General features: G+C 59.0%; 53 protein-coding genes and 1 tRNA gene (1 of these 54 only partly in view). 13 read left to right on the top strand and 41 right to left on the bottom strand.

Going from position 1 to position 57,135, the window contains the following annotated elements:
* The 6 genes from DW233_RS04485 to DW233_RS04465 form a co-directional block, all read right to left on the bottom strand.
* Window positions 1–151, bottom strand: partial view of a metallophosphoesterase gene (locus DW233_RS04485; protein WP_089572443.1) — the 5' portion only. Its footprint begins 605 nt before the window's first position; the window shows 151 of its 756 coding nt (coding positions 1–151); its start codon is at window positions 149–151; the stop codon falls past the left edge of the window.
* Window positions 152–279: 128 nt separating this feature from the next.
* Complete coding sequence (locus tag DW233_RS10170; RefSeq protein WP_117799814.1) at window positions 280–645, bottom strand: hypothetical protein; 366 nt, start codon at window positions 643–645, stop codon at window positions 280–282.
* A 96-nt stretch (window positions 646–741) separates the two neighbouring features.
* A complete protein-coding gene (locus tag DW233_RS04480; protein ID WP_118266930.1) occupies window positions 742–4,029 on the bottom strand; it encodes a CAP domain-containing protein in 3,288 nt (1,095 codons plus the stop codon).
* 121 nt (window positions 4,030–4,150) lie between these two features.
* On the bottom strand, window positions 4,151–4,345 hold the full coding sequence (locus DW233_RS04475; RefSeq protein WP_118266928.1) for a hypothetical protein: 195 nt from the start codon (window positions 4,343–4,345) through the stop codon (window positions 4,151–4,153).
* A gap of 153 nt (window positions 4,346–4,498) precedes the next feature.
* On the bottom strand, window positions 4,499–6,394 hold the full coding sequence (locus DW233_RS04470) for a hypothetical protein (protein ID WP_118266926.1): 1,896 nt from the start codon (window positions 6,392–6,394) through the stop codon (window positions 4,499–4,501).
* Window positions 6,378–10,310, bottom strand: a complete 3,933-nt coding sequence (locus DW233_RS04465; RefSeq protein ID WP_118266924.1) for a hypothetical protein — start codon at window positions 10,308–10,310, stop codon at window positions 6,378–6,380. Before DW233_RS04465 ends, DW233_RS04470 begins: the two co-directional genes overlap by 17 nt.
* A gap of 279 nt (window positions 10,311–10,589) precedes the next feature.
* On the opposite strand from DW233_RS04465, the gene DW233_RS10540 reads away from it, so the two are divergent.
* The gene (locus DW233_RS10540) at window positions 10,590–10,718 is read left to right on the top strand and encodes a hypothetical protein (protein ID WP_255413627.1); all 129 of its coding nucleotides are present in this window, start codon (window positions 10,590–10,592) and stop codon (window positions 10,716–10,718) included.
* 71 nt (window positions 10,719–10,789) lie between these two features.
* Here the strand turns inward: DW233_RS10540 and DW233_RS04460 are convergent, their stop codons facing one another.
* The 3 genes from DW233_RS04460 to DW233_RS04450 form a co-directional block, all read right to left on the bottom strand.
* Window positions 10,790–11,377: a hypothetical protein gene (locus DW233_RS04460; protein ID WP_147357131.1), complete on the bottom strand. Its 588-nt coding sequence runs from the start codon at window positions 11,375–11,377 to the stop codon at window positions 10,790–10,792.
* 230 nt (window positions 11,378–11,607) lie between these two features.
* On the bottom strand, window positions 11,608–12,432 hold the full coding sequence (locus tag DW233_RS04455) for a hypothetical protein (RefSeq protein ID WP_118266921.1): 825 nt from the start codon (window positions 12,430–12,432) through the stop codon (window positions 11,608–11,610).
* A gap of 113 nt (window positions 12,433–12,545) precedes the next feature.
* Window positions 12,546–12,872, bottom strand: a complete 327-nt coding sequence (locus tag DW233_RS04450; protein WP_118266919.1) for a hypothetical protein — start codon at window positions 12,870–12,872, stop codon at window positions 12,546–12,548.
* Window positions 12,873–12,981: 109 nt separating this feature from the next.
* On the opposite strand from DW233_RS04450, the gene DW233_RS04445 reads away from it, so the two are divergent.
* Together DW233_RS04445 and DW233_RS04440 are read left to right on the top strand one after the other, a co-directional pair.
* A complete protein-coding gene (locus DW233_RS04445; protein WP_118266917.1) occupies window positions 12,982–15,141 on the top strand; it encodes a hypothetical protein in 2,160 nt (719 codons plus the stop codon).
* Window positions 15,142–15,489: 348 nt separating this feature from the next.
* Window positions 15,490–17,523 (top strand): hypothetical protein, encoded by a 2,034-nt coding sequence (locus tag DW233_RS04440; RefSeq protein ID WP_147357130.1) that lies wholly within the window; start codon window positions 15,490–15,492, stop codon window positions 17,521–17,523.
* Here DW233_RS04440 and DW233_RS04435 read toward each other — a convergent pair.
* The 3 genes from DW233_RS04435 to DW233_RS04425 all read right to left on the bottom strand — a co-directional run bounded on the left by DW233_RS04435 (window position 17,520) and on the right by DW233_RS04425 (window position 19,894).
* Window positions 17,520–18,326: a Dam family site-specific DNA-(adenine-N6)-methyltransferase gene (locus DW233_RS04435; RefSeq protein WP_118266913.1), complete on the bottom strand. Its 807-nt coding sequence runs from the start codon at window positions 18,324–18,326 to the stop codon at window positions 17,520–17,522. The genes DW233_RS04440 and DW233_RS04435 overlap by 4 nt on opposite strands.
* Window positions 18,326–19,189, bottom strand: coding sequence for a site-specific DNA-methyltransferase (locus DW233_RS04430; RefSeq protein WP_199574582.1), 864 nt, complete (start codon window positions 19,187–19,189; stop codon window positions 18,326–18,328). The genes DW233_RS04435 and DW233_RS04430 overlap by 1 nt, the downstream gene beginning before the upstream one ends.
* 267 nt (window positions 19,190–19,456) lie before the next feature.
* Complete coding sequence (locus DW233_RS04425) at window positions 19,457–19,894, bottom strand: hypothetical protein (protein WP_118266911.1); 438 nt, start codon at window positions 19,892–19,894, stop codon at window positions 19,457–19,459.
* A 467-nt stretch (window positions 19,895–20,361) separates the two neighbouring features.
* On the opposite strand from DW233_RS04425, the gene DW233_RS04420 reads away from it, so the two are divergent.
* Window positions 20,362–21,114 (top strand): hypothetical protein, encoded by a 753-nt coding sequence (locus tag DW233_RS04420; RefSeq protein ID WP_118266910.1) that lies wholly within the window; start codon window positions 20,362–20,364, stop codon window positions 21,112–21,114.
* A 150-nt stretch (window positions 21,115–21,264) separates the two neighbouring features.
* Here DW233_RS04420 and DW233_RS04415 read toward each other — a convergent pair whose 3' ends face one another.
* From DW233_RS04415 to DW233_RS04400, 4 genes are all read right to left on the bottom strand, one after another.
* The gene (locus tag DW233_RS04415) at window positions 21,265–22,092 is read right to left on the bottom strand and encodes a hypothetical protein (protein WP_118266908.1); all 828 of its coding nucleotides are present in this window, start codon (window positions 22,090–22,092) and stop codon (window positions 21,265–21,267) included.
* 74 nt (window positions 22,093–22,166) lie between these two features.
* Window positions 22,167–22,769 (bottom strand): ClpP family protease, encoded by a 603-nt coding sequence (locus DW233_RS04410; RefSeq protein ID WP_118266906.1) that lies wholly within the window; start codon window positions 22,767–22,769, stop codon window positions 22,167–22,169.
* Between the two features lie 114 nt (window positions 22,770–22,883).
* Window positions 22,884–24,368, bottom strand: a complete 1,485-nt coding sequence (locus DW233_RS04405; protein ID WP_158564414.1) for a VirD4-like conjugal transfer protein, CD1115 family — start codon at window positions 24,366–24,368, stop codon at window positions 22,884–22,886.
* Between the two features lie 38 nt (window positions 24,369–24,406).
* Entirely contained in the window at window positions 24,407–25,324 is a 918-nt protein-coding gene (locus DW233_RS04400; protein WP_117767002.1) for a hypothetical protein, read from the bottom strand.
* A 290-nt stretch (window positions 25,325–25,614) separates the two neighbouring features.
* Here DW233_RS04400 and DW233_RS04395 point away from each other — a divergent pair, with 290 nt between their 5' ends.
* Window positions 25,615–27,051 (top strand): hypothetical protein, encoded by a 1,437-nt coding sequence (locus DW233_RS04395; RefSeq protein ID WP_147357129.1) that lies wholly within the window; start codon window positions 25,615–25,617, stop codon window positions 27,049–27,051.
* Between the two features lie 69 nt (window positions 27,052–27,120).
* Here the strand turns inward: DW233_RS04395 and DW233_RS04390 are convergent, their stop codons facing one another.
* Together DW233_RS04390 and DW233_RS04385 are read right to left on the bottom strand one after the other, a co-directional pair.
* Window positions 27,121–28,008 carry a nucleotidyl transferase AbiEii/AbiGii toxin family protein gene (locus tag DW233_RS04390; protein ID WP_118266948.1) on the bottom strand — a complete coding sequence of 296 codons (888 nt, stop codon included), beginning with the start codon at window positions 28,006–28,008 and terminating at the stop codon, window positions 27,121–27,123.
* A gap of 18 nt (window positions 28,009–28,026) precedes the next feature.
* Window positions 28,027–28,701: a type IV toxin-antitoxin system AbiEi family antitoxin domain-containing protein gene (locus DW233_RS04385; RefSeq protein WP_199408775.1), complete on the bottom strand. Its 675-nt coding sequence runs from the start codon at window positions 28,699–28,701 to the stop codon at window positions 28,027–28,029.
* Between the two features lie 499 nt (window positions 28,702–29,200).
* On the opposite strand from DW233_RS04385, the gene DW233_RS04380 reads away from it, so the two are divergent.
* Genes DW233_RS04380 through DW233_RS04370 form a run of 3 tightly spaced genes read left to right on the top strand, consistent with a single transcriptional unit; the run spans window position 29,201 to window position 31,826 of the window.
* Window positions 29,201–29,743, top strand: a complete 543-nt coding sequence (locus DW233_RS04380) for a DUF4342 domain-containing protein (RefSeq protein WP_099432254.1) — start codon at window positions 29,201–29,203, stop codon at window positions 29,741–29,743.
* An 18-nt stretch (window positions 29,744–29,761) separates the two neighbouring features.
* Entirely contained in the window at window positions 29,762–30,547 is a 786-nt protein-coding gene (locus tag DW233_RS04375) for a response regulator transcription factor (protein WP_118266902.1), read from the top strand.
* Window positions 30,531–31,826 (top strand): cell wall metabolism sensor histidine kinase WalK, encoded by a 1,296-nt coding sequence (locus DW233_RS04370; RefSeq protein WP_118266900.1) that lies wholly within the window; start codon window positions 30,531–30,533, stop codon window positions 31,824–31,826. Before DW233_RS04375 ends, DW233_RS04370 begins: the two co-directional genes overlap by 17 nt.
* Before the next feature lie 295 nt (window positions 31,827–32,121).
* Here DW233_RS04370 and DW233_RS04365 read toward each other — a convergent pair whose 3' ends face one another.
* A complete protein-coding gene (locus DW233_RS04365; RefSeq protein ID WP_117757630.1) occupies window positions 32,122–32,496 on the bottom strand; it encodes a VOC family protein in 375 nt (124 codons plus the stop codon).
* 11 nt (window positions 32,497–32,507) lie between these two features.
* Window positions 32,508–32,795 (bottom strand): PTS sugar transporter subunit IIB, encoded by a 288-nt coding sequence (locus DW233_RS04360; protein WP_117564906.1) that lies wholly within the window; start codon window positions 32,793–32,795, stop codon window positions 32,508–32,510.
* Window positions 32,796–32,958: 163 nt separating this feature from the next.
* Between DW233_RS04360 and DW233_RS04355 the strand changes: the two genes are divergently transcribed.
* Entirely contained in the window at window positions 32,959–33,582 is a 624-nt protein-coding gene (locus tag DW233_RS04355; RefSeq protein WP_117564905.1) for a hypothetical protein, read from the top strand.
* A 31-nt stretch (window positions 33,583–33,613) separates the two neighbouring features.
* A tRNA-Leu gene (locus tag DW233_RS04350) sits at window positions 33,614–33,698 on the top strand.
* A 431-nt stretch (window positions 33,699–34,129) separates the two neighbouring features.
* On the opposite strand, the gene DW233_RS04345 is transcribed toward DW233_RS04350, so the two are convergent.
* The 6 genes from DW233_RS04345 to larC form a co-directional block, all read right to left on the bottom strand.
* The gene (locus DW233_RS04345; RefSeq protein WP_118266898.1) at window positions 34,130–35,134 is read right to left on the bottom strand and encodes a hypothetical protein; all 1,005 of its coding nucleotides are present in this window, start codon (window positions 35,132–35,134) and stop codon (window positions 34,130–34,132) included.
* Window positions 35,135–35,154: 20 nt separating this feature from the next.
* The gene (locus DW233_RS10430; protein ID WP_233547938.1) at window positions 35,155–35,916 is read right to left on the bottom strand and encodes a septum formation initiator family protein; all 762 of its coding nucleotides are present in this window, start codon (window positions 35,914–35,916) and stop codon (window positions 35,155–35,157) included.
* Between the two features lie 195 nt (window positions 35,917–36,111).
* Window positions 36,112–37,401, bottom strand: coding sequence for a phosphopyruvate hydratase (gene eno, locus DW233_RS04335; RefSeq protein WP_118266894.1), 1,290 nt, complete (start codon window positions 37,399–37,401; stop codon window positions 36,112–36,114).
* Between the two features lie 188 nt (window positions 37,402–37,589).
* Entirely contained in the window at window positions 37,590–38,450 is an 861-nt protein-coding gene (mazG, locus tag DW233_RS04330) for a nucleoside triphosphate pyrophosphohydrolase (RefSeq protein WP_118266892.1), read from the bottom strand.
* Between the two features lie 2 nt (window positions 38,451–38,452).
* Window positions 38,453–39,001 carry a phosphodiesterase gene (gene yfcE, locus DW233_RS04325; RefSeq protein WP_117646212.1) on the bottom strand — a complete coding sequence of 183 codons (549 nt, stop codon included), beginning with the start codon at window positions 38,999–39,001 and terminating at the stop codon, window positions 38,453–38,455.
* Between the two features lie 57 nt (window positions 39,002–39,058).
* Window positions 39,059–39,544 carry a nickel insertion protein gene (larC, locus tag DW233_RS04320; RefSeq protein ID WP_118266890.1) on the bottom strand — a complete coding sequence of 162 codons (486 nt, stop codon included), beginning with the start codon at window positions 39,542–39,544 and terminating at the stop codon, window positions 39,059–39,061.
* Between the two features lie 382 nt (window positions 39,545–39,926).
* Here larC and DW233_RS04315 point away from each other — a divergent pair, with 382 nt between their 5' ends.
* The 3 genes from DW233_RS04315 (at window position 39,927) to DW233_RS04305 (ending at window position 44,944) form a co-directional block, all read left to right on the top strand.
* Window positions 39,927–43,493 carry an ATP-binding cassette domain-containing protein gene (locus DW233_RS04315; protein ID WP_118266888.1) on the top strand — a complete coding sequence of 1,189 codons (3,567 nt, stop codon included), beginning with the start codon at window positions 39,927–39,929 and terminating at the stop codon, window positions 43,491–43,493.
* Window positions 43,493–43,912 (top strand): nitrous oxide-stimulated promoter family protein, encoded by a 420-nt coding sequence (locus DW233_RS04310; protein ID WP_089573587.1) that lies wholly within the window; start codon window positions 43,493–43,495, stop codon window positions 43,910–43,912. The genes DW233_RS04315 and DW233_RS04310 overlap by 1 nt, the downstream gene beginning before the upstream one ends.
* 120 nt (window positions 43,913–44,032) lie before the next feature.
* A complete protein-coding gene (locus DW233_RS04305; RefSeq protein ID WP_118266886.1) occupies window positions 44,033–44,944 on the top strand; it encodes a PHP domain-containing protein in 912 nt (303 codons plus the stop codon).
* Between the two features lie 27 nt (window positions 44,945–44,971).
* Here DW233_RS04305 and hisE read toward each other — a convergent pair whose 3' ends face one another.
* From hisE to DW233_RS04230, 15 genes are all read right to left on the bottom strand, one after another.
* Window positions 44,972–45,289: a phosphoribosyl-ATP diphosphatase gene (hisE, locus tag DW233_RS04300; protein ID WP_118266884.1), complete on the bottom strand. Its 318-nt coding sequence runs from the start codon at window positions 45,287–45,289 to the stop codon at window positions 44,972–44,974.
* A 15-nt stretch (window positions 45,290–45,304) separates the two neighbouring features.
* Window positions 45,305–45,532: a hypothetical protein gene (locus DW233_RS04295; RefSeq protein WP_117772820.1), complete on the bottom strand. Its 228-nt coding sequence runs from the start codon at window positions 45,530–45,532 to the stop codon at window positions 45,305–45,307.
* Window positions 45,529–45,870 carry a phosphoribosyl-AMP cyclohydrolase gene (gene hisI, locus DW233_RS04290; protein ID WP_118266882.1) on the bottom strand — a complete coding sequence of 114 codons (342 nt, stop codon included), beginning with the start codon at window positions 45,868–45,870 and terminating at the stop codon, window positions 45,529–45,531. Before hisI ends, DW233_RS04295 begins: the two co-directional genes overlap by 4 nt.
* A 143-nt stretch (window positions 45,871–46,013) precedes the next feature.
* Complete coding sequence (hisF, locus tag DW233_RS04285; RefSeq protein ID WP_118266880.1) at window positions 46,014–46,796, bottom strand: imidazole glycerol phosphate synthase subunit HisF; 783 nt, start codon at window positions 46,794–46,796, stop codon at window positions 46,014–46,016.
* 3 nt (window positions 46,797–46,799) lie between these two features.
* Window positions 46,800–47,543, bottom strand: coding sequence for a HisA/HisF-related TIM barrel protein (locus DW233_RS04280; RefSeq protein ID WP_118266879.1), 744 nt, complete (start codon window positions 47,541–47,543; stop codon window positions 46,800–46,802).
* Window positions 47,540–48,241, bottom strand: coding sequence for an imidazole glycerol phosphate synthase subunit HisH (locus DW233_RS04275; protein ID WP_233547937.1), 702 nt, complete (start codon window positions 48,239–48,241; stop codon window positions 47,540–47,542). The genes DW233_RS04280 and DW233_RS04275 overlap by 4 nt, the downstream gene beginning before the upstream one ends.
* A 79-nt stretch (window positions 48,242–48,320) precedes the next feature.
* Complete coding sequence (gene hisB, locus DW233_RS04270; RefSeq protein ID WP_117779030.1) at window positions 48,321–48,908, bottom strand: imidazoleglycerol-phosphate dehydratase HisB; 588 nt, start codon at window positions 48,906–48,908, stop codon at window positions 48,321–48,323.
* Complete coding sequence (hisC, locus tag DW233_RS04265; protein WP_118266875.1) at window positions 48,909–50,024, bottom strand: histidinol-phosphate transaminase; 1,116 nt, start codon at window positions 50,022–50,024, stop codon at window positions 48,909–48,911.
* Window position 50,025: 1 nt separating this feature from the next.
* On the bottom strand, window positions 50,026–51,462 hold the full coding sequence (hisD, locus tag DW233_RS04260) for a histidinol dehydrogenase (protein WP_118266873.1): 1,437 nt from the start codon (window positions 51,460–51,462) through the stop codon (window positions 50,026–50,028).
* Between the two features lie 105 nt (window positions 51,463–51,567).
* Window positions 51,568–53,283 (bottom strand): ATP phosphoribosyltransferase, encoded by a 1,716-nt coding sequence (gene hisG, locus DW233_RS04255; RefSeq protein WP_118266871.1) that lies wholly within the window; start codon window positions 53,281–53,283, stop codon window positions 51,568–51,570.
* A 169-nt stretch (window positions 53,284–53,452) separates the two neighbouring features.
* Window positions 53,453–54,289, bottom strand: coding sequence for a sugar phosphate isomerase/epimerase (locus DW233_RS04250; RefSeq protein WP_118266870.1), 837 nt, complete (start codon window positions 54,287–54,289; stop codon window positions 53,453–53,455).
* Window positions 54,290–54,372: 83 nt separating this feature from the next.
* On the bottom strand, window positions 54,373–55,209 hold the full coding sequence (locus DW233_RS04245; RefSeq protein ID WP_117564887.1) for a PTS system mannose/fructose/sorbose family transporter subunit IID: 837 nt from the start codon (window positions 55,207–55,209) through the stop codon (window positions 54,373–54,375).
* Window positions 55,199–55,990, bottom strand: a complete 792-nt coding sequence (locus DW233_RS04240; protein WP_118266868.1) for a PTS sugar transporter subunit IIC — start codon at window positions 55,988–55,990, stop codon at window positions 55,199–55,201. Before DW233_RS04240 ends, DW233_RS04245 begins: the two co-directional genes overlap by 11 nt.
* Before the next feature lie 8 nt (window positions 55,991–55,998).
* Window positions 55,999–56,469, bottom strand: coding sequence for a PTS sugar transporter subunit IIB (locus DW233_RS04235; RefSeq protein ID WP_117564885.1), 471 nt, complete (start codon window positions 56,467–56,469; stop codon window positions 55,999–56,001).
* 16 nt (window positions 56,470–56,485) lie between these two features.
* Complete coding sequence (locus tag DW233_RS04230; RefSeq protein WP_117564884.1) at window positions 56,486–56,902, bottom strand: PTS sugar transporter subunit IIA; 417 nt, start codon at window positions 56,900–56,902, stop codon at window positions 56,486–56,488.
* Window positions 56,903–57,135: the final 233 nt, after the last annotated feature.

Here is a 57,135-nt window from a genome sequence, read left to right as displayed (position 1 = left end):
TCGAGCCGCTCCATATAAAGCCAAAGTCGCCGGCAACGATGACAACGTCATCGCGCGTCAGCGTTCGACCCAATGGCCAAACGCGCGACGAGAAGCGACTCGCCCCATACTCGGCAACACCGTGAACGTCTCCGGTAACGAAAATAGACATCAAACAACACCTCCGTGCTGTGCGACTCTGGACAAATCAATGGAAGAAATTGCAGGCCGGGCCGGCATCTGTATCCCTTAGGGCTTACCCTTCGTTCTTCCATCCAAACGGATCAAACACCCAAAAAACTAGATCGAGCACACTGTTGGCGGGCAGCATGTTGGGCAGGGCGTCTTGCCTCGCTTGAGTGCAGCCGCTAATGGTACGCTTGTTTTAATGGCGTTTTGAGGAAGGCTTTTGCACCCCGTAGAACGGTGGTAAATCTTGCCGTTCTTAGTGACGATTACCTTGATTTTTGAGGTATCCACACTGCGGGGCTCGATGGGCGCAGCCACCTCTTGACGAGCTGGCGCTGTTTTCCAAGGCTTGCCTCTCGAAAAACCAAAATCGCAGAATCGATTGATATAGCTGTCGAAACATCCATCGAACAGCAACCCCGTTGCCAGACCCGCCATGAATCCGCAGGCGATCGCGGCCTCTCCTCTTATTTGCATATATCCCTCCTTAATCAATCTTGAAGAAAAAGGCGGCGCGCGCCGCAGAGCCCATGCCCCTGCGGTGCGCGCCAAAAACAGCGCGCTTCCCTGTCCCTAACGGATCAGCTGGCGGCGCTTATCGGACAGGAATACGCCGGCGGCCACCAGGACCGTGCCGCCGATCACGAAGGTCTCACCCAGCAGCTCGGACGCATCGCCCGTGGCGGGCATCGCCGTCTGCCAAGTCGTGGCCTCGGTCTTTGCCTCCGCATGCTTGGCCTGGTACGTCACTTGCGTGACGGGCTGGGTCTGCTCGCCGTTTCCGCGGTCGGCGGCCTCTTGGCGAGCGATCTCGGCGTTAAGCTCGGCAATAGACTGGTCGAGCTCGACCTTGGCGGCGGTGTAGTTGGCGAGCGCCTCCAAGTATGCCGGCGCCACGGCATCCGTCGCAGCCACGGCGTCATCGAGTTCGGCCTTGGCGGTCGCGGCACGCTCGGCGGCATCGTGGGCCGCAGCGATCTTGGCGTTAAGTACCTCGTCCGCATCGTCAGTGCTGCCGTTGACAATGGCTGCGGCAATATTGATTCTGCGCAGGCGGGCAACCGCGGCGGCAGAGGCGTCGCGCGCGACAGTCGCATCCACCACGGCATCGTCAGCCTCCACCACGTCATACTCGGCATCGCTCACGGCCATCGCCGCTGCATCGAGCGCGGCATCGGCAGTCGCTTTGTCCCCAGTGGCCTTGGCAAGTGCTGCGGCGGCATTCTTAAGCTGAGAGGCGCGGGCGGCAGCTGCATCAGATTTTGCCTGAGCCGTTGCCACGACGGCGTCGGCATCGCTTGCAGCCCGCTGCGCCATATCGAGCTCCACCTGAGTGGCAGCAGCATCGATGCCTGCCTGATCGGCATCGCCTTGGGTGGCAAGAAGTTCGGCCTCCGCCTCGCGCTGATTGGCACGCGCGCTTTCGAGTGCAGACGACGCCGCATCAAACGCACGCTGAGCAGCGGCGATATCGGCTGAGTACGCCGCTAGCTCATCCTGGGCCGCGGCAAGTGCATCCCGTTTGTCGCCAACACCGGCACGAGCGGCGTCCAGTGCGCGCTTGGCAGCAGCCACCTTGCCCTTGGCAATGTCGAGCTCGCCAGACTTGGCGGCCACGGCGTCCTGCGCTGCCGCAACAGCGGCGTTGGCAGCGCTCAAATCGGCGCGGGCATCGCTGACGGCACGCGCGGCGGCGTCAGCTGCAGCCTGCTTTTGCGCCACGGCAGCCTGGGCCTCCGAGGCCTTGGTTGCCGCGACATCAACGTTAGCGGCAGCGCGCTCAACCTGGGTTTGCTTTGCTGCAACGGCCTGCGATGCTGCACTCACCTTGCTGCCGGCATCGTCGGCAACGCCCTGCGCCACAGCAAGCTCCTTGCGTGCCGCATCCACGCCCTGCTCGGGATTTGCCAACGAGTCACACCACGCATTCAACGCAGCCTCATACTCTGCAACCGTCATCGGATTGAGGTTATACGGCTTATACCATTGACCAGAATATACAAATGTTTGCGCCTGTGTACTCCCGTACAGCGTCCCTCGCGTGCAAACGCCCATGCCCGTCACGGTGTAATCGGGGTTGATCACGTTGATGTAATGTCCGACCGAAGGGTTTGGTCCACCGTGCAGTGCGGCGTAGTTATCAATCTGGGAGCTATGCGCTGTATAGAAATCGTAAGCGGCCTTTCCCGTAAGGCCCGACGCGCCCAGCGAGGCGGCGGCAGCATCAAAGATGGCCTTCTCCTGATCGACCCACTGCTTAAACGGATTGCTTCCGTAGTTCCACGCCACATTCTCGCCCACGTTAAACTGCTGAGCGTGCGCGACCTTCGTATCGGAGAAGTTCGCGTCGGCGATGGCGGTCGCCATCATGGCATATGTCACCTTGAGCTCGCCTAGGCCAACGCTTGCGCGATACTCGTTGCACGCTTTGAGCCACACAACCGCCTGCTTCATATTGGTCAGGCTCGTCGCGTCGACTTCCTCGCCCACCTTGTTGTAGCCAGCGAGTTTGCAGTTGAGGATGATATCCGCCGCATCGTCGGCACCCACACTCTTAAAGAATGCGATGGCACCCTGGCGGTAGTTCTCCGCCGATGCATTCGCCGTTGCCTGAGCGGCATCGAGCTTTGCCTGGGCCTGAGCCACAGCCTGGTCGGCCTGCTGCTTTTGGGCCTTCGCCTGATCGAGCGCCTTGTCGGCAGCGTCTTTCTCGTCCTTGGCCGCCGAAAGCTTGGCCTGGGCATCGGCCAGCTCCGTGAGCGCACTGGCATGATCGGTCTTGGCCTGGTCAAGAGCGGCGTCGGCAGCGGTCTTGGCAGCAGCGGCGGCATCCAGCTTTGACTGGGCATCGGCAGCGGCCTGCTGCTGATCGGCAACTGCCTGCTGAGCAGTCTGAACCTCGCCCTCGGCGGCGGCAACGTCCTGCTCAGCGGCAGCAAGCTCGCTCTCGCACTTCGACTGCGCGGCCTTGGCGGCCGTCAGCGCTTCGGACGCAGCAGCCACCTTTGCCTTGGCGGCCTCGTACTCCGGGCCCGCGGCGCCCTGCTCGGCTCGATCCAGATCGGCCTTGGCCGCGTCATAGCTCGTCTGCGCGGCATCCACGTCCGCATCTGCCGCGGCCTTTGCCTGCTGAGCTGCCGAAAGCTTGCCCTGCGCATCAACGACCTGCTGCTTCGCCTGTTCCAGGTCACTCGCAGCCTGCCCTGCGGCAGCCTGGGCGGCAGCTACAGCCTCGGGCGTAGCATCGGATGCAGCAGCCTGTGCGGCCTCAAGCGCAGACTGGGCATCACGGGATGCCCTCTGGGCAGCAGTCAGGGCTTCATCCTTGTCCGCCAGCTCCTTCTTGGCAGCATCGAGCGCAGCCTGAGCGTCCTCAAACGCCTTGACATCCTGATCGGCCTTGTCCTGCGCAGCGCCCAGCTGCTTTTCCAGCTCGGCCGAAGCAGCGGAGGCCGCGCTATCGCTCGCACCGCGGGCCGCGTCATAGGCGCCCCGCGCCTGCTGCTGGTTGACGGCGGCAGCATCGTAGGGAGCGGCAGCCGCTTCCAGATCGGCCTTGGCGGTAGCAGCTTTAGCGCGCGCCGCATCAACTGCAGCCTGCAGGTCGGCGACCTTTTGCGCTGCAGACACGGCACCCGCGCCAGTACCGGCGGCCGCAGTACTCGTCAGCGGCGACATCACCGCAGCCGTTGCACCCGTGGCGCCAACGCCATCCGCATCCTGTGCCACCGCGACCAGGGGCGACAGCATCGAGCCGCCCGTCATGGCAATCGTCGCCGCAGCAACCGTCACCACGCGTCCAGCCGCCTTGGCCTTACCCAAAGCCTTGCCGTCCATGTCCTTGTTCATATTCTTGCTCATTGTCGATTCCTTTCCACGGTGAGCCGTTGTTTGACACAGATAGTCGATCTAACTTGCCCCGCTAAAAAGAGGTGATAACGGGGTAATTAAATCGGAGGAGTTGGAGACAAGCCCACATCCATCAGCGGATGCCGAGCTCATACTCCCGCTCGCGCTCAATATCATTCATGTACTCATAATCTTCGGAGCTAAGCTCTGAATCATCTTGAGCAAACATGTAGTTCTCGGCCTTAGAACAAATACTGTAACCGCAGATGGTATTGAGATCGATATGGTCGGTATTGTCGTTGTAAAGGGGGAAAATTCTGCTGGTCATGCTCAAGTACCTCTTAACATAAACTGAAAACTCATTTGCTTGGTCTCTTTTTGAGACCCCATCTGATGTGCTATGGCTGCAGTATATGTTCTCCCCTTTTACAATGCAAGCATAATTTCAAAAAGTTCTAGGAGCGATAATTGCGCGACACCATCACTTGCCGCCACCGACATCCCCCACCGCGCCCTCACGCGCAGCGCACTCGTTGAGATACTTGACCGGAATCGGCCACCTGGAGGGAGCTCCGTAGCGCGAAAGCCCCACATTGACCAGCTGAACCAGCAGCTCGGACAGATCATCACCTTCGAGCACCTCAATCGAGCGTACATGGATCGCCGTTGCCACATCCTCTTTGGTGCCGTTGTTGACGCCGACAAAGTAGCAGGTCATCCCTGCGCGTTCGAACGTTCCAATGCCGTAATAGGGCGAGTTGTAACTCTCGAAAAACTCCTTCTTACGACCCGCCTTACCCGTAAGCTGGTAATCGCGCACCAAGTTCACGAAGTCGCTAGAGAAGGTCGTCAAGCCCGTATCCCGCACGCGTGCGAGCATAGCGCGTCCGCCCGCCCGCACGTCAAAGATATAGGCGTCCTTGTCGAGCTTACCCTCGGCCGTCAGCAGCTCAAGCTCCATCTCGTCCACGGGACCGTCCTCGATCGGATGTGAGGCGTAGTCCATGGCCCCGTCCGCACCGATCGTCAACGTCGCAAGGCGCTCATCTAGCTCAACCTTATCCTTCTCCCTGCGCGCAACATTGGCCACGCCGCAGACCGTCACCGACCCAACGCCAAAAGAGCCAAGGTCAAACGCCCTCACCCGTCCGTCGGCAACATCTTGCTTAACCAGCAGCTCTTTGAGCATGGCCCCCAGGATCCCCTCCTGTGCGCCGCGCACCTTTGCATTCGACGCCGCCTTAAACAGCGGCTCGCACACATCCGGCGTCACATGCTGTTCCACCACCCCAGCGTGCAGGGCATAGCCATCGTTCTCGGCAACCTCGTTAGGCACAACAACCAGATTCCAAGCCAACGGATCAACAACTCCGCCGTCATACGACGCGCGCACATCCCAGGAGGTATCGATGAGTCGATCGGCGAGTTTGCGCGCGACCCCGGCAAGCCCTTTGCGCGCAAACGACACCACGACCCGCTGCCCCACCGAACGTTCCGCAACCACGCGGTCATATTGCTCGCTTTTCAAAACCTCGTAGAAGCTCTTACGCGGATACTCTCTGAGCGACACCTGGGCAAAATCGCTGTACCGACGCTCAAGAATCTGCAGCTCTCGGTACAGGATGCCCTTCTTGGTATAGGCGACTTTTTCCGCCTGGGCAGAAAACGTAAGGTCGCGACGTTTGGACGGCTTATCGCCCTTGGCGCGGCGCAGGATGTACTCGTCACTTTGTCCGTGGGCCAGCACCACCGTAGCCACAGGCGACAGCCTGTAACCCACCTGGCTGTTGATCTTCTTGAGTTCTAACTCGTCGCCTGCCGCACGACCGATAAGCACCCGGCGCTTGGTAAACGTTCGAATCTTGAGTTCGAAGGTGCAGTCTTCGTTGATAACGATTTCAACCGTTTCGATCTTGGCAGGTCCCCTTCCGTCGCTTTCGACAGCATCGCGGCGGGCACCCTTGGCGCTAATGACATACAGGTGCCCGGTGTCATTGGGAACTTCGTCCTCAATTCCCTCGAACTGCGAGCACGAGTTAAACAGCAGACGCAACGCTACGTAATCATCCAGCTCGTCCCAATGAGTTTTAATCGGAACCACCTGCTCCTGATAAAGCGAGGCATTAAGATCGCCCGTCTGCGCGCCCGCCTTGACCATGAGAAAGACGCGGTTATCGGCAAGCTGCGTGAGCGCGACGACCTTGCCCGTCTGGCACACATCGGCCATAAAGTTCGCCACGGCATGCTTGCCAGCATCGCCTACATTGCACCAAAAGACCGAGTAGCGCTCCTCGGCAGCAGCGGCATCGAGCTGCAAATCGAACTCGGATACGGCGATGTCGCCCAGGCCACACGGCTGGCTATGCTTCGATTGCACGGCCGATCGCCTCCATCATCTCCAGGCTGATTGCACCGTCAGCGGCCATATACGGGAAGGAGAACACCATCCCCTCGTCATCGATTGTCTTTTGGCGGAGCTCCAGCGCCGCTTCATCGGCCAAAACATTGACGATCAACAGGCGCTTCGCCCCAACTTTTTGGGCCTTGGCCTTAAAGCGCTCGGCATCCGTGGCATCGCCGCCGTTGCGCCTGTAGGCCTCATAGGCGCCGATACGATAGTGCTTAAAGTCGATCCACACCCCGGTCTTGTTGCCGGCGGCATCGAGCACCTCAAAATCGCCGCCTGTCTCGGCATGGGCCGCATCACCACGAGTAAGCGAATAACACCCGTCGTAATACGCCTCAAAGATGGCCCTGCCGGCAGACTCGCCCAGCTCTCCAAGGTATACCGCTTGGAACATATAGGGCGTCATGTGCACCGTCGCCGCCGGCTGCAACGTCGTAGGCACCCCGTCGCGCGACCAGCGCTCGCGCACCTCGCGAATTGAGAGCAGCTCGGACACACGAGCAGCCATCTGGCTTACCTGGCGAACCTTCGCGCCCTTTAAGCCCTCGTTATAGCGACAGCGCTCCTCCAGACGGGCGGCAATCTGCTCGACAGGCTCGCCATCGTAGTTAGGAAACTCAAAGTGCGGCACCTTGCACGCACCGCCTTCTGCATACGCATAACCGCTCGTGGCATACGGCATACGCAACGCGGTGCTTCGGCGCGCCGGATAGCTCGCAAGCTCTTCCCACGGCAGGCAGAAATGATGCAGATAGAAGTCGCGTTCATCGTCAAAGGCGGCAAGATCTTCCTCGCGCGCATCGAGGGAGGCAACCTTCCATGCCAGCTTTTCGTGCTTCTCTTTTGCCAGGTTGTTCCTAAAGGCAGCAAGGTTCTGCTGTTTGTTAGCAGCGTGCTGCTTCTTGTCTGCCATGTGGTTGTTGACAGCCGCACAGGCGCCAACAACCTGCTCCAGCTCGTAGCCCATCGGCAAATCGTGCAGGAACGAAAAGTCGCAATCGCCGGCGATTTTGCGGTCGAGCATTACCTGCACGTGCGGCATCTTTACGCTCGTGCGCATCAGGCGGCCCACGGCCTGCGCCACAATGCGAGCACCTTCGACCTGATAAGAGAGGGTATTGCGAACCGGCAGATTCCGTTTGGTGCCAGACAGCAGCAGCCGTACGTTATGACGCTTTTCGGTAAACGGGACCTCTCCGCGCGCCACCAGCTCTTCCTGTTCAACCACACCTGTCAACGCCTGCTGAACAAACGTCGCCGAGCTAATCTCGACTTCCGACGTCAGACGGCTCGTAGGCGACTCAATGTACAGAAAGTCCAGGTCCATCTTGGGACGGCGGTCGGCATCCTCGAAGCCGCAATCAACCTGTCGTACCGTGCGACACAAACTTTCCGGTACCTTGTATTTAAGATTCTTGGAAAAGCCACCGGCCGACAAATTGATGAGCATAAGGGTTGGCCGGCCCATCTCGAGACGGTTTTGAGCGTCACCCCAACCGATATCCCATTCTGCAGCGTTAAAGCACGGCACCATACCCTTGGCCTCCTTGAGCGACTCCTCGTACGACGCCTCGGGGCACTTAACGTTCCGAATCACCAGCTCGGCAACGATTTCTCGGGCAAGGTCCAGCGCCAAGCTATTAAAGTCGCCATGGTTTCCCATGTGGCGCGTCGTAAAGATGGCTCCTGCCTGATGCTCGTTGCGTGCAACGCCACGTGCCCAGGTGCTCACGGCAACGAGTGTCTTGCTTAGACGCTTCAATTCAAACTCGATGCTCTTGACGTCGCTTGTGCCCACCCTGTCGGCGATCTTTAAACGCAGACGCACCGCAAGCCCTTCACTTACGCCGACCTGGTCAAAGAACTCCATCACGCGCTCGTATGTCTCGTCGGGCGATACGATGGCCCCACCAAAGGCGCCGCCGGCCAACGCAGCCATACCGGCAAGATTCTTGTCTTCGTCAACCCAAGCAACGTCAACGTCGTACGTCTTTGCCGCCTGCTTGTTAAACAGCTTGGTCTGTCGCACGATCTCTTGGTTGAGCTCGCCAATCCACGTATCCTTGCGGACCACGCCGTGAACCTCATCGAGGTAATCCAGGTTAAAGTTCTTTACGGTCGATGCGCTCCAAGTTGCGCTCATGCACACGCAGGGTGCATTGGCAGCAATGGAGGCCAAGTACGCCTCGGGCATGCGCTCAATGCCATGGCTGGTTAGGTGCGTGGTAAACATGTGGTCGAGCGTGGTTTCCATCACCAGGTAGCCGACGCCGCGCGCATACATCGAGTCATCGGCTGCATCAATATCGTCGTTCTTACGGTTCTTAAAGAACAGCGCCATCATCAACGAATCCCAAAAATACTTCTCGTTGGTCTGATCGTTCCTAATGCCCAGCGCATCGATGATGTTCTTGCGCGAAAGATCGTCTTTGTACGAAATGCTGCCGTAATACAGGCTGTCCATAAGCGCAGCGCAGCGGCCGAGATGACCCACCACCATCCTGACGATACCGCGAGCTCGGCGCACCGCCTTGTTGACTGTTGGCTGTCCATTCGCCCCATGAGCCGTAATCATATTGTGGGTACCGTTCTTATTGAGCTTGTAACGCAACGGGTTTATCGAGTTGTCGTCCACCGAGATATCGTCACTGCCAAACAGATGTCGACCGAAGAGTTGCCCTTCTTTCGCCTCATCAGACAGCGCAAAAGGCAGACGTAGCTTCATCTCCTTAATGCAAGAGGCAAGCGCCTTTTGAATATTCTCGGCATCCTTTGCGATTTCTTCGGCAGCTCCCTTTACGCTCGCTCGCGAAACCCTGTTCCTCTCGGCATTCGACCCCTTGTGATCACCCGACGTGGAAGCGTGCGTGTAGACCGCCATCCATTGGTCTCGATTTCCTAGCAGCAAGGGGTCCACCACGCCGCCGTTAAAATGACGATCAAGGATGCGCAGCACCTCATCCGGCTGAAACGTCACGGGGTCGTCCGTCAGCGTCGACAGCATATCGGACTTCATATGATCGATTTCGTCAAAGATAAACATGCTCTTCTCGGCGGCTGACGCATTAAAAAGCACAACTCTCGCACCGGTCACCGTATCAATTGTGTTGACGAGCTTTTGAGGCGTGCACGCAATCACATGCGGCATACTCTCGTCGTTGAGTAGCGCAGATGGCCAAATCTGAGGGATTATCTCCATGCCACGCGTGATGTTTTTAAGCTCGCAACTCACTGCCCAACGCAGGCTCGCATCAGCTAACGACAGCTTGTCCCGCAGGCTGGGGGTCAGACGATCGACAACACTTCCCAGGCGTCTCCTTGTGTCAAGGATGCCCAAAAGGTCATCGGCGACCTCCATAGCGTTACGCCATGCCCGCTTAATGACGCGATAAGAGTGCTCGTCATCTGCTTCGATGGGACACGGAATTTTGCGCACACCCACGGCACCCTTGCCGCGGGTGGCCTCGATCCAATGCAGGATGTTCTCGCCCGCGCGCGGAAGATCGAACACCATGCGCGCCGCATCTTTGGAATCCATACCCTGATCAACCAGCAGTTGGCGCACGTTTGCAACATAGTTGTCGCGGTTGTCCTTGCCCGGCACCACAAACACCAAGGTACGGCGGCCGGGGCATTTGTTAAAACACCCCGACTCATCCCAGCCGCCGGCAATTAGATCGGCCGTGACCTGCTCGGCCGTGTAGTTTTTACCCGAGCCCGTCGTGGCGCCCAAAAAGTACAGGCCGTTGTTGTCCTGGTCCTTGGGGGCAAACAGCGCACGCTCAAAAAACTCGCGCATCGCCTTTTGGCGCGCAAGATAGGGAGCAAGCTCCTTGTCGCCCGCAGACGACGGATTCGATTGGCAGTTCAGCTCCCACGTAGCCATGGTCAAACCTCCGATTTAGTTGTTGCATGTGTTGAATACCATCCCGTGCGGACAAAAACTCACGCAGGGCGGTTGAGGTGGCGGCGTCCATGCCGCCTGAAAAAAGAAAGAAAGGAAAGAGAGACAGTCGGCGATTACTCGCACGAAGCGAGCAACTTCTTAAGATCGCACTCCAATACCTCGCGTTCTTCAGCGTCAATCACTACAAGGGCGACACGCATCAGGGACACCTCGCACGGAGACTCGCTTGCACAGTTATCTCCCAAAGACCCCCGAAGCATGACCGTGCCTGTTCCCGGGCAAGCGGAACAGGAGCGCTATGCCCAAGAGTACGAAGCAAAACAGCGCGCCTACGAGGACGCCCTTAAGCAGGCGGAACATTACGCCGCGAGTAAGGAAACAATGTAGCAACTAGGGTCGGTAGGCTGTCCGGTCTTTTCCGACAGCCTACCGATCAGGCGCGCCGTTCAATGCAGCGGCTAGAGATTCTCATCAGACTTCGAACTGGCCTTGGCCGCTTCTTCGTCCTCAATCAATTTCCTGACCGCTGAATAGGCGTCATACGTAGCGTCTTCAATCTTATCCAGGGCTTCTGGATCATGCATGCACCCGCCCTCCTGGAGTTTCTGGATCAAAAACCAGGCAGCAGTGAGCAGGTTGTCAACATCCTCAACATCCAACTGATCAATCGAATACGCACTATCGTGGAGCTCCAGCAAATATGAGCTGGCGACGCGGATGGCCTTACTTACATATGGCTCAAGGTCGTATTGGGGGTAGCGGGCATCGAGGGCCGTTAAAGGATCGGTCGGCTCAACCCAATAGAGCATCGTTGCGCTCTCGCACTTCTCCAGCGGATACTGCTCGACCGCCTTTTCCCAGCTTACATACCAGGGATTGTCGTCCTTGTCTGCAAGCGATTTGCAGTAAAAAAGTGCCGTAGCAGCACTTGCGCAAGAATAGTAATGGCGCGCCCTGCTCTTCTTGAACTCATCGTTCAGCTCATCGTTGTAAAACAGCTCCGCCTCCATGACCAGGAACGGACCGTCCTCATCCGTAATGCTCATGGGATTGTTGTTGCACTCATAGTCCGGATACATTTTGTCTCCAATCACTCATATTGGTTTGTTAGCTTATGCTGCCGTACGGACACATTAACAAGCGATATCGAAACCGCGCTCGCGCGGAAAGTTGTCGCCCTCGCGCCAATCTGCAAGTTTTTCTCATCGCGTGACAAGAGCTTGCGATTTCTGCAAGTTTTTCTCACGCCGCGATAAGAACTCGCATGGTCGCCCCGCTACCTACGCCACGAGGCAGCAAGGATAATGGGAATCCCGGCAAGGCACACCACCAAGGCTACGGCTGCGAACGCAAGCGCGATGGCCACGCTCACGACGACATAGGCCACGGCAATGAAGGCCAGCGCCAGCAGGCAGGCAAGCAGCTCGGCCACGTAGCACAACACCAGGTTCGAGCTCGCGCGCTTCAGCAGGACGTCGGCGAGGCGGACAAGCTCGACGGCAAAGCCGCTGCCGAAATTACGGCCAGGGCCCTTGGCAAGGAACCACTTGAACAGGCACATCAGGGCGCAGCCCAGCATGATCATGATGGAAACGGCCCATGCATTGTGCCCCGACTCAACAAGGCCCTGGTCACCCATCGCGCTGCCGTTGATGAGCCAACTCGTCCCATAGCCCATGAACGGCATCGCCAGCAGCAGGCAGGCGCTCACCGCGGCGAGAAGGCGCGACACGCGCTTGCTGAAAACCGGAGCCTCGCAGATGAGTCCAAGTCCCTCGCGAACGCGCCAGGCGGCATGGTAGGCGGGGTACGCCGCGATGAGCGCAGCCACGAGCAGCGACGCCCAATCGGACCCGGGCGCCGCCGACGCGTACTCCGCGATCGCAGAAACTGAGCAGTTGGTGTGGAACGACTCGTTCAGGAACAGCGCGACCTCGCCCTTCCAAACGCAAAACGGGGCGGCGACGGAGGCGATGCCGACAACGGCAATCGCGGCGGCGGCAATAAGCGGCGCGCCCTGCACGAGCTTGACGACCTCGCCCTTGGCGGTGCGGGGCGCGGTCTCAACGGCGCTGGATGGAATTTGGATAGAAGTGTTCACGATTTTCCTTTCAACAGAGATCAAACCGGAAACGCCGGCAACTAGGATGCAGCCTCTAGTCGGCTCCGATTAGAGATTGTTCGCCCACATTGATACCAAGTCGTGCGGACACATTAACAAGCGATATCGAAACCGCGTCCACGTGGAGAGTTGTCGTCCTCAATCCATTCGAGCCCGACGCACTCATCGATCCCTGCATCGGGGACTGACGACCATCTAAACTCGAAACCAAGCTGGTCAAGCTCATCGACTCGCCCACGGATCACTCCGTAAACATCCAACGCATTCTCGAAATCCTCCGAAGACGCGTAGCCTCGCTCGCACTGCTTGCGCATCTGATGCAAGCGACCCATGGCGGCGGCGATAATCTCGCGAAGAGCGATAACCTCGCGCTCGCACACATCGATGTTTCCTTCGTTGAGCTTGATGCAATCGGGCATAACGGCCTCCCTGGTTTTAAGCCTTTTCGCTTGACTCCATTGAACAGCCGCGAACAGCCGCGTAATATGACTTTTATCGCGTTTTAAATTTTGGCTGTTTGGAGCATCGATGCTTGAGTCCGAAAAAGAACCATTTAGCTGGGGTTTTGAGGCTGGCTTTCTTCGCTCCCCCGTCAATCCCCGTATGCTTCTTCTTAACAGGACGCCAGAGATTGATTGCGCCGGTGACGGAAGCACATCCGGCAATGCAAGCGCATGGAGTCTCGTCTCCATAGCCAACGACCTATTGCGCGTCGACTTAAGCTCGCTTTTCAACGAGATTGGGAACCACTTTCGTGAGCGAGCAGAACTTCGCTTTTATATCGATTTGCAGAACGCCATTCGACAGCCCCCTGCCGCTCCTCACCATGTGCAACACACCTCGATAGACTCCGCATCCGAGCCAGACCATGACGACTGGCTCGATCCAGACGATCCCGACCAAGAGCCCACCCAAGCAGAATTGAACGAAGCTGAAATCGCTATCAACCTTCAAAAACAAAAGGAACGCGACCTCGATTTCTTTGCTCCGATATTCGACGAAGCCATTACAAGCCATGCACACGGAGAGATTTCCGGCATGGCCAGATATCTCCTTGAAAATGTCTGTAGACAGTGTGTCATGAACATCACGGCGATTCCCGACTATCGCTATTACAGCTGCTGGATGTACAACAACGCTATTGAGTGCGACGAGATCAACCGCCTGTACCGCGCGGTGATTACAACATCGGACCAACTCAACAAGCAAGAAATGGCGTCCCTCTTCAGCTCCTATCTCCAGCTCGAGTCGAACGACATGAGCATTAACGCTACCAACGGCGAGACTGATCTAACAGCACCAGTGCCGTATGACCGCGACAATCCTATACGCAACTTTCCCAAGGCGAAATCTCAGATAGAAACAGCTTGCGTCTGCACCAATATCGATCTCTTTCGAGCGCTTCTCATTGTTTTTTATCAGGAATGTCTGGAGCTTACCCCGCTGCTTAAAAACACCGAGGCACCTAGCCTGCTCGCGCAAAACGAAGAGTTTTTCCCAGCCGCCATCAAAACAAGCGACCCGCGACAATTCCGATTATTCGATGAGCAGCTGCCAGCAATCATCCGCTTTGGCGAAGCTTTTGTATACGCAGCCAAAAAACACTTGCCCGGAAACGAAACGGCTCAAAAGCTCGAAGAGCATTTGAATGGAATAAAGCGCATGAATAGCGCCCCCTTTATGCAGGCGTTTCGTAAAAACTATCTCGAAGCTATGCGCGAGAACCAGATCTTCGCAAATGGAGACTTCCATACGCATGCAGAGCTTAACGACCAGGAAAACCTCAATAGGCTCGTTGGGCTTCAAGCCGTTATTTCAAAGGCAGGAGAGCTCTACTTCACCGAAGAGGAATGGTCCTTTGCAAGCCTTTATGCCCGCATCCTTCACGAGCTGCTGCTGTGCGGCATTATGCCGATAGCATGCCAAACCTGCGGTTCGCTCTTTTTTCCAACTGGTCCCAACAGCAAGTACTGCGACCGATATAGCGAGGAGACCAAGCTCTACTGCAACCCGCGATATAACGCCAAAAAACATCTTGGTCGCAAATCGCCCCGCGATGTCGCGCTCAATATGCAGAGAAAAGCCGATACGGCGTATAAAAATGGCCTAGCGGATTGTGCCCACTATTTTGAGCGTCTTGGCAACTTTGTCCTCAATGGCATTGGTCCAACATACCAAGCGAGTGACCTTATTTCCGACGAGCTCTATTCAACATGGCTGTCTATCGTCAACCAGCCCAATTGCAGGACAGAAATCAAACGACCGGATAGAATCGGCTTTCCATACTCTGTAATGTGGTACGGAGTCGTCCGCGATGGCAATCGTTATGTTCGAGTCGAGTTTTCCGGAGCCGAGTACCCAGCGCTTTTTGAACGTTTGGGCCAACTTGCCGAAAGCCGACAATCAAAATGCACGTTGGATTTCAAGGGGCCCGGCGAGCACCCATACAGCTCCTGGCATATCAAGTTGTACAAGTTGCTGGAGATCATTGCGCAGATAAATAACGCCGATCAGATGACAAAACCCATTCCATTGCTTGGAATTGATGAGCCCGAGCGTGTCTCAACCGACCTGACGGTTCAGGACACTTGGAACACGCCCGACGCATGTGTCTGCAGTACCGGCATGATCGATGACCTCAGCTTTACCGTGTATACAAAGGGATATGACCCGGAAAAGCAGGGCTAAGGCTGATGCCGCCGTTTCTAGCGGAGACGAAGGCCACAGGGCAAGGCCGGTTCGCGGACGGCGCGGGCCATTGGGAGAAAATCTCCTCCCATCGTCTATCCATGCGACAAGGCGGCGATCATGAGGGGAAGCCCGGCAAAGCACAGCACCAAGGCCACGACTGCAAATGCAAGCGAGATCAAGGCACAATGAACCGCGAGCCCATCCGGGCATCTCTCGGGACGATGAGCCTAACGTATGTAGCAAAAGGCCGTCTGCCGCCCTATAATCCCTGGAACAGACTAAAGAAATAGCTGTTTGATATAATTTTCAATTATGAATAATTGGAGGGGTTGGGAGGAGCTGCAAGTGCGAGAATTCCACATCCATGGCGACAACGTTATCGAATGTGAGCGCATGATTGAGTATATCGAGAAAGGTCTCAATGGGGCACATGTGACTTATTCTTTCGCATCGCCCGCATGCCCCCAGGTCACAATGTCTTTTCCTAGGGACGACACTAACCAATCCGTAAAATTCCTTCTGTATCCAGGATTCAACAAAACGAACGGTTCTCGCTGGAAAAGCGATATTTATGAGCCACTTAAGAAAAATGGCAGCATATTGGATGAAACTCCCGATGCCCTCATCACCAGAATTAATAATTCTGGTGATGAGGAAGTGCTTGTAGCGATTGAGTTCTGCAGCGCCCTCCAGGCAGGAAATCAGGCATGGCAAAGAAGCGGAAGGGCTTTTTCCACATCTAGAAGCGGCTGTCCTTATTTGTACATTGTCGATTTCGTAAAATATGAACTAGACAAACAAACTAGGCAACGTAAAGCCCTGCGCTTCCCCAATCCTGCTGTTGTCTACAGCTATATTAATCATTCAAACAATTCAGGCGTATTTTGTACCCAGGTATACGTCAGAGCCGAGGAGTTCCAGCCTTCCTTTGATTCTGATTTGTCTGGTTTTTCAGATGATTATTTTGGGGACGAAGCATTTTCTCAATATCTGGTTGCCAAGCTTTTGGGAGAACCTACGCATCAGATTGAATGCCTCCTACTCGAGAAGAATATGAAGGTGGTTGATTTTTTAACGTCACGCTCCGGTGACACCAATTGCTTCAAAAAGAGCGACTGGGATTTTCTCTATCGGTCCAAGCGGGATGTAATTGAATACGCGGCAGTAAATGGAAGCTTCTCATGCTCAAAGAAAATAGCAAACAAATCAGTTAGTTCAGAATCCGTCTTAGAATTTCGTGACCTTGTAAAAGAAATGAGTGTAGGTATAGGGTCACAGGATCTTCCGATCGGCATCATCTCAAAAAATAATCTGGATTTATTTAAACACCGGGCAAAAGCTATTTATCCAGAAAAACCAAATATTGATTCCATACCATGCGATTCGAACTTGATTGTTTGCCTCATTAAGGGATTTAAGCCCAGAGGCGACGACAACCGACCCGATCGTGGCCTTCTCCCCCTTGTTGCAATGTTATCCAATACGCGCCAGAATGTGCTTACTTTCATATATGGTCCGTTATTAGATACCAGCTATAAGCAGCTGCTTACGGATCCTAAAAAACTTGCTGGAAGAAATGGTTTATGGAAGGCCGTCCTTTCTTTGAGTGATTACATCTTGCTGGATTGTCCCGTTCTTCACGGAGCAACGAACTCCACACAACAATTTCTGTGCAACACGGGCTTAAAAGACCAATTGCTTAAGGAGCCCAAAAGCCATACTCTAAGTATGAGCAAAATACCCTCGGAGCCATGTTCATATTCCGAGGACGATGTAGATACCGCGCTTCATGTCCTCTTTAGCAAATCATTAAAGATTGGGTCTTTCGAGTGTATGTGCAATCCTCCAGGAGGAGATTGGAGTGGTTTCTCTGTTAAACGTAATAATATCGAATATCGATGGTTATCTCTTCCGCGAGTAAGTAACGGAGGAAAGAGGCCGGACCATATTGCAGAAATTTTTGGCTTGGGTGATAAGCCAATTCTGCTTGTTGTCGAATCAAAGGGTCAGGCTAAAGACCTAGAAGCCAGTGTCGGCACTCAACTCATTAAATATATTGACTGGCTTATGAAAAGCACTCCAAGCGCAGAAAGGGCCGATAGCCATACTGGAGAGTGGACGATATCCCATTCCCGCGTCTCACCGGGTGACTATACGTTCATTTCCGCAGGCGCATTTCTTAGGAATGCCAATAACGACTATCAAAGCATTCTCTCCAAAAGTTCTTGCGACATCCTGTTTGACGTCGATCCGATCCCGACTGCTGCAAAATGGTCGATTCAAGCTATATCCAAAAATGAAACAGCATTAAAAATTGCTAAAGAAATTGGTAAATCCCTCGCGATTGAGTCATTTGATTATCGCGTAATAGACCTCTAGTAGTTTAGGTACAACGATTCGTAAACCTGTTCCGATATTTTATCCTGAACCTTCTTAAATGCGGAATTGCCAGACGCAAGCATCTCCTTACGTTTGTACAATTCTTTGGGAATAGGAGCCGAGTAATCTTTGTCGCCTCGGTATCCATCAAAGGACAGAGCGTATTTAACGCCGCGCATGTTGAGGTCTTCGAGACAGGACAAGAATTCCGAGAACTCAATTCCTCCGTAATACCTGCCTTTCGTGTTGAGATAAGGAGGGTCAAGGTAGACGAAGTCTCCCTTTGAGGCATCCGCGATCGTAATTCGATAATCGGCATTAAGGAATTCCACTCCTTGAATTCTCTCGGACCAGGAATCAACGATCGGCTTAAGCCGATCCGGATTTATGCCTGGGCGGGAGTGATGAAGTGAATTGTTGAATTCGCCTTTTGCATTGAATCGAATTAATCCGTTGACGCAAGTTCTAGAAAGAAAAAACAAACTTCTAGGGTCCTGCGTTTTATTAAAATGATCCCTTATTTCATAGAAAACGGGATGTCCTTCTTCTTGTAGTCGCAACCAATCTTTTCGATATTGATCGATTAGGGAATCGGGGGCGGATTGTATGACCTTCCATAGATCAATCAGTGGAGAACAGATATCGCCACATATTGCAGCGGGAGGATTTAGCGCATAAAGAATCGAACCACCTCCAATGAATGGTTCGAAATACGTACGATAAGAGTCTGGAGCGAGCGAGACAATAGTCGAAGCCTGAGAGCGTTTGCTTCCGCTCCATTTAATGACCGGCTTAAAATTCATTATTTCCTTTCTTGAAAAAGAGTCGGATTAATCCTGGAAGAATCTTCTTTTGGAGGAAGCTTCGAACCTCGCTCGGCATTTTCTAGACGCTTCTCTGCAAGCTCAACATATTCATCTTCAATTTCGAATCCAATATAGTCTCTTCCGGCAATCTTTGCGGCAACGCACTCGCTTCCGCTTCCGCAAAATGGAGTTAACATCAAATCGCCCTCTTTTGATGTGAGGCCGACGATTCTTTCTAGCAACCGCAGGGGCTTCTGAGTCGGATGCTTTCCAAACTTGAGCTCAACTTTCGTCTTGTTGTTCGGCACATCCCAAACCGTACGCATTTGTTTACCAGGTTTTTTTATCAGATCGCTTTCGAATACTCCGTTTTTGGAATAATCATAGTCGAAGTAATACTGTCTCTTCTTACCTCCGGAATGGCACCATAATAGAGTTTCGTGACTCGCGGTTAAACGACGGCCGGATAGATTTGGAAATGAATTTCGCTTGAACCAAACAACTTCATTGATGATTTCAATTTCAAGCATCTGACAAACCACGTTAATAATCCCAATATTGTGGTAAGTGCCAAATATCCACATTGAACCTGAAGGCTTCAGTATCCGCTTTGCTTCGGAAATCCACGCGAGGGTAAATTTCCAATACTCTTCGAGCGGCATAGCATCCCAGGATTCCATGACTTTATTCCAGTTGCCGCCCAAGCCTTTCAGGACAACGCTATTATCCCAGCTCCAGTTGCCTCCTTTTGATAGGTTGTAAGGAGGATCGGCGATAATCAAGTCAACGGAATTATCCGGTAACGAGGTCATTCCCTCGATGCAATCCATTTTGTAAACGTGATTTAACTCAACCGCCATTACCCCTCCTTATCTCAAATTAAAGGATTATATCAACAACGTTTCTCATTAACTACTGGAAATCCTTGTCTAGTCTCTTGCAGCAGACAAGCGTGCTGTCCAAAATTACCGGCAGCTAGCTGCCTATGGTATGTACCAAGTACCCATCCGTAGTGCTTCCGGGATCCGGCTGACCTCAACGCTGCCCAGAGCTGTGTTAGGGCATCGGGCGAGCTTCCGGCTCCTCGGGCTTAACCGCAGCAGACGCGCTCCGAATCTCGCAAGCGGCTATGGCTGAAGCGTCTTTATGTGACCCAATGCACACAACAGTATTGTTCTCTTTTGCTCAAAGTAAGATCGAAGCAACGCATATATTCCCAAGACAATCAAGAATAGCGCCACAATAATCCGCGCAGCAATTGGATTGCTGGCTATCAGCGCAGACAAATATGCTCCGACCGTAAGAGAAATAATGATGCCAATCAGACTGAGGGCCCAGCTCGTATAATGCGTTTCAGCAACCGCCTGTTCGATTATTTCACATTTCTTTTTCAGACTGATGTCCTCGTCAGCTCCAGCGAGAGAGAAATCAATTCTTGAAATCAAATCGATTAATTCTGCCTCACTGTATTCGCTCTTCTTGAATCTTTTAATGAAGAAACCTCCCGGTCCAGGACCATAGATGAGATGGTTTACACGAAACAGGTCCCTATAGACAATTCCCATTGCAATCTCCCTAAATTCCAGTCAGATATGTTCTATCATTTCGTGTGGACAGATTTTTATCGGACTGCTGGCAACCATTCACTGGGTCATCCCGTTCAGCAAATCCTCGTTCAATTGCGCCCCGTGTCTTACATACCCACGCTCGAGCTTGCCTCCAAGCCTCGAGGCGTTGCGCTTTGCAAAGCGGAAATCGAATTCTCGACGGGAATGGAGCAGATTCACATTCCCCATGTCCAGAGACATGGCCCTCGTGATTACCCGCCCAACCATCAATGACCACGATGTTCAAAAGCGGTGACTATTCGGAGCGCTTCTTAGTGAGCATCAAGAGGCACCCACGCAGAAGGAGCGCATAGCCTCAGCACTGGAGGTGACTGGCGCTGGCATCCGGATCGACCGCATTGACGAGATTTTAATGTCCGGGCGATGGGTTAGAATCCGATTGGGGACTAGAGAAAGACAGCGCCATGGATGAAAGCAACAACAAACACCAGAACGAGCGGGATCAGGACCCCGGTTTCGCTCCCACTGTAAGCGGCGGCAGCACAACGCCCCTGAAGCGAAAGGCCACCATCGGCGCGGCAGTCGCGCTCGTCGTCGCGGGGCTCGGGCTCGGCGGCGCATGGGTGGCCGGCGCCTTCGCCCCCAAACCCGAGGCCACCGAAGCCGGTGGCACGCTCGCGGGAGACGACGGCAAGGACGTGGCGGACAAGGCCGCCGACAACGCCTCCAAGGCACCTGCCGCCGATAAGGAGAAGGTGGTGGAGGCGGACGCCGTGGCCGATGGTACCGCGAGGGCTGAGGACAAGGGGGCCGATGCGGAGAAGCCGTCGACGGGCTCGGACTCCTCGCCGTCCAAGTCGGACTCAAAGCCCTCTTCCGGCTCCACCAATAAGCCCAACCATGAGCATGAGTGGCAGGCTCCGTACCGCACTGAACCGGTATACACCACCGAAACCTATACCCTTGTCGACCAGAAGGCGTGGGACGAACAGGTTCGTAGCGGTAGCCATTTCCTGTTCTCGGACGGCCACATTTGCTATGACGGTATAGAAGCAATGAATTATCAGTTTCATACTGGCTGTTCTTATTCTGTAGTGGATGACTACAAGACAATCCACCATGAGGCGATTACGCATCAGGAGACGCGTCAGGTAGAGACCGGGACCAAGCAGGTCCTCACGGGCTACCGCTGCCCCGGGTGCGGCGCCGTGAAATAGCCCGTAGACACGCGTCCCATGCGTGATTTCGACGGGGACTGGGCTCGGAGACGCCCCACCCCATACGCCTGCTCCCTCGACCCCAGCAGGGCCCCGTGCGATTCGGCCGCTGCCTTCAAAGGCGATGGGAACAGCACTCGCCGCCTTTCCTCATTCGTCGGTGAACGGTTGAAACAGCGGCACTTCCCCGCGCTTCTCATACCCGCGCTCGAGCTTCATCCCAAGCTCCGCAGCGCAGCGCTTCGTTTCCTCGGTAAACAGGTCATCGATTGCCCTGTCAATTCGCACGCAGGTCTCGAAATGCTCGTCCTTCCAGGGCAGATTGAGCCCCAGGCTCGTATCCCAATAGCCGCCGAGCTTTGCGTTGATTACCTCCTCGGGATACAGCACGTCTTGGCGAATACCTTCGATCGCCTCGTCCTCGTCCATGTCGCAGGCTGCATCGTCCTTCTTGAGACACTTGCGCAGCTCCTTTTGCTCGCGGATGCGATGCAGCGCGCTGGCGCACACCACAGCCAAAAAGCGATAACGTTCGCATAGGTCCCATTCGCCGCCGAGCCATACGCGATAGCCCAGAACGACGCTTGTGGGCTCCTCGTTGAGCAGGAACAGGTCCCACGGATACACTTCAGCGCACGCGTCCTCTCCCAGCTTTTGCGCGCCACCGCGCGTAAAAGCGCACGGCTCTACGTCGTAATAGCCAAAGCCGTGGTCCGCATTGCGACGATTGATGACATGCTTGGGCAACAGGACGATCTTGTCGCTGGGCTCGGGATCTATCTTCCGCAGCTTTTTGATCTTGCGGCGGGCGCGCTTTAGGTCGCGCTCGTTATCGACACGGCCACGGTCATCCGGCTTGCCGCCGTATCGCAGGGCAACCTCGGGTGCCAGGATCTTTGTGTCAGCAGCGCACAGCAGGTCGCTCACGGTGGGCAGATCTTCCCACTCAATACCGTCGACATCCCAAATCCTACTCATGTTCAACCTCTTTCTGGCTGTTCAACTACGTGCTCATTCGCCCTGTTTAACGTGCTTGTAGGGCATATGCCCCGCTAGAGCGCCTTCTTACTCGGAGCAATCACCTCGTCCACCAGGCCCAGCTCCAGGGCGCGCTTGGCGTTGCACCAGCAGTCGCGCTCGGTGAGCTCGTGGAACTCCTGCGCGCTCAGGTTGCCATGCTCGGCCAGCAGCTCGTCCAGCTCGGCGCGCATGGCCGCTGTATGCTGGGCCACAATCTCGATATCGGTCTGCTGCGCCATGCCTGTGCCGCCCATCAGTTGGTGGATGAGCGCCTGCGTGTGGCGGTACACCTGGCGGTGGTCGCCGCAGGCCAGGATCACCGCGGCCATCGAGGCCACGACGCCCTCGCCCACCGTGATCACGGGGCAGTCGAGCGACTGCATGGTGTCGATGAGCGCCAGCCCCGCCGTAACGCTGCCGCCCGGGCTGTTGATGATGAGGGTGATGGGCTCGGCCACGCTTTGATGTTCCAGCACCAGCATGGACTTAATGAGGCCGTTGCAGGTTAGGTCGTTGACCTCGCCCTCCAGCAGCAGCACGCGACTGTTGAGCAGCTCGCTTGCCATATCTACGGCGGCAACGCGACCGTCCTTAGACTTCTTGATGATGCTGGGTTCACGATACATAACGGACATGGTAATTCCCTTCTAAACGGAATCGGTAAGGAGGCAAAACGGGGCCGCACGGTTTACGGCTAATGGAAGCCGTGCGGCCAAATAAGCAAGATGGAGCACGCGAAGCCGCAAGGACTAATCCCTCAGCCACTTGGCCGCATTGGGATGATCACCGCAAAAATACTTCTTGGCACGGAAGGGGCGCATGCCGGTCACTTTGACCAGACAATCGGCGCGCGGCATAAGCCCCACCTCGCCCGGGGTTATCACGCAACCGCGCACATCGACGGCAGTGCGCTCGGCGCCCACATAGTTGGTGCCCAAAACCGACTCGCCACACAGCTCGCTTATGTAGTTCTGCGTCGCGATGTTGCTGCCGCCGCCCATGTAGACCAAGCTGTCGCAGTTATCGAGGATGGTATGAGCTGTGGTTTCGCCATACACACCATCGAGCTGGCTCAACGACTGCGCGCACATCAAAAAGCTCATGCCACGGCTGCGCACGGTCGCAATACTCCGCTCAAAATCGGGGATGCGGCCCACGTTGGGAAACTCATCCAGAATAAACTGCACGCGGCGCTGCAAATGCCCACTAGGGCTGGCGTCGGCGCGGCGCTGGGCCAGGTTAAACAGCTGCTTAAGGGCAACGTTGGCAAGCCATGCATTGGTCGAGTCGTTGTCGCTCACCTTAAGATCGATTACGCGCTTGCCCTCGTCGATACGGTCAAGACGCATTTCATCTTTCTCATAGACGCGCATGAGCTGGGGAGTCTTAAGCCGCGAGATGGTCGCATTGAGTGTGATCAGAATACTCTTAAGCGTCCTATCGGCTGCTCCGCGAAAATCGCGGTACTGCTCAACGCCATACAGGTCCGCGTTCGCCGACTCATACCTGCCAAGAAATTCCTTGGACTCCACCTGCCCCACAAGGTAGTCCAACGGAAATCGGCCCTCGCCATCTCCCGTGACCTTGATGAGCGCGGCCAGCTTAAAGACGTTGTTCATCTTAAGGTAGCGGCGCGGAGCCGTGGGATCCCCACCCGGCGCAAATGTGCCGGCAAGGCACTCCAAAAGGAACAGGATTCCAATAATCGCTCGGAGCAGCAGATCGCTCGCGTTGTCCCAAAACGGGTCGTTCCTAAAGCTGCGCCCATCAGGATCGACCCCCTCCATGATTGCCGCCACTGTGGTGGGGATATCCTCGACATCCATCACGTAACGCAGAGGGTCGTATCCGGCCGACCGCTCGGGATTAACAGTATCGAGAACCGTTACCTCGTAGCCGTCCTCTTCAAAGCCTTTCCCCGTACGGCGCAGCAGCTCACCCTTGGTGTCTGTGACCACATAACAGCATTCGTGGTGATTGAGCAGGTTGGGCAAAACGAAACTCGCCGTTTTGCCGCTGCCGGTTCCGCCAAAGACAAACACGTTGTTGGACACGCTCGTCTCCCAGTGCTTATCGCCCTCGTAAAAAGCAACCGTGGCACCGTGCGCCAAGATCACATCGCGCTGCTCATCGCCGGACGACAGCGCCTGCATTTCCTCCTTGGTCGCCCACTTCTTGGCTTGATACTCCGTTTGCTGTGCGGCCTCGTAGCCGTACATCTTAATGACCGACATGTCACGGCCCCTTTCTTGTCGATGGTTCTGCGTAGTTGCTAGGAAATACGGCCGATGCCTTCGCCCTCCTTGGGGCTTGTCGCGCATGGCAACTTGACCGCGCCGTCAATCAGTCGCTCGGCCTGCGCCACATAGCTCTCGCGCGCCACGGTTGAGACCGTCCCGTCGCGCAGATACGCAAGCAACGACTCGATCATCAGCTTGTCGAGCAGGTCGTATCCCTTGGCCTGAGCGTAGTTGAGGGTGTAGCGGTCCCGAAGCCTCTGTACCTTGGTTGCCAAATCGGTTTCCATCTTTTCCTCCCTGTAATAAAAGTTCTGCCGATTGTCCGAAAGCGCCTCAAACGGGCGTTTGACACATAGCTCGAAGTTGAAACGCGAACTCGCATCGAATACGCGTTGCTGAATCACGCGGTAACGTTCGAAAAACATGACGGCATCGTCTTCGTCCGCCGTAAATCCATGCGATCCATCGCGATGCACGTGGTCGCTGGGTCTTTTGTAGTCGATGCTTCGCACAAAGCGAGACGGAATGCGTCCCCCTTTTTCGGACGAGTACTTCATACCTGTCGAAACCTGCTCAAACATGAGCACGCCGCTCGATTTAAAGCGCGGATTGCTTCCGTGCCGAAACAGGCTAATTAAGATGGCCATGCAGCGCATACAGTTATCGCGCTGGGGAAAGTACAGCGACAGCAAAGCGAGCGCCGCCGCGGCCAAAAGCTCGCGAGCCTCGTGCACATCGTCTCGATACTGCTCGGGCACCAGCCCGGGAATATCGGGTGAATGCTTTTCCAGTACGCCAACAAGCGCCTTAGCGAGGCGTTCAACGTTCTCCTCACCGCAGTACGGATACGGAAACGGCTTCTCTGCCTTCACGTTCTTTTCGCACATGCCACGGAGGTCTTCGTCGAGCGTGTTGAGGAATACCTCATAAATGTTGTCTTCGTTCTTCATGGATGCTTCTTCCTGTCCAGTTGCAAATGTTTGTCGGTAAGTTTGTTCTAAGTTTTAGAATGTTCTGAGGCATAGGTAGTAGTTATTGACCTAACCTGCTGCTTCGTAAGTGAAATTGCCCTGCTCGATAGCGCAGTTTGCCTAAAGGCTGTATAGCGGTTGTATCAAGCAGTTAATATTGAGTTGGTTTTGGATTGCTTCGAGGATAGCACAGTGCGCTGTTCTCGTCATTAGAAATTATCAAATTATTCTGCTAATATATAACCCACTAAGAAGAAAGGTCTCTATACATGCGTGAAACAACATCATTGCCACGTCTCACCGCCGCCGCCCTCTCACGCGCGCTTAACCTGGAACAAGGCAGTCGCCTGCTCACTGTCCGTCTGCCTGGCGCTGTGGATGCCGAAGATCTCGCTAAGTGCTTTACCCTAAACGGTAACGGCGTGCCCGATATTTGTGAGCTTGAACCCGGCAAGCAGAATGCAAGCGATGATGATGCAGCGCCGGTGTTTGTCGATGCATCAAACTACTACCGCGCAAATAAGCACGATATCGAAAAAGACAGTGCCGCGCTCATCGATTATTTGGAGCCTGGCTACCTTGATTTTTGCGACTGGGGTCCTTTTATTTGGTGCCTGTATGCTCTCGCCCTTTCGGGCCGCACTCGAGCAGCCGTGGTACTTCCCGCCGATTTACTTGATAAAGCTGAACAAGCACGCACGATTTTGATACGCGAAGGGCTCATCGAGAGCGTCGTTTATTTGCCACTTTCCGAGCCCAGGCCCTACATGACAAGCGCGCTCCTCATACTGTCTTCAGGAAATCGCAGCGTTGCATTTCGCAGCGCAATTGAGCCCGGACCGCGTTTTCAATATGTGACTAAAACATCGTATTACTCTGATATCACCTTTTCTATCTCTCCTGACTGGGCCCGCATTGATACCAATACGCCAAGATCGACGCCAATCGAAACGTCCACTTTTGCCACGCGCGAGCTGCTCCAACACCACGCCGCTCTCTCAAAAGGCAAAATCAGCCTCATCGCCATCACCCGAAACTACAGCGCCACACTCGGTGACTCTTTTACGCGAGTCGCGCCATTCATGCCCCGCGAGAGCACGACATCGAACGACATTGACGCAGTCGAGGTTCGCCGCATCTCATCTCAGGATTTTCAAGACGGCAACCTTCTGCCCGCAGACGCTGTAGAAAGCGCAAACGGCTCGGATTCCAAAATCGTAAAGGTGGACCCCAGCGTTCTCGATCGTTATGAGCTCCGCGCTGGAGATATCGTCATGCCGCGCATGCTGGGTCGCTACGGCGCGTCCAACCTGCTCGTCGTCAGCTCCGATGACGCTAAGCAGCATCTGGTTGCTTCGCATAACACCACCGTCATTCGCCCGTCATTCCAAACGATGACCGAAGATGAACGCGTAGTGTTTTCGGAGATAATTGTTGGATACCTTACCGAAGGCCACGGGGCGCAGCTGATTCAAGCATTAACTGAAGCAGCCAGCATCCGCGCCATCCGTCCTAGCGACCTGTTTGAGATCGAAGTCCCGCCGGCGCTCGACCCGCGCACACGCGAGTATAGCGAATCCATCAACCGCTTTGCCGAGGTCGTAAGGACAAAGAAACAAGCCGAGGCCGCTGTCGCCCAAGCCCTGCGCGACCTCGAAGGCGCAAAAAAGGCCGTCACCCAGGTGGTCGACCAGACCTGCGAATAGCGCATAGGCAGTAGAAACGTCTTAAGCCGGCGACAGGAACTAATTCTGCCGCCGGCTTAACTATCTAGCCTATTCCCATCCCGTGGTCTGAGGATTCCATTTGCGCACATTCGCCGAATGATTAAAGCACGGTGTATACAACCGATTGACAACCTCTTCTGCCCCAGCAATGTTCCCCGCGAGATCAAGTACCCCCGCCTGCCTCGCCATCTTTACGTACTGTGCAGAACCATTTTGTTTCCACCAGAGAGGCGCCACGAACTCTTCCGGCATTGCCACTTTGCGGGCAGACGCTTCTTTCTCGACCCTCTCGACAAGCGTAGCCCCATCGACGAAGCAAGTTTTCGCGTACACCAAGATGTCGACTATATCCTTGATTCGCGATGAAGCACGGCCCTCATGCATCTCTATCATTGCGAGCAATTTATCTGCAAGGGCACTCTCCACTCGGCATACTCGATAGTCGCAGACTGGGAGCCCCCCGATATTCAGACGATCGATCGGCGCAAGAACCTCAGGCTCAAGTCCCCGCACTTCATCAATTACCAAGTCAATTGAAATTGGCTGTAGCTTCTTGGTTCCCATAAAGGGGGTGAACCACACCTTCGCACCGCACCGATACTCATCTTCTTCTTTGATTTGCTCTGCACGATCAAAGACGAACGAAACGAAATCCTCCAGATCAATCGAAGCAGCCTGCACCAGATCGACAATAGCCTCTTCGAGACTCTCCTCTTGAGCAACCAAGTCAATATCTCTTGTGACACGTGCATCGAGTGTTCGCGCCAGGACGCTTTGACCGCCCTTGAGCACAAAGCTGCCGTCATCTTCTGAAAAAACGCGACATAGGAAGCGATGAAAGTAGAAACCGACGATTGCCCGATTAGTATCCATTGGTGATTCTCTTGCGGCATTCCTAACAGCCATCTCCAATGCGGCAGGCGTTTTGTACTTCACCATGTCCTCCGTTTCGCATTACCCGTTCAGTACCATCAGCAAAGGCGCCATCAGCTCGCGTCGTTTGGCGGTTTTAGAGTTCTCCTCTACAAGATCCTTCAGCCGTTGTATATCGAGTCCACGTCCAAGCGCGTCGTGATAGGCATCGATAATTAATGAGGGATCCTCGCAATCGAGGCAAAGATCGACAAGCGTGCGCTCGGGTTTAGTTACCGGCAGGCCGTCGAGCCAAACGATGTCCCGCTCAGCAATCTCGCGCTTTACAAAAGAAAGGGATTCGTTTCTTGTATTGATACGCATGGGCGCGGTCATCCTGTAGGGGGACAGATAGAAATCGCCCATTTGCTGCAGGTTCGCCGCTGTCGTACCGCTCACGGCGATGCCATCCCACTGACGTTTTCTCTCCCACGCGCAAAGGGAGGGATTGGTGAGCTTCCAAAAGGCGTTGAGTTCGTCGGTGTCTCGGCGCTGCGTTCCAGACATCCGGTAGGCGCCGTGGCATATCCGTTCAAGACGCCCTGCGCGGCATGAGTGCGCCAGCGCATCTCGAGAGATGTCCATGCGAGCCGCCTGGGCTGTGGTGAACACGCCCTCGCTCTCGGAAAGCTCGCTTATCGCCGCTATGTTGCTAAAGTACTTCATGCTGCAATTGTAGGATATTTTCATACTTTTGCAACGTGATTTTTGATCCATTAGATCCGTTTGCCTTGTTTACCCCATTTCTGACGCCGTTTTGCACCGGCACCCCATCCCCCGCTATTGAGGTCTAATACTTTTCCGCGAAGTGAACGGCTGTTTTTGGACCCCTAAAACATCCGCATTTTTCGGCGGCAAAATCGTGGGATTTCAGCATTGAAACCGCAGGAAGCGGCACCTCTAAAGTGTCGATGCTTCGGGGGTCCGTTTTCACTCATTCACTTCTCGGAAAAGTATTAGACCTCGCTATCAGCTATCCCAAAGATCAGACCGCCCCACCTTCACGCCACGCAAAACCTGCCTTTTCTGCCCCTGCCCGCCTCCGCACCACCCAAAAACTCATCCAACATTAATCTTGGCTCAAGAATCGCTTAATCTATAACCTGCACTATAGAGTTCGACCAAGGGCGGGGCGGCGCAACGCAAACCGCCGAACGCAACGCTCGCGCCCGAGCAAATTGCCCGGCGTCGCGCCCATCGAACGAAAGGACAGGTCATGGACGACCTCGAAAAAGTTGAAACCATCCGCACCAAGTGCAGCGTGAGCTACACCGATGCCAAGGCCGCGCTCGACGCTGCCGACGGCAACGTTTTGGATGCCATCATTTGGCTCGAGTCGCAGGGCAAGACCCAGACCACGTCGGCGCATGCCGCCACCGAGTCCGCGCCAGTCGATGAGCCCTCTGCCGAGATGGTCGCCGCGCAGGCAGCCTACGAAAAGTCGAGCGAAAAGACCGACTTCTCCAAGAAGATGGACAGCGTGTGGGAGTACCTCAAAAAGCTCTTCCGCCTGAGCCTGGACACCAAGTTTATCGCCACGCGCCGCGATGCAATCATCCTCAACATCCCCATCCTGATCCCCATCGTCGCGCTGTTTGCCTGGGGCGCTACGATTTGGCTGATGCTGATTGGCCTGTTCTTTGGCATGCGCTACCGCATCGACAGCGACGGCGACGTGCCCGGCAGCATCAACAACCTTATGGATAGCGCTGCTAACGCCGCGGACGACATCAAGCAAAATCTCAACGACGACAAGTAATCGCAGACGGGGGCATGCATGGCACGGATCCTGATCGTAGAGGACGAGGAGAAAATCGCCCGCTTTGTGACGCTCGAGCTGGAGCACGAGGGCTACCAGGTGGAACACGCCGCCGATGGCCGCACCGCCGTGGACCTGGCGCTGGAGCGCGACTACGATCTGATTCTACTCGACGTGCTGCTGCCGCAGCTCAACGGTATGGAAGTGCTGCGGCGCATCCGCAAGCACAAGGATGTGCCGGTGATTATGGTCACCGCGCGCGATGCCGTGATGGACAAGGTGGCTGGGCTCGATGCCGGCGCCGACGATTACCTGACCAAGCCGTTTGCGATTGAGGAGCTGTTCGCACGGATCCGCGTGGCGTTGAAGCGCTCGGAGGCCATGCGGGCGGCTTCGGGCGTTGGCGGCGCCAGCGCCGGGGCTGGCGTAGCGAGCGGCACGGCCGCCGGTATCGCCACAATGTCCCCGGCAACCGACACGGCCCAGACCGCTGCCGCGCCCTCCCCTGCCACACTCACCGTGGGATCGGTTGCGCTCGACCCCGACCGCCGCGAAGTCACGGTCGGCGGCTCGCCCATCGCGCTCACGGCCCGCGAGTTCGACGTCCTCGCCCTGCTTATGGCGCACGCCGGCACCGTGCTCACGCGCGAGCGCATCGCGCATGAGGCGCTAGGCTACGACTACGTGGGCGATACCAACAACGTCGATGTGCACATCGCACATTTGCGCGCCAAGATCGAAGACGCTGGCGGCGCCCGCATCATCCAGACCGTGCGCGGGGTGGGCTATGTCTGCCGCGCATAACGCCGAGGCCAAGCGCGTCACCTCCATCGCCCGCGCCATCAACTGGGGCTATATGTGGCGCCGCTTGATGAGCTACGTCTGGCTCGATCTGTTGCTGATGGTGATTGCGGCGGCGATCCTCGTCTATGGATACAACCAGACGCTGCCCGACAGCGCGTTTACCGCAGGCTGGATTCCCGGCGCCACCGTTCACGGCATGTCGCTGACGCCCGCACGCGGCTGGGACCTGACAACGCTCACCTATACCGTCGAGTTTGCGCGTACCACCAAGACCTTCCCCCTCGCGCAGGACCTCGTCGCGCTATGGCCTCTCTACCTTGTCGTTATGGGTTGGCAGGTCATCAGCGTGCTCAACATGCTCGGCGGCGCCCGCCGCGTGCGCCGCACCATGGCGCCGCTCAACGACCTTGCCTTGCGCGTGGACGAGCTCGGCCGTATGCAGCTCTCCGGCGGCAAGATGGAAACGCTGGAGCAGGCCATCGAGCGCGCAAGCGTCGACTCGCCGAGCGTCACCACCGGCGACGCCGACCTGGCAAGCATCGAGGTCGCACTCAACCGCCTGCTGCGCCAGATGCAAGAGGCCAAGCTGCAGCAGATGCGCTTTGTCAACGATGCGAGCCACGAGCTGCGCACGCCCATCGCGGTGATTCAGGGCTACGTGAACATGCTCGACCGCTGGGGTAAAAACGACCCGGACGTACTGGCAGAGTCCATCGCCTCGCTCAAGGCCGAAAGCGAGCACATGCAGGAGCTCGTGGAGCAGCTGCTGTTTTTGGCGCGCGGCGATGCCGGACGCACGGCCCTGCGGCATGCGAATACCAACCTGGCCGCACTGGTCGGCGAGGTATGCGAGGAGTCGCAGATGATCGATGCCGAGCACACGTATCGGCTGGCTTTTGACGCCTTGCTTGCCAGCGACCCGCGCTGCGACGCGCCCGTCGACGTGGCGCTCGTGAAGCAGGCTCTGCGCGTGATCGTGCAAAACGCCGCCAAGTATTCGGACGCGGGCACGCCCATCTCGTTTGGCGTAGCGCCGGATGCGGGCGCAGGCACGATCGACATAAGTGTTGAGGACGAGGGTATCGGCATGAACCAGGAATCCGCAGCTCACGCGTTTGAACGGTTCTACCGCGCCGACAACGCACGCGATGCCGGCGCGCAGGGCTCGGGTCTGGGGCTTGCCATTGCCAAGTGGATCGTCGATAGCCATGGTGGTGTCATTGGCGTGACCTCAGTCGAGGGCGTCGGCAGCCGCTTTACGATTCGCCTGCCGCGGTAGGGGCGTCTCTCACGAATCGAAGGTGAATGCTTTTCCGCGAAGTGAACGACCTATTTTGGACCCCCGAAGCATCCACACTTTTTGACGCCAAAACTGCAGGAAAAACCTTACGAAACCGCAGGAAACGGTGCCTCCAAAGTGTCGATGCTCCAGAGGTCCGATTTCACTCGTTCACTTCATGGGAAACCATTCACCTTCGTTTTACGGCAGCCCGTCAGTCACCCTCTCGGCATTAAAAATGGGGTAAGGCCACGTAGCCTTACCCCATTTTTCGTTAGCTATGGCAGCTTGTGCGCTACTCGCGGCACAGGTGCACGGCGAAACCGGCAAACTCGCGCTTAAAGTACACGAGCTTGGTGCCGCCGTCGGGCAGCAGCACGCGCGACTCCTCGTTGACCTCGAGCCCGCGCTCGGCAAACCACTTCTCGGCCGCATCGATGTCGTTGACAGCAAAGCCAATGTGGCCCTTGGCGCCACGACCGTTCTGCTTCATGATCTCGACCAGCGAATCGTTAAAGTACGAAACCGGGGTCTCGATAACGGGCAGGCCCATCATCGTCGAGAACAGCTCCGCGATCTCCAGGGCGTCTGCCGGGTCAGTGGCGTTAATGCCCACATGGGCAACGCGCATGCCAAAGAGCTCTACCGGGTTGGCGTTCTGCTCACTCATACAGTCAGCGCCTACTGAGCCATAACGTCGAGGACGGCCTTCTCGGCAGCGACGCGGTTCATGCCGGTCATGAAGGGCACGCCACTCACGTACGGGCAGGTGAGGCCCTCGGGGGCAACGGTGGTGGCGATCAGCAGGTCGGCGCCCTCGTCGCAGTAGTCCTTGGCCTCGGAGATGGCGCACTGCACGATCTCGTACTTGCCGGCGTAACCGTTGGCGTCGAGCAAGGTGGCGACCTTCTGGGCAACGAGCGTGGAAGTAGCAGCGCCAGCACCGCAAGCCAAAACGATCTTCTTCATAGGTAATGTCTCCCTTCATGGTTTACTTTAGGTAAGTGTACCGCAGCGAGCGATAGCACTCGGCCTCGATGAGCTTTTATGCCAGTTTGCTTGCGCGCTGCGTATAATACATCCAGTACGTGTTGTCATACCGCTCGCTTTATGAGTGACTAAGGACCCTAATATGCCCGATTCCCGCACACTCTGGACCGCCGTCGTTATCATCTGCATCGCCGTGTCGGTGTTCTTTAGCGTCAAAAAACGCACCACGTTTAAACGCCTGCAGCAGCTTATGGCCGCTAAGCAGTGGGACGAGTTCGATCGTTTGCTCGACGGCAAACTCACCAGCATGCTGTACCCGCGCTACAACCGCGACTACCTGCGCCTGAACTCCTATCTGCTGCGCGAGGACCACAAGCGCGCCGATGAGATGTTCGATTTGCTGCTGGGGCTCAATCTGCCCAAGATGCAGCGCGTCGACCTGGTCATTAAGGCCTTTAACTACTACGTTGGTCAGGAGGACCGCAAAAAGTCCAAGGAATTGCTGCGCGAGATCAAAGGCTTTGAGGGCGGCCAGGCCGAGGCAGTCGCGCACGAATGCCAGCTGATGTATGACACGATGATCCTCAAGCGCCACAACGATATTCCCGAGCTGGAGCGCATGCTCAAGGAAGCCGGTGACGACAAGGTCAAGAGCTGCCGCCTGGAATACCTGCTGGCCCTGCAGTACCAGAACAAGGGCGACGAAGCCAAGTTCCAGGAGTTCCTGGAGAAGTCGGGCCAACACTCGATGGCCGTCAACGCGTAACGGGCGGCTTGTGCTAGACTTCTAGTCTCACGGGGGCGTGGCGGAATTGGCATACGCAGGAGACTTAAAATCTCTCGCCGCAAGGATTGTGGGTTCGAGTCCCACCGCCCCTACCACGTATTGTTTACGGGCCCGTGTCCCCCAGGGATGCGGGCTCGTTTCTTTAAGATGCCGGCGGGACTCGAACCCGCGAGGGGGCGAGCGTTAAGCGGACGCGCAGCGTCCGTAGCGAGCCGGCGAGGGCGCCGACAGGCGGCCGAAGCCGGTGCGTATTTGCGCAGCAAATGCGCAGACGTCCCACCGCCCCTACCATTTGGCTTTTACGGGCCCGTGTCCCCCGGGGATGCGGGCTCATTTCTTTTGAACGCCGTCAACTGCAGAGCAGATAATTTGGGACGGGGCTTTTTTGACTGCCCATATCAACCCAAGGACTGTCCCCAGGTGCCGGCAGAAAAGGAACATCCCTAAGTGCCGGCTGTTGAGTTGCGGTGGAATAGGGACTGTTTGGGGCCCGAAAGGGCGATTTTAGTCCATATTTCACCGCAACTTATTGGAGGACGCTGAGGCTCGGGGTCCAGCCGATGGTGGGTAGCTCACCGTCGAGAGCCTCGTTAATGGTGGCGGCCATGCCGGCAAGCAGGCTGTTCTCGCTTACGGTGAGCGTGTCGTAGCCGCCGGCTCGCATAAGCTCGCGAATCACCACGGCACCAGCCAAGATCACGCCCGCGCGTTTGGGCTGTACACCCGGTAGCGCGGCGATGCCTTCCGCGTCCAACACAGACATGCGCTCGATAGCGGCCGAGACCTGCCCCAGCGACAGCTCGCGTAGGTGCACAAAGCTCGAATCGTACGGTTCCAGCTCGTGGACCAGAGCCACCAGCGTAGTCACCGTGCCGCCCACCGCGACTAAGCGTTCGGCGCGCTCAAAGTCGACAGGCAGGCCCTCAAAATAGGCGGCGAACTGCTCGCCTGCCCACGCGGCAGCGGCAGCAAGCTCGCCATCCGCGGGCGGCAACGCGGAGAAAAAGCGCTCCGTCACGCGACGGCAACCGATGTCCAGCGAGCGCGTTCCCTCCAGCGCAAAGACGCTGCGCTCCGGAGCGTATACGCCCGTCGCGAGCTCCGTGGAGCCGCCGCCCGAATCCGCGACGATGATGCGCTCGCCGGCAAAGTCGTGCGCCACGCCAAAAAATGTCAGGCGCGCCTCGACCTCGCCCGGAATCACCTGTGGTTTGAGCCCCAACTCGCGCAGGCCGTCCAGCAGCAGCGCGGCATTGGACGCATCGCGCGCGGCACTCGTGCACGTGGTGCAGACGCACACGGCCCCAAAGGCACGGGCCTCGTCCACAAACATGTGACACGCAGCGAGCACACGCTCAACGGCCGCCTCGCAAAAGCGGCCCGTCGCGTCCACGCCCTCGCCCAGGTCGGTAATCTCGGTATGCTTGGACGATTCCACGATTGCCCCGGCCTCGACCTGGGCCAACACCAGTCGCGACGACACCGTTCCCAGGTCGATCGCGGCTACCTTATAGCGTTTGCAATTTGTCATTGCGGGCTCCCCTCCGGGCGCTATTTGCCGTTGGACACGACCGTCTGACCCTCGACGCCGTTAAACCCAAACAGCATGTCGAGCGCCTGGATGTACCACGGCGCGTCCTTGCCGACTTCTTCGATTTCCTTGGCCACTTCGCTGGCCTTCTTGGCGTTTGAGGACTTTTTGCTCGACGACGAGTCAGAATCGTCGTCCAAGCCTAGCACGTCAATCTTCTTCTCGCCGGGCATCACCAGGCCCAGGTCCTCGGACGCCGCGTCCTTGATACCCTCCTCCGAGAGCAGCTTGTCGACGCTTTTTTGCAGGTCGTCGTTATATTGCTCGCGAATCTCGACCTGCTTGGCCAAGATGTCGCTCGAGCGTTTTGCCACATACAGGTCGCGCACGGGGAAGTACAGGCTCACGAGCGCCAGGGCCACCACGATACCGATAAACAGCGGGCGCAGAGATCCATGCGTAAAGTCATAGATCGCCTTGACCACCGCATTGTCGTTGGCGTAGCGCATAAAGTCCGAGCCCGAAAGACGGCTCGAAGGTCTGCTCGATTTGTCGTGCGTCTGGGCCGACGGACGCGACGAATGCGACGAACGTGTCGGACGTACTGGTCCATCTGTCGAAGTATTCACTTGAGCATTGGGGCGCGAGGTACTTGTCGGGCGCTGCGTGGAGCGGTCGGCGCCGGCGTAGGCGGACCCACCGAGCTGCACCGTGCGCGCAGGGCGAGGCGACGGCTCGCGCGAACCGGCGGAATAGTACCTGTTGTCGTAAATCTGATCCATGTGCGCCTTGTGCGGTTGAGGTTTGTTTGCGCTAAGTCCTTTAGTTATAGCACGAGCATGCGCACCGCCTTCGCCAGCCTTTGCTCGACATAAAAAAGGCGCTGAGCCATACGGCCCAGCGCCCGATAGCGCTCTGTAGCATCTAACTGAAGCGGGGCAAAGCCGAGTCTGTCCCTCCCCACCAAGCTCGTCTGTTTATCGAATGTTGTAGAACGCGGCCTTGCCGGCGTAGTGCGCGCTGCCCTCAAGCTCGTCCTCGATGCGGATGAGCTGGTTGTACTTGGCGATACGGTCGCTGCGGCACGGGGCGCCCGACTTGATCTGGCCGGCGTTGACGCCCACGACCAGGTCGGCGATCGTGGAGTCCTCGGTCTCGCCGGAGCGGTGGCTCACGATGCAGGCGTAACCGGCCTCCTTGGCGGTCTCGATGGCCTCGAGCGACTCGGTGAGCGTACCGATCTGGTTGACCTTGACCAGGATCGCGTTGGCGGCGCCCAGCTCAATGCCCTTCTTAAGGCGCTCGGTGTTGGTGACGAACAGGTCGTCGCCCACCAGCTGCACCTTGTTGCCAATGCGACGGGTGAGCTCAACCCAGCCGTCCCAGTCCTCCTCGGCCATGCCGTCCTCGATGGAGATGATGGGATAGGTGTCGACGAGCTTCTCCCAGTAATCAACCATCTGGGCACTCGTGTACTCCACGCCCTCGCCCTTGAGCTCGTACATGCCGGTCTCGGCGTTGTAGAACTCGGTCGAGGCCGGGTCCATGGCGTACATGAAGTCGACGCCAGGCTTAAAGCCAGCCTTCTCGACGGCCTTGGTAATGTACTCGAACGGCTCGGCATTGGTCTTAAGGTTGGGCGCAAAGCCGCCCTCGTCGCCCATGCCGCCGCCCAGGCCGGCCTCGTGCAGCACGCCCTTGAGGGTGTGGTAGACCTCGGCGCACCAACGCAGGCCCTCGGCAAAGCTCGGGGCGCCCACCGGCATGATCATGAACTCCTGGAAGTCGACGTTATTGTCGGCATGCACGCCGCCGTTGAGGATGTTCATCATGGGCGTGGGCAGCAGATGGGCGTTGACGCCGCCCAGGTACTGGTACAGCGAAAGACCCGCCGACTCGGCAGCGGCGCGGGCGACGGCCAGCGACACGCCCAGGATGGCGTTGGCACCGAGCTTGGTCTTGTTGGGGGTACCGTCCGCGGCAATCAGCGCGGCATCGACGGCGCGCTGGTCGAAGGCGTCGAGGCCCACGACGGCGTTAGCGCACTCGTTATTGACGTGCTCGACGGCCTGCGAAACGCCCTTGCCCAGGTAGCGGCCCTTGTCGCCATCGCGCAGCTCGCATGCCTCAAAGGCGCCGGTCGAAGCGCCCGAAGGCACCATCGCGCGGCCGAAGCTGCCGTCCTCGAGCACGACCTCGACCTCGACGGTGGGGTTGCCGCGGCTGTCGAGTACCTCGCGACCGTAGACATCCAAAATATCGCTCATGTTGTCTCCCTCTCACTTGGAAACGGGTTGAATGCTTGGCGACACGGCTTGCACGCTACAGTGGCGCGCAGGTTCATAAGTTAGCCTTACCGCACTTTTTGCATTATGCCCTAAGTTAGCCAAGGGATACAATCTTTTTGAAAAATAATGGGGGCGATGAGAAAGTCCGTCCCGTCGCCCCCGCAGTCTTACTCCTCTGCCTTTGCGGCATCCCAGAGGTCATTGAGGCCGTGGGTCGAAAGCTCGGCCAGATCCACGTGGGCGTCGGCCGCCATCTGCTCCATCGCGGCCCAGCGGCGGCGGAACTTTGCCGTGCTCGCACGCAGGGCGCTCTCGGCGTCGATTCCCTCCTTGCGCGCAACGTTGACCAGGGCAAAGAGCAGGTCGCCAAACTCCATCTCGCGCTCGGGCGAGCCGGGAGCCTCGGCCTCAAACTCGGCACGCTCCTCGGCGACCTCGTCCCACACGTCCTGGACCGTCTCCCACTCAAAGCCCACGGCAGCCGCCTTGCGCGACACCTTCTGAGCCTGCATCAGCGCCGGCAGGTGCGTGGGCACACCGTCGAGCAGACCCTCGGGTGCGGCCCCGCCTGCCGCCACGGCCTGGTCTTTGGCGGCCTTCTCGGCAAGCTTGACCTCGTCCCAAATCTTGAGCACCTCGTCGGAGTTGTCGGCATCCGCATCGCCAAACACGTGCGGGTGACGACGGATGAGCTTGGCGTCGATATCGCGCGCCACATCGGCCAGCGAAAACTCGCCGGCATCCGCCGCAATCTGCGCATGCAGTACGACCTGCATGAGCACGTCGCCCAACTCCTCGCGCAGGTGTGCCGCGTCGTCGGCCTCGATGCAGTCGAGCGCCTCGTAGGCTTCCTCGATCATGTTCTTGCCAATGCTGCGGTGCGTCTGCTCGCGGTCCCACGGGCAGCCGTCGGGCTGACGCAGGCGCCAAATGGTCTGCACCAGATGCTGCAGCTCGGCCGACGCGTCTACCAGCGTGGACAGGTCGCGCGAGCCCTCGGCATTTTGCTGAGCCAGCTGCTCTGCCATGGTTATTCCTCCTCCAGGATCACGTGACGGAACGCGCCGTCCTCGTAGATGCCATAGCTGTGCGTACCGTCCTTGGGAATGCTCACGCTGCCGGGGTTGAAGAGCCACAGGCCCGGGTGCGCCTCGCTTGCCTCGTTAACCTTGATGTGCGTATGGCCGTAGACGAGCGCGGAGCCCTCGGGCAGCGCGGGCGCGTGATCAACGCTGTTATGCATGCCAGCGCCAAAGACGTGGCCATGCGTCAGGAACAGCTCGCGGCCGGTCTCGTCGAACAGCGTGGCGTAGTCGGCCATGACGGGGAAGTCGAGGACCATCTGGTCGACCTCGGCGTCGCAGTTGCCGCGCACCGCGATGATGCGGTCGGCCAGGGCGTTGAGCAGCGGAATCACACGCTTGGGGGCATAGTCGCGCGGCAGGTCGTTGCGCGGGCCGTGGTAGAGCAGGTCGCCCAGCAGCACGATGCGGTCGGGCTGCTCGGATTCGATGGCGGCGACCAGACGCTCGGTCCAGTATGCCGAGCCGTGAATGTCGGAAGCGATGAGGTATTTCATGGGGAGTCCTTTCGGTGTGGGGTTGATGGGGCTGGACGCGGGATGTCGCCGGCCGCGCTATTCAAATCGCAGTGCCGGGGCTTGTGCCGCCTGCATCACGCGCTGGAGCGGCACATTATGCTCGCGGGCAAGACGGGCGCAGTCCTCGTACTCGGGCGCCGCACGCTCACTGCCGTCGGGCAGGGTGGCTACTTTGACGGCCACCTCGCCCCAAGGCGTCGCTACCTGCTCAAAACGACGCGGCAGGCAGACGCGTTCCATCACCTGGCGACGAACGGCGTTGGTCGTGGTTTCCAAAAAGATAATCGTCTGCAGGCGTTCGATATCCTCATGCGAGCAAATCACCTGCAACTGCCATCCGGGGCGGCCCTTTTTGCAGTAGAGAGGCAACCAGTGCACCTCGCGGGCGCCTGCCTCGCGCAGGCGGTCGGCGGCATAGGCGAGTACCTCGGGCGACGCATCATCGATGTCGCACTCCAGCTTGACGATGGTTTCGGGCGCATCGGTCTCACGGGACAGCGGAGATGTACTTCCACGTTGCATACGGTCCGAATCCTTTCCGCACGGGCTCGTTTTATTCACCCAAACGCTAGCACATCGAACGTGGCACAGGCGTGACTTTCGTCCGTCGTCGCCCTTGCCCCTATCCAAACATGTACGTCAGCCTCCAAACATGTCATTTTTTGTCGGTTTTGGAGGCTGACGTACACGTTTTGGAGCGGGCCGCACACGATCAAAATTGCGCCCGCATTCCGTCCACCACAAAGTTCGCCGCACTCAACAATTTTGAACTTTCTACGCAGTTCAACGGCTAAAAATTACCCTCGGCATACTTAACCGCTGCACGATGTTACTCTAGTTGCATTTGGCTAACTAAGCGGCTGCCGACGACCCAGCCCGGCACCGTTACGGCATAGGAGGTTTCATGTTCGAGAAGCGGCTCTTCTCCCTGGTTCCGCAGGCAACGCCCTACATTATGGCAAGCGTCCTGTTTAAGTGGATCGCGCTCATGGCAAACATCACGGTGATGTGGATGCTTGCGCGCATCTTGGGCGGCATCGTCACGAACGGTCTTTCCGCCGCGCTCGCCGTCGATGCCCTCGCACAGGCGGCCTTGCCGCTCGCCGCCGCCATCATCGTGCGCGCCGCCTCCATCTACCTGGCCCAACGCGCCGGCGACAAGGCCGCGTTCGAGGCCGTCCGCCGCGTGCGCTCGCTCGTCTACGACAAGCTCACCGCACTCGGCCCCTCCTACACCGAAACCGTCCCCACCGCCGAGGCCGTCCAGACCAGCGTCGAGGGCGCCACGCAACTCCAGGTGTACTTTGGCGGTTACCTGCCGCAGCTCTTCTTTGCCGGTTTGGCACCCATCACGCTGTTTGTACTGCTCGTGGGCCAAGCGGGTCTTCCCGCCGCGCTACTGCTCGCCTGCGTTCCGGTCATCCCCGTCTCCATCATGATGGTCATGCGCAACGCCAAAAAGATCGGTGCCGAGTACTGGGGCAGCTATGTCGATCTTGGCGGCATGTTCCTGGAGGCCGTGCAGGGTCTCACCACCCTTAAGGTGTATCAGGCCGACCGCGACTGGCACGAGCGCATCAACGCCGAGTCCGAGCGTTTCCGCACAGCGACCATGCGCCTGCTGGTGATGCAGCTGCGCTCCATTTGCGTTATGGACCTGGTCGTCTATATGGGCGCCGCGCTCGGCATTATCGTGGCCGCACTGCAGCTCGCCACGGGCAAGATCGGCTTTGAGGCTGCCTTCCTCATCGTCTTTCTGTCACAGGAGTTCTTTTTGCCTATGCGCCGCCTGGGATCGCTGTTCCACACGGCCATGAACGGCATGGCCGCCTCGCGCCGCATGTTTGGCATTTTGGATACGCCCGAGCCCGAGCGCGGCGATGTTGAGCTTGATGGTCGCGGCGATATCGAGCTCGCAGGCGTGAGCTATGCCTACGGCGACCGCACCGTGCTGGACAGCGCCAGCGCGACCATTGCGCACGGCTCGCTCGTGGCACTCGTGGGCGAAAGCGGCGGCGGCAAGTCCACGCTCGCGGGGATTATCGCGGGCCGCAAGGACGCCTACCGCGGCAGCGTGCGCATCGGCGGCGTCGAGCTGCGCGATGTCACGGCCGCCTCACTCATGCGCGCCGTCACGCTGGTGCCCACCAACGGCTACCTGTTTGCCGGCACCCTGCGCGACAACCTGCTGCTCGCCCAGCCCAACGCCACCGACACCGAGCTTTTGCGCGCGCTCGACCGCACGCGCGTGGCGGCCTTTGTGCGGGCCAACGGCGGGCTCGACATGGTGATTAACGAGGGTGGCACCAACCTTTCGGGCGGCCAGCGCCAGCGCGTGTGCATGGCCCGCGCCCTGCTGCACGACTCGCCGATCTATGTGTTTGACGAGGCTACGAGCAACGTCGATGCCGCAAGCGAGGCCGCGATCGGCGAGGTCATCGCGTCGCTTGCCGGCGGGCACACTGTAATCGTGGTGGCACACCGCCTGTCGACGATCGTGGACGCCGATCAGATCCTGGTGCTGGAACGCGGCCGCATTGCCGAGCGCGGCACCCATGATGAGCTCCTGTCGGGCGCGGGCGCCTATGCGCGCATGTGGAGCAGCCAGGAGCAGCTCTCGGCATATACGTATGCGGAGGGTGATGCCGAGGATGCCGGCGCGGTTGAGGCTGTTGACAGCAGCGCTGCCTGTACCGATGGCCTCAACGGTGCTGGCTCGTCTTCCGCTGCCGCGGCCACTGACTCCGGCCGCGCCCGTCGCTCGGCACCGTCCATCATGTGGCGCATGATGGGGCTCGTCCGACCGCTTGCCGGCTGGCTTGTGCTAGCCGTCGCGCTGGGCAGCATTGGCATGCTCACCGCCGCGTTCGTGCCGGCCTTTGGCGCCCTTGGCCTTATGGCCGCGCTGGGCCGCAACGCCTTGGGGCTTGGTCTGATCGCAGCATGCGCGGCCTGCGCCGCCTGCGGCATCGCACGCGGGCCGCTCCACTACGGCGAGCAGCTCTGCAACCATTACATCGCATTCCGTCTGCTCGCGCACGTTCGCGACCTGGTGTTTGGCGCCCTGCGCCAGCTCGCCCCCGCCAAGCTCGAGGGCCGCGGCAAGGGCGAGCTCGTGAGCCTGGTCACCTCGGATATCGAGCTGCTCGAGGTCTTCTACGCGCACACCATCTCGCCCATTGCCATAGCTCTGGTCTGCACCGTTGTGTTTGAGGGCTTTTTGCTGGCTGTGAGCCCCGAGCTCGCGGGCATCGCGCTCGTGGCCTACGCGGTCCTGGGCGTGCTGCTGCCCCTGACCTCGGCCAAGGCATGCGGCACCACCGGCCGCCAGAGCCGCGAGGGCGCCGGTAAGCTGGGCGCCTTTGTACTCGACAGTCTGCGCGGCGCGGGCGAGACCATCCAGTTTGCCGGTGGCACCGATCGCAGCCGTGCCCTGGGCAAGCTGACCGAGCAAGTCGGCGCCGTGGACGCGCGCCTCGAGCGCCGCCAGGCGGTCAGCGAGGCCGTAGCCGATGCGCTTATTCTTGTGGCTAATCTGGTGATGCTCGGGCGTGCGCTGCAGCTGGTGGCTGCGGGAACGATTGACTTTGCCGCAGCGTTTGTCGCCGTCTTTACCTTTGTGTCGTCGTTTGGCTCGGTGATGGCCGTGAGCCGCCTGGGCGCCTCACTGCAGGAGACGCTCGCCTCGGGCGCACGCGTGCTCGATTTGCTCGACGAGCAGCCCCAGTGCGCCGAGGTCGCCGATGGACAGAACGTTGAGTTTGCCGGCGCCGCAGCCGAGCATGTGAGCTTTAGCTATGTGGGCGGCGTGGACGCGGGCGGTGCGGGCGCCACAGAGCAGGTCGCGAACGACACCGCTGCGAGTCTCATCCTCGACGACGTGACCTGCACCTTTGCGCCCGGTACCATGACCTGCATCATGGGGCGCTCGGGTTCGGGCAAGTCGACGCTGCTTAAGCTGCTCATGCGCTTTTGGGACCCCGCAGCCGGCACCATCACGGTGAGGGGCGTCGATGCCCGCCACATCAACACGGCGAGCCTGCGCAGCCACGAGGCCTATATGACCCAGGACACGCATCTGTTCTGCGGCACCGTACGCGAGAACCTGCTGGTCGCGCACGCCAACGCCACCGATGCCGAGCTGCTCGACGCTTGCCGCTCCGCCTCACTCACCACGCTCATCGACCGTCTGCCGCAGGGACTCGACACGCCCGTTGCCGAGCTGGGCGACTCGCTTTCGGGCGGCGAGCGCCAGCGCATCGGCCTTGCGCGCATCTTCCTCAACGACGCACCCTTCATCTTGCTCGACGAACCCACCAGCGCGCTCGATGCTCTCAACGAGGCGTCCGTGATGCAGGCAATCGACGAGCTCAAGCGCCGCGGCAAGACCATTGTGCTCGTGAGCCACCGTGCCAGCACCTGCGCGTTTGCCGATTTCTCGCTTTCGGTCGAGCACGGGAGGCTGAGCTAATGGCGCGCCCAGTCGACACACCGGAGCTAGCACGCAAACGTGAGCGTGAGGCCCAAATGGTGTCGCAGATGATTGCGCTGTGGTGTCGTGGGCATCATGGCGGCGGGCATGTGGTCGAACAGGCTGGCGGCGATGAGTCCGTGCGCGTGAAACTCGGCCTTCGAACCATTACGCTCTGCCCCGAATGCGCCGAGCTGCAGAAATACGCCATCGCGCGCATTGAGCACTGCCCGCACATGGGCACCAAGACATTTTGCTCGGCATGTCCTTCGCATTGTTACCGGCCTGCCATGCGCGAGAAGATCCGCGAGGTCATGCGCTGGTCGGGACCGCGCATGATCCGCTATCGCCCCATCACCGCCGTGAGACACGCGATGGTAACGGTGCAGGCCAAACGCGCGGCGGCACGAAGCAAGTAGTCGCCGGCGCCGGCACGCGCCGCCTGCCCTTTCCAGTCGGTTTCGACTTGCGGCGTTCCCGGCGCGCCAGGGACCGCGCCGTTACAATGGAGCGGATTCGCTTGACGCAAAGGAGTCGCCATGCCCGCCTGCCCGCTGGTCGATTGCCATACTCATACCTCGTTCTCGGACGGGCACGCCTCGTTCGAGGACAACGTCCGTGCCGCTGCTGCCGCCGGCTGCCGCGTCATGGTCTCGACCGACCACCTTACCCTGCCCGCCAGTATGGATGCTAACTGCGAGGTGCAGGTCGTCGAGGGCGACTTGCCGGCACATCGTTTGGCCTTTGAGGACGCCCGCAAACTCGCCGCGCAGATTGCGCCGGAGCTCACCTTTATCTACGGTTTTGAATGCGATTGGTACGAGGGCTGCGAGCCCTTGGTAGAGCACTGGTCCCAGGGCGCCGTCGTACGTCTGGGCAGCGTGCACTGGATTGGCAACCCGGGCGATATTGCGGCAGGCGCCGCGGGCACGGCAGGGACAGAGGACGTCGCGCGCCCCGATACACCCGATTCCCTTTGCGGTTGGATCGACGACGATACCAACCTGCATGTTTGGGAAAACTTAGGCGTGCGCGGCGTGTGGGAGTGCTACGTCGACGACTGGTGCCGTGCTTGCGAAAGCTCACTCAACTTTGACGCGATGGCCCATCCCGACCTGGTCATGCGCTTTTCGAAGGACGGCCTTGCACCCGACTTTGACCCCGCGCCGTTTTGGGAGCAGATAGCCGAATGCGCCCACGATACGGGTCGCCGCGTTGAGGTCTCGACCGCCGCACCGCGCAAGGGGCTCGACGATTACTACCCCGCGACCAGGCTGTTGCGCCGCTTCGCCCATGCCGAGGTGCCCATCACCTTTGGCTCGGACGCGCACCGCGCCTGCGACATCTGCTGGAACATCCGCGAGGCCCAGGCCCACGCCTACGACTGCGGCTACCGGGCCTTCGATATCCCCCACCCCACCGGCGAATGGGAATCCACGCCCCTCGCCTAACTAGTCGTTTAAGAACGTCCCCAATGACTAGTGGCGGCGGGCGTTGAGTTCGCCGGCCAGTTCGTCGAGGGTGATGCCGTAGCGCTCGAGCGTCACGAGCAGGTGGTAGATCAGGTCGCCGGCCTCGTAGCGGATGTGATCGTGGTCGTTATCCTTGCAGGCCATGATCACCTCGCTCGCCTCCTCGGCAAGCTTCTTGAGAAGCTCGTCCTCGACGTCGGTCAGCAGACGCGCGGTATAGCTCTCCTGCGTCGGCGCATCGCGACGGCCGTGAATCACCTCGGCCAGTCCCGTCAGCGTCTCACCGATGTTTCCCGGCTGCACGTTAGCTGTTCTGACTCCCATGGTTATTTCCTCTCGTTACTGCAGCGTAAAGTAGGTACCGGTCTCATCGAACCGAGGCTTTGCGCCCTTTTTCTCAAAGAACTCGACGATGACGGCATGGGCCTCATTGAGCCTTTCCTTCTCGGCCTCGAGCCAAAGCGACTGCGCCCCGCAGGCATCAGTCAGGTGCACGCGGCATGGCACGCCCGCGCGGAGGAGCTCGGTGTTGCATTCGGCGACCTCGAACGGCGTCACGACTTTCATCGCACTCCCCCTTCCACGCGCTTAAAGAAGCAGGTACGGTTGCCGGTATGGCAGGCCGGGCCCGGTGAGTCCACCTTGACCAGCAGCGTATCGCTATCGCAGTCGGCCCAGAGCTCCTTGACCTCCTGCATGTTGCCACTCGTCGCGCCCTTGTTCCAGAGCTCCTGACGGCTGCGACTCCAAAACCACGTGGTCCCGGTCTTGAGCGTCAGCCCCACCGATTCCTCGTTCATCCAAGCAACCATAAGCACCTCACCGGTGTCATGCTGCTGAACCACGCAAGGAATCAGCCCGCGGGCGTCGTACGTAAGTTTTGAAGGATCGGTTATCTCTTCCATTTCTCTCCCCAAATTCAAACTTCGCAGGTCGGCGAGGGTTGTCCAGGTGCCCGAGATTCCGAGCGACAAGCCCGACGACGCGTACTTAAAGTACGCGAGGAGGGTTGGAGCCGGAAGGTCGGGCGCCTGGGCAAGCCGCAGCGCTAGAAGTCCAACCTGACAGGGATGCCTTGAGAGGCCATATACTCTTTGACTTCGCGAATGCTGAAGGTTCCAAAGTGAAAGACGCTCGCCGCCAGCACAGCATCGGCCTCGCCCTCAATCACACCCTCGGCAAAATGCTCGAGCGTACCCACGCCGCCGCTCGCGATGACGGGGATTGGTACCGCGCGCGCCACGGCGCGGGTGAGCGCCAAATCGAAGCCGGCCTTGGTGCCGTCGCGATCCATGCTGGTCAGTAGGATTTCGCCGGCGCCACGACGAACCGCCTCCTCGGCCCACGCCACCGCGTCGATACCCGTAGCGTTGCGGCCGCCCGCCGTAAAGACCTCCCACTTATCGGCGCCCGGCTCCCCGGGCAGCCCCACGCGCTTGGCATCAATCGCCACGACCACGGCCTGGCTACCAAACGCCGCGGCAGCCTGGCTGATCAGCGACGGATCGCGCACGGCCGCCGAGTTGAGCGACACCTTGTCGGCACCGGCGGCAACCATGGTGCGCATGCCCGCCAGGTCGCGAAAGCCGCCGCCCACGGTATAGGGAATGGCCAGCTCCTCGGCCGCATGCGCCGCCATCTCGATAGTCGTCGCACGGTTGTCGCTCGTGGCGGTAATGTCCAGGAAGACAACCTCGTCCGCACCCTCGCGGTCGTAGGCACGTGCCAGCTCCACCGGGTCGCCCGCATCGCGCAGGCTCACAAAGTTGACGCCCTTGACCACACGGCCGTCCTTGACGTCTAGGCAGGGAATCACGCGCTTGGTAAGCATGGGCTACTCCTCCCCTCGGGCGGCGACCAGCGCCTGGGCCAGCGTAAAGTTGCCCTCGTAGAGTGCACGGCCGGTAATAGCGCCTTCAATCGCGCCCTCACCCACCGCGGCCAGCGCGCGGATGTCATCGAGCGTCGAGATGCCGCCCGAAGCCACGACGGGAAAGCCCGCGACCTCGGCCACATGGCGATACACCGCCACATCGATGCCCGTCTGCATGCCATCGCGCGCGATGTCGGTATACACCAGATGCTTAAAGCCCAGCTCGGAAAGCTGCGCCACGGCATCGTCGAGCGCCACGCCCGTGCCGTCGCGCCAGCCGTTCACCTTGACTTGGCCATCGCGCGCGGCGATGTCTGCCACCAGCAGCTCGCCAAAGCCGCGGGCGGCCACCTCGGCAAAACCCGGCTCGGTCACGAGCACCGTGCCCAACGCGATGCGGCGCGCGCCGTAGCCCGCCAGTTCATCGATGCGCGCGAGCGAGCGAACGCCGCCGCCCACGTCCACGGACAGGCCGTCGACGCCGCAGATAGCCTTAATCGCCGCCGAGTTGGCAGCGCACGTGTCCTCGTCCTCGCCAAAGGTAGCGGACAGGTCAACGACGTGCACCCAGCTCGCGCCCTGCTCGGCAAACGAGCGGGCAACGGCCATGGGGTCGTCGGAATATACCTTGCAGCGGCTGCGGTCGCCGCGCTCCAGGCGCACGACCTTGCCGCCGATCAGATCGATTGCGGGAAACAGGATCATCGGCCAACCTCCTCGACGATGTTGACGAAGTTCTTAAGGATGCGCTGACCCAGCGCGGAGGATTTCTCGGGATGGAACTGGCAGCCCCACACGTTGCCATGGCGCACGATGCACGGGAAGCTCCGCGTATAGTGCGTGCGCGCCAGCACATCGGCGGCATCGGCGTCGTCGGCCACCGCGTAGCTGTGGGTGAAGTACATGTTGGCGCCCTCGGCAAAACCGGCGAGCAGCGGGTCGGCCGCACCGGCGGGCGTCATGTGCACCTGGTCCCAGCCCACGTGCGGCACCTTCAGGCGGCTCGACTCCAGGCGCGTGCACGAGCCGCGCATGATGCCCAGGCCATCGACCCAGGGACCACCAGCCTGCTCGGAGGCATCGTCGTCCGCGTCCGCGTCCTCGTTCGCAGGCACGCCCTCGTTGCCGCGCTCAAAAAACAGCTGAAGGCCCAGGCAGATGCCGAGCAGCGGAGTTCCGGCGGCAACGGCATCGAGCACGGCCACCTCCTCGCCGCTCTGACGCATAAAGGCGATCGCGTCATAGAACGCACCCACGCCCGGGATGACCAGGCCGTCGGCGTTGCGGATCTGCTCCGGATCGTCCGACGTGCAGGCGGCAGCACCGGCGCGCGCAAGCCCGCGCACGACGCTCGACAAGTTGCCCTTGTGGTAGTCGACCACCACGATCTTCGGTTCGCCCACGCGACCCCTCCACTTCTCATCATCCAAAACCACCACAAAGAGGACAGGCATCTTCGTGGTGGTTTTACCCTTGTGACGGTTACAGCGAGCCCTTGGTGCTGGGGATGCCCTGCACGCGGGGATCGAGCTCGCAGGCGTGGCGCATCGTGCGGCCCACGGCCTTAAAGGCGGCCTCGATAATGTGATGCGAGTTGCCGCCCGCCAGCTCGCGCACATGCAGCGTGAGTTTGGCGTCGCGCGCAAAGGCGTAGAAGAACTCGACGGCCAGCTCGGTATCAAAGCTGCCCACGCGCTCGGTGGGCACGGGCAGCTCGCAGTAGGCCTGCCCGCGGCCCGAAATATCAACAGCAGCCATCACAAGCGTCTCGTCCATGGCGATCGCCGCGTCGGCAAAGCGCGTAATGCCCGCCTTGTCGCCCAGAGCCTGGCAAAACGCCTCGCCCAGCACAATACCCGTGTCCTCGACGGTGTGGTGCGCATCGACCTCCACGTCGCCCACCGCGTGCACCGTCAGATCGAACAGGCCATGACGGCCAAAGGCGTTGAGCATGTGGTCGAAAAACGGTACGCCGGTCGAGATATCGCACACACCAGATCCGTCCAGGTCGAGCTTTACGACAATGTCGGTCTCGCCCGTCTTGCGGGTTACCTCGGCATAGCGGTCCATCTACATCTCCCCCTTCACCAGCGCGGCAAACGCAGCCAGCACCTCGTCGTTTTCCTGCGGGGTACCCACGGTAATGCGCAGACAGTCCGCGAGCCCCGGCGCGTAGCTAAAGTCGCGCACCAAAATTGAATACTCGTCGCGCAGGAGCTCGCGCACGCGCGTGGCATGCGGCGTGCGCACGAGCACAAAATTCGCTGCACTCGGCCATGTCTCCACGGGCAGGCCCTCGGCAGCCATTGCGCACAGGGCGCACAGCTCGCGTTCGCGCTCGGATGCAACCTGTGCCACCACGGGCGCGTACGCATCGCGGGCACGCACGCAGGCAAGTGCTGCCGCCTGGCTCAGCACGTTGACCGAATAGATCTGGCGAATCGCCGCGAACACGTCGATGACCTCGGGCGCCGCGATCACATAGCCCAGACGCGTTCCGGCGGCGCCAAACGCCTTGGACAGCGTATGTAGAATCACCAGGTTGGGATGCTCGCTGATAAGCCCCTGCGCCGTGGTGGCCGCGCCAAACGAATCGTCGGCAAACTCCACGTAGGCCTCGTCGACCATCACCATGCCGGGGCAGGCATCGCACAGGGCCGCGACAAAGTCGAGCGGAGCAACGTCACCCGTGGGATTGTTGGGCGAGGTCACGATTGCCAGGTTGCACTCGGGTGCGGCCGCGAGCACAGCTGCCTGGTCGAGCTCAAAAGTTGCCGGGTCGCGCCACACGTCGCGCACCTCGGTCTGGCACAGAGACGCAAAGAACGCATACTCGCTAAAGCACGGCGGGCAGTTGAGCAGGGTCCTCCCCGCGCCGCCAAACGTCAGCAGGCAGTTATAGAGCAGCTCGTCACCGCCGTTGCCCACGCAGATATTCTCGCGCGTCACGCCATGCCAAGCGGCAAGCTCGTCGCGCAGGTCGTTGGACATGGGGTCGGGATAGCGGTTGAGCGGCGTGGCGGCAAACGCCGCATCAACCGCCTCGCGCACGCCGGCCGGCACGGGGTAGGTGTTCTCGTTTGCCGAAAGGTTGATGCGCGTGGGCGTAAAGTTGGGATCGTAGGGCTCGATGCCTGCCAGATAGGGCTGGACGAGCTCCTTCATGCGCGGCGTGAGTTCGGCCATATTAGGCCTCCCCGCCGGTTACGCCAGCGCCATCTGCGCCTGCAGCCGCCAGGTCCACGCCCTCGGCAGCCGTCGCCACGGCGTCGCCCGGCCAGGCAACCTTGGTCAGGTCGGCCGCGGCGAGCGACTCGGCGCTCACGGCATCCTCGCCCTGCTCCAACACGCGGCGGCGCAGTGCGGCCGAAAGCGCGTGCGCCCACAGGCCCTCGGCCTCGGCCAGGCGCTGCGTAGCGGGAGCATCGGAGAGCAGGCCCTCGGGTGTATAGCAAATGACACTCGAGCGCTTGACGAACTCTTCGACCGAAAGCGGGTTGGAGAACATGGCCGTGCCGCCGGTCGGCAGCGTGTGATTGGGGCCGGCAACGTAATCGCCGAGCGGCTCGGAGCTCCAAGCGCCCACAAAGATGGCGCCGGCGTTGCGAATGCCGCCGAGCAGGCCCATCGCATCCTTGCAATGCAGCTCAAGGTGCTCGGGCGCCACGGTGTTCACTGCCTCGACGGCAGCCGCCATGTCGGCGGCCACCACGATGGTACCTTCGTTGTCGAGCGAGGCACGCGTGATCTCGGCACGCGGGGACTGTGCCACCAGGATGTCGATACCTGCCTCAACCTCACGCGCAAACTGCTCGTCGCAGGTCACCAGATAGCAGGCCGCCAGCGGATCATGCTCGGCCTGGGCCATCAGGTCGGCCGCGACCACCATGGGCTTGGCCGTGGCGTCGGCCAGCACGCAGACCTCGGAGGGACCGGCGACCATATCGATACCCACATCACCCGAGACAATCTGCTTGGCAGCGGCGACAAAGGCGTTACCCGGGCCGGTAATCTTGTCGACACGCGGAATGGTCTCGGTACCGTACGCCAGCGCGGCCACGGCCTGGGCGCCGCCCACCATATAGATTTCGTCCACGCCGCCGAGCTTGGCCGCCGCGAGCGTATAGGGGCTAATCAGACCATCTTTTTGCGGCGGGGTCACCATGACCACGCGCTCAACGCCGGCGACCTTGGCGGGAACGGCGTTCATAAGCACGGTGGAAGGGTACTGCGCGCGACCGCCCGGTACATAGATGCCGGCCGCCGCGAGCGGGGTCACCTTAACGCCGAGCATCGTGCCGTCCGGGCGCGTGGTAAACCAGCTCTGCTCGACCTCGCGCTGGTGGAACTCGCGAATCTGGCGTGCAGCCTTTTCGAGCGCCGCGACAAAAGCGGGATCGAGGCCTTCGAGCGCGGCATCGATCTGCTCTTGCGGCAGACGGAAGCTCTGCAGATCAACGCCGTCAAAACGCTGACAGTAATCGCGCACCGCGGCATCGCCGTTGGCGCGCACGTTGGCCACGATATCGCGGGCGGCGTCGACGATATTTTGCGGCAGCACGCCCTTACGGTTGAGCTGGTTGGTAACGAGGCGCTCACCGGGAGCAAGCTTGATGGTCTTCATTTCGGTATCCCCTATCGGTCGAGGTTGTGTTCGAAAAACGAGAGACCGGGCGGCGGCGCCAGTCGGCCCGCCGCCCGGACGTTGGGGCGCCCGTGCGTGCTCGCGCTATTGTGCCGAGCCCGCAACGGGCTCAAAATACTTGTCCTTAACAGCCGCGGCCAGGCGATCTGCCAGATTGCGTACGCGCGGGTCCAGACGTGCGGCGCCCGGATTGACAAAGAAGCGGGCCGTGCAGTCCATGATGCGACCAGTAATAACGAGGTCGTTATCGCGCAGCGTGGCGCCCGTGGCGGTAATATCCACGATGCGATCGGTCATGCCAACGATGGGGCCCAGCTCGATGTTGCCGTGCAGCGAAACGATGTCGGCGTTCACGCCGCGCTCGGCATACCAGGTGCTCGCGATGCGCGGATACTTGGTGGCCACGCGAAGCGACCCGCGACGGGCATAGTTGCGCTCGGCCTGACCAGCGCGCCACGCGGGCTCTGCCTCAATGAAAGTGCACAGGCCGTAACCCAGATCGACCAGCTGCAGCAGGTTGAGGTCTGCCTCGATAAGCGAGTCCCAACCGCAGATGCCGCAATCGGCACCGCCGCAGCCCACAAAGGCGGGCGCATCGCTGGGACGCACGATGACAAACTCGATATCTCCGACCGCGCCCTCACCGGCACGCGTGTCGCGGCCGCGCACGATTAGGTGACGGCCCGGATCGCGCAACTCAGAGACGTCCAGGCCCGCGGCTTCGAGCACGTCGAGCGTGTCGGCCTTGAGCGAGCCCTTGGGCACGGCGATGCGTAGCGGGCCCTCGGCGCCACGGCCCACGGCGTGGTCGCCATCGGGGGCGGCGTCCTCGGCCGAGGTGCGCGCGGCCTCCAGACGCTCGAGCGAAAAGGCGAAACCCGCCGCCGGCACCTCGATGCCGTCGCCAAATGCGCCGGTAAAGATGGAGTCGTAGCGGCCGCCCGAACCGACCGGGTCAGGCAGGCCGCCGGCATAGGCCTTAAAGACCAGGCCCGTGTAGTAATCGAAAGAGTTCATGATGGAGAAGTCGAACGACAGCACCTGGGCGTCCCCGGGAGCCAGGCCCTCGACCAGAGCACGCAGCTCACGCGTGAGCGGCGCGACAATGCCCGCCGCCGCCAGCAGCGCATCGACGCGGTCGAGTACCTCGGCGCCGCCGTGCAAGCGCGGCAGCTCGCTAATGGCAACCTTGACGGCATCGGACTCGGCGCTTGCCGCCACGCGGGCATCGAGGCCCACAAAGTCGTTGGCGTGCACGCAGTGCAGGGCCTCGGCAGCCAGCTCGCGATCCTCGCACGCCGCGAGCAGCTCCTTAAACGGACGCACGCTACCTGCGATAATGCGCGCATCGGGCAGCGCCAGCTTGCGCACCGCCTCGGCCACGAGCGAGACAATCTCGACATCGCCCGCGGTGTCGCCCGCACCGATAAGCTCAAAGCCCAGCTGTGTAAACTGGCGCGAGCCGCCGGCATTGCGCTGACACTCGCGAACCACCGGCGCCTCGTAGCGAAGGCGCAGGGGCAGGTCGGCCGCGCGCATGCGGGTCGAAACCAAACGCACGATCGGCAGCGTGTTGTCGGGACGGACCACCAGCAGGCGACCGTCGTCATCAAAGAGCTTAAACGGCGTGTCCGCAATGCGGCCGCCTTCCTCGAGCGAACCCTTGTCCTCGAGCAGCGGCGTCTCGACCGGAAGGTAATGATGCTCCCCGAAGCAGCCCTTCACCGTCAGCGCAATCTCCTCGCGCGCCTGAGCCTCCTCGGGCAATATGTCCCGGAATCCCCACGGTGTGGCCGTCATCTGGTGAGCCTCCTCATGCTGTGTTTCATATAGAGCAGAAGACCGGCGTAGCTCCGCCGGTCTTCTGGGTACTTTAGCATACTAGAGTGCTTGCGGGGAAAATCCGTCGCAGCCGCTCACACCGTATTCATCTGGAAACATAGGGTAGGTTGCCGCAGCCCGACCCCACCTAGGCGCCAATCGCACGACGATACTCTGCCATTACCTGCGCATCGGCAGCTGCGGGGTCGGCAAAATAGCGCCCGTCATAGGTCTCGGCCGAAACAACTCCGCGATAGCCGCGCGCCACCAGCCTATCCAGGTCGGCGCGCATATCGCGGTCGCCGTCACCCCAGGCAAGATGCGTCGTGCCATCTGCCGCAACATCGACAAAATGCACGTGGGCGACATCATCGCCAAGCAGATCGAAATAATCGTCGATGGTATCCCCCGCCACCGCCATGGCGCCCATATCCAGACACGCCTTAAGTGCCGGATGGTCAACTGCCTCGATCATGCGCTTCGTGTCGGCCGCCGAGTTCACGATTATCGACTCAACCGGTTGTAGAGCCTCGAGCACCAGTCGCACGCCGCGTTCTCCCGCATGCTCGGCAATCGCACGCAGCATCGAGGCACTGCGACCCCACGCGTCCTCGATCGGCTCGTTCAAAAATGCCCAGCCGCTCGAGACCATGACCTGCTCGGCTCCAAGTTCCGCCGCGATATCTACAACGTTCTTAAAGTACGCGAGCGTGCGGGCACGCGCCTCATTCCCGCGCGCCGCGATATTCCACGGCTTGGGGTTGTTCTGTTCGGGACAAAGTCCCACAATCCGAACCCCATACCGCTGTGACAGCTCCCGCACCTGCTCGATCGAATCGTATCCATGGCAATCGACATACAGATGCATCGCCCCGGTCCAAAGCTCGCAACACGTGTAGCCCGAGGCCGCTGCCGAGGAAAAGAATTCCTCAAGGTCAAAATAACGATGGCTGATATTCATGACGGCAAGCTGCGGATACCCCATCTTGTCCACCTTTCGGCAAAAGGGCGCCGCAGCACAATGTGCGCGACGCCCCCTCTTACATTGTTTTAATTATGACGGATGCCCTACTGAACACCAAGCACTCCAAAGAACGCGCCGGCGATACTCACGAGTAGAATCACGAGCATGATGAGCAGCGGATTCATCTTCTTCTTGAGCATGAGATAGACAATTCCAAACAGCCCCATCGTGACAAAGCCCGGGAAGATTCCGTTGAGCAGCTCGGCGAGCGTCTGAGCGCCATCGCCCGCGCCGACCATGAGCGGAATGTCCACGGTGACCATCTCCATGGTCATAGCACCGATCACCATGGCGCCCATGATAGAGGCCATCTTGACGATCGTGTCCATAATGCCCGATTCCTGGACCTTGCTGATCATGTCCGAGCCAAAGCGATATCCCACAAACGTCAGCAGGTAACGGATGATGTAGTGAGGAACGTTGAACACGAGCAGGAACAAAATCGGGCCAAGAATAGAGCCCTGCAGCGCCAGCGACGTGCCGACACCCGTTGCCAAAATTCGCAGCGTGCCCCAGTAGAAAGCATCGCCCACGCCGGACAGCGGCCCCATCAAAGCAAGCTTGACATTAGAGATCGCGCTCGTGTCAAAGCTATCGTCAGTAGCGTTGACCTCCTCCATTGCAGCGGCGATGGACATGGGAAGCGTCGAGATGTACGGCGTGACGTTATAGAGCTCCATATGGCGCTTAAGGGCGGCCTTAAAGTCCGCATCCTGCGGATACAGCTTGCGAAGGATCGGCATAAGGGCCCACATAAAGCCGATATGGCCCATACGCTCGTAGTTCCAGGAATGCTCATAGGGAATCGAGCGCCAGAACAGCTTCTTAAGGTCTGCGCGGGAAATCAGCCCGTCGTAAGAAGACTCAAACTTAAAGCTCATCGAACCCACTCCCAATCGCAGGATCCTCGGTTGCCGCTGCGGGCTGCTCCGCTTTTTTCTTATCACCCAAAACCGTCATCGCGACGACGATGATCGCGGCAAAGATCGCCACACCCGTCGTGCTAATGCCAAAGTAGGCGACGAGGAAGAAGCCAGCGAAGAAGAACGGAGCCACTGTTTTGTTCATAATCATCTGCGCCAGCATCGCAAAGCCGAGTGCGGGCAAGAAGGCGGCGGCGACATCCATGCCGGTCTGAACGAAATCGGGGATGATGTTGAGCAGGCTGGCAACAGCATCGGCACCAAAGAAGAATGCCAGGGGAATAATCAGCAGGCCGCACCAGCTCTGCGCGTAACCGGCGATGAGCATGTTGCGCGTGATGGCCTTGGTGTCTCCGTCCTCGACGTTTTTGTCGATACGGTGCACCAGCAGCAGCATGACCGGTTGGCCCAGGGCCGTGTCGAGCGCCAGGACGATCGTGGCGATAGGAATACCCAGGGTCAGGGCCGCCGAAGCGTCCGCGCCGGCCTGCATGGCAAGAGATACGCCCAGGATAGTGCCGGAAATCGTATCGGGCGGGTTATAGGCGCCGACCGAGATGGCGCCGACCATGGCAAGCTCCATCGTGGCGCCCATGATCGTGCCGGTCACCATGTCGCCCATGACAAGGCCAACCAGAGGTCCGAGCACGATCGGGCGCTGGAGGTAGCTCGTGCCCGTCAGCCACTCGGAATAACCCAAAAGGGCAATAAGGAAAATCAGGATTGTCTTGATAACCATGACGGCCCCTAACCGATGACCTTCGCGGCGTCAGTCTTCGCATCTGCCGGAATCATCTGAATGAACAGTTCATAGCCCTCGCCGAGCAGCTCCTTCACGTAGGCCTCGTTCTCGGGCGTGAGGAACACGCTCGTCGAGACCTGGCGGGCATTCTCGCTAAAGGCAACGTTGCCGAGGTTGATCTTCTTGACTCCCATCGCCTTGGCGACGGCACCGGCCTGCTGAATCGTCTCGCAAACCACGAAGAGTTTGTACTTATCGGTCACACCGCTCTGGAGCGCCTTGACAGCATCCTCGGTGTTTTTGACGACGACCTTGCATCCTTCGGGCTTTGCAAGGGACAGGGCCTGCAGACGAAGCTTGTCATTGAGGACCGTGTCGCTCACTAACAGGATGCAGTCGGCACCCAGAGCCGAGGTCCAGCTAACGGCAACCTGGCCGTGAAGCAGTCGATAATCTACACGAATCATCTGAATCATGATGTGCTCCTAACGATTAAAACTCATCGAGTTCGGCCTGCCCCAGCAGGTCGTTGACGTACTTGACCTTAGTGTCGTCCGCCTCGACGATCTGGCGAATGGCCTCGTCGATCGGAGTGGAATCGGGTACGAACAGCAGCTGAATAAGGAGTGGCAAGTTCATATTGGTCACGAGGTGCGTGTTGGGACGCGTCTGGACGATCTTGGTGAACTCGTTGTTGACGCTGCCGCCAAAGAGGTCAGTGCACACGACAACTTCGTCGTCCGCGGCAAAGCCGTCCAGAATCGCTGCAGCCTCCTTGGACAGGTCCTCGTTTCCGTCGACATACATAGAGAGCGCATGGACGTTTTCGCGCTCACCGGAAAGCAGGCCGATGCTCTCGACGATTCCAGACGCGAAATGAGCATGGGACGCCACGATAAACTGCCTCATTCGATCCCCTTCCTAGCGAATTTCGGCATAAAAATGCCCGGACGCATGCGCCCGGGCAGGGTGCTTCTTAAATGAGTGGTCAACTATTAGTAGTCGAACTGGTGATAGTAGCGACGGTAGTTGAGGTTGTGCTTGGTGACCGTCTCGTAGTAAGCGGCAAGGCGATCGGTGATCAGCGAGGAAAGGATCCACGGAGACACGATGACGCGGAACTCGTCGTCAAGGCCGGGGAT

The organism is Collinsella sp. AM20-15AC, assembly GCF_003471405.1.
Taxonomy (GTDB): domain Bacteria; phylum Actinomycetota; class Coriobacteriia; order Coriobacteriales; family Coriobacteriaceae; genus Collinsella.
Note: the sequence above shows the minus strand (reverse complement) of the source record. Positions and strands in the feature narration are given on the sequence as shown.

What these genes read in the sequence shown, in the direction of transcription:
- DW233_RS04245 (WP_117564887.1), bottom strand. Translation starts at nt 55,209, where the DNA reads ATGAGCTTTAAGTTTGAGTCTTCTTACGACGGGCTGATTTCCCGCGCA.
- DW233_RS04460 (WP_147357131.1), bottom strand. Translation starts at nt 11,377, where the DNA reads ATGAGCATTACGGATGAGGACGGTCCGTTCCTGGTCATGGAGGCGGAG.
- DW233_RS04230 (WP_117564884.1), bottom strand. Translation starts at nt 56,902, where the DNA reads ATGAGGCAGTTTATCGTGGCGTCCCATGCTCATTTCGCGTCTGGAATC.
- hisC (WP_118266875.1), bottom strand. Translation starts at nt 50,024, where the DNA reads ATGGCCGAACTCACGCCGCGCATGAAGGAGCTCGTCCAGCCCTATCTG.
- DW233_RS04360 (WP_117564906.1), bottom strand. Translation starts at nt 32,795, where the DNA reads ATGAAGAAGATCGTTTTGGCTTGCGGTGCTGGCGCTGCTACTTCCACG.
- DW233_RS10540 (WP_255413627.1), top strand. Translation starts at nt 10,590, where the DNA reads ATGACCGTGCCTGTTCCCGGGCAAGCGGAACAGGAGCGCTATGCCCAA.
- DW233_RS04295 (WP_117772820.1), bottom strand. Translation starts at nt 45,532, where the DNA reads ATGAAAGTCGTGACGCCGTTCGAGGTCGCCGAATGCAACACCGAGCTC.
- DW233_RS04400 (WP_117767002.1), bottom strand. Translation starts at nt 25,324, where the DNA reads ATGAAGAACGAAGACAACATTTATGAGGTATTCCTCAACACGCTCGAC.
- hisG (WP_118266871.1), bottom strand. Translation starts at nt 53,283, where the DNA reads ATGACGGCCACACCGTGGGGATTCCGGGACATATTGCCCGAGGAGGCT.
- DW233_RS04415 (WP_118266908.1), bottom strand. Translation starts at nt 22,092, where the DNA reads ATGAGTAGGATTTGGGATGTCGACGGTATTGAGTGGGAAGATCTGCCC.
- DW233_RS04380 (WP_099432254.1), top strand. Translation starts at nt 29,201, where the DNA reads ATGGACGACCTCGAAAAAGTTGAAACCATCCGCACCAAGTGCAGCGTG.
- DW233_RS04240 (WP_118266868.1), bottom strand. Translation starts at nt 55,990, where the DNA reads ATGGTTATCAAGACAATCCTGATTTTCCTTATTGCCCTTTTGGGTTAT.
- DW233_RS04365 (WP_117757630.1), bottom strand. Translation starts at nt 32,496, where the DNA reads ATGAGTGAGCAGAACGCCAACCCGGTAGAGCTCTTTGGCATGCGCGTT.
- hisD (WP_118266873.1), bottom strand. Translation starts at nt 51,462, where the DNA reads ATGAAGACCATCAAGCTTGCTCCCGGTGAGCGCCTCGTTACCAACCAG.
- DW233_RS04445 (WP_118266917.1), top strand. Translation starts at nt 12,982, where the DNA reads ATGCTTGAGTCCGAAAAAGAACCATTTAGCTGGGGTTTTGAGGCTGGC.
- larC (WP_118266890.1), bottom strand. Translation starts at nt 39,544, where the DNA reads ATGCAACGTGGAAGTACATCTCCGCTGTCCCGTGAGACCGATGCGCCC.
- DW233_RS04235 (WP_117564885.1), bottom strand. Translation starts at nt 56,469, where the DNA reads ATGATTCAGATGATTCGTGTAGATTATCGACTGCTTCACGGCCAGGTT.
- DW233_RS04355 (WP_117564905.1), top strand. Translation starts at nt 32,959, where the DNA reads ATGCCCGATTCCCGCACACTCTGGACCGCCGTCGTTATCATCTGCATC.
- DW233_RS04420 (WP_118266910.1), top strand. Translation starts at nt 20,362, where the DNA reads ATGGATGAAAGCAACAACAAACACCAGAACGAGCGGGATCAGGACCCC.
- DW233_RS04410 (WP_118266906.1), bottom strand. Translation starts at nt 22,769, where the DNA reads ATGTCCGTTATGTATCGTGAACCCAGCATCATCAAGAAGTCTAAGGAC.
- hisI (WP_118266882.1), bottom strand. Translation starts at nt 45,870, where the DNA reads ATGGAAGAGATAACCGATCCTTCAAAACTTACGTACGACGCCCGCGGG.
- DW233_RS04480 (WP_118266930.1), bottom strand. Translation starts at nt 4,029, where the DNA reads ATGAGCAAGAATATGAACAAGGACATGGACGGCAAGGCTTTGGGTAAG.
- DW233_RS04450 (WP_118266919.1), bottom strand. Translation starts at nt 12,872, where the DNA reads ATGCCCGATTGCATCAAGCTCAACGAAGGAAACATCGATGTGTGCGAG.
- DW233_RS04280 (WP_118266879.1), bottom strand. Translation starts at nt 47,543, where the DNA reads ATGATCCTGTTTCCCGCAATCGATCTGATCGGCGGCAAGGTCGTGCGC.
- hisB (WP_117779030.1), bottom strand. Translation starts at nt 48,908, where the DNA reads ATGGACCGCTATGCCGAGGTAACCCGCAAGACGGGCGAGACCGACATT.
- eno (WP_118266894.1), bottom strand. Translation starts at nt 37,401, where the DNA reads ATGAGCGATATTTTGGATGTCTACGGTCGCGAGGTACTCGACAGCCGC.
- DW233_RS04475 (WP_118266928.1), bottom strand. Translation starts at nt 4,345, where the DNA reads ATGACCAGCAGAATTTTCCCCCTTTACAACGACAATACCGACCATATC.
- hisF (WP_118266880.1), bottom strand. Translation starts at nt 46,796, where the DNA reads ATGCTTACCAAGCGCGTGATTCCCTGCCTAGACGTCAAGGACGGCCGT.
- DW233_RS04465 (WP_118266924.1), bottom strand. Translation starts at nt 10,310, where the DNA reads ATGGCTACGTGGGAGCTGAACTGCCAATCGAATCCGTCGTCTGCGGGC.
- DW233_RS04430 (WP_199574582.1), bottom strand. Translation starts at nt 19,189, where the DNA reads ATGGCGGTTGAGTTAAATCACGTTTACAAAATGGATTGCATCGAGGGA.
- DW233_RS04370 (WP_118266900.1), top strand. Translation starts at nt 30,531, where the DNA reads ATGTCTGCCGCGCATAACGCCGAGGCCAAGCGCGTCACCTCCATCGCC.
- DW233_RS10170 (WP_117799814.1), bottom strand. Translation starts at nt 645, where the DNA reads ATGCAAATAAGAGGAGAGGCCGCGATCGCCTGCGGATTCATGGCGGGT.
- DW233_RS04395 (WP_147357129.1), top strand. Translation starts at nt 25,615, where the DNA reads ATGCGTGAAACAACATCATTGCCACGTCTCACCGCCGCCGCCCTCTCA.
- DW233_RS04345 (WP_118266898.1), bottom strand. Translation starts at nt 35,134, where the DNA reads ATGACAAATTGCAAACGCTATAAGGTAGCCGCGATCGACCTGGGAACG.
- DW233_RS04405 (WP_158564414.1), bottom strand. Translation starts at nt 24,368, where the DNA reads ATGTCGGTCATTAAGATGTACGGCTACGAGGCCGCACAGCAAACGGAG.
- mazG (WP_118266892.1), bottom strand. Translation starts at nt 38,450, where the DNA reads ATGGCAGAGCAGCTGGCTCAGCAAAATGCCGAGGGCTCGCGCGACCTG.
- DW233_RS10430 (WP_233547938.1), bottom strand. Translation starts at nt 35,916, where the DNA reads ATGGATCAGATTTACGACAACAGGTACTATTCCGCCGGTTCGCGCGAG.
- hisE (WP_118266884.1), bottom strand. Translation starts at nt 45,289, where the DNA reads ATGGGAGTCAGAACAGCTAACGTGCAGCCGGGAAACATCGGTGAGACG.
- DW233_RS04375 (WP_118266902.1), top strand. Translation starts at nt 29,762, where the DNA reads ATGGCACGGATCCTGATCGTAGAGGACGAGGAGAAAATCGCCCGCTTT.
- DW233_RS04425 (WP_118266911.1), bottom strand. Translation starts at nt 19,894, where the DNA reads ATGGGAATTGTCTATAGGGACCTGTTTCGTGTAAACCATCTCATCTAT.
- DW233_RS04315 (WP_118266888.1), top strand. Translation starts at nt 39,927, where the DNA reads ATGTTCGAGAAGCGGCTCTTCTCCCTGGTTCCGCAGGCAACGCCCTAC.
- DW233_RS04250 (WP_118266870.1), bottom strand. Translation starts at nt 54,289, where the DNA reads ATGGGGTATCCGCAGCTTGCCGTCATGAATATCAGCCATCGTTATTTT.
- DW233_RS04310 (WP_089573587.1), top strand. Translation starts at nt 43,493, where the DNA reads ATGGCGCGCCCAGTCGACACACCGGAGCTAGCACGCAAACGTGAGCGT.
- DW233_RS04435 (WP_118266913.1), bottom strand. Translation starts at nt 18,326, where the DNA reads ATGAATTTTAAGCCGGTCATTAAATGGAGCGGAAGCAAACGCTCTCAG.
- yfcE (WP_117646212.1), bottom strand. Translation starts at nt 39,001, where the DNA reads ATGAAATACCTCATCGCTTCCGACATTCACGGCTCGGCATACTGGACC.
- DW233_RS04385 (WP_199408775.1), bottom strand. Translation starts at nt 28,701, where the DNA reads ATGGATCAAAAATCACGTTGCAAAAGTATGAAAATATCCTACAATTGC.
- DW233_RS04305 (WP_118266886.1), top strand. Translation starts at nt 44,033, where the DNA reads ATGCCCGCCTGCCCGCTGGTCGATTGCCATACTCATACCTCGTTCTCG.